A 48,819-nucleotide genomic window follows, 5' to 3' on the forward strand; every position below is an offset into this window, starting at 1 on the left:
CCGATCTCGAACTCCACGCGCTGACCCTCGTCCAGCGACCGGAAACCGGAACCGCTGACCGCCGAGTAGTGCACGAAGACGTCGGGACCGCCGCCGTCCTGAGCGATGAAGCCGAAGCCCTTCTCGCTGTTGAACCACTTCACAATGCCTTGAGCCATTTCATACTTTCCTGTAGACGAGCCGGGTAACGTGCAGTGCACCGGTCTCGTCAAACCAGAGTGCCACGACAGAGGAGATTCATCCACCTCTACGTGGACCTGATGTGAGGCAGCCGACGCCTCTCCGATTGTGTGACGCCCGACCCTCCCCTCTTTTCCGAGGTATCAGCCCTGGCCACAGGCTTCTTTCACATCGTAAGCACCTCGGGCCGGCGTATCGGTCAGCCGGAGTTCTGCATCGTTCACCCAGGGCTGAATCCACTCGCATCGAGATATCGCAATTGCAGGCATATGCCTTCAGAATGTCGGCGCCTTACAGGCGCGTCGAGGGGTGCACTTCGCTAGGAGAGGTCGAGGTGTCGGTTCATCTCCATCGCGTCCTGCGCGAGGTCCGGCAATTCTGTGACATCGACACCGGACTGCAGCAGTTTCTCGACGCCGACACAGTCCGCCACGAACGTCGCGGGCTCACGCCATGCGATCACCACGCGCGAAATGCCCGCGCGCAGAATGCGGTCGGTGCACGGCAGACGAGTCTTGGTGGCTCGTTCCGAGCATGGTTCCAGGGTGCTGTAGATCGTGGCGCGGGCCAGCCGCGGATCGTCGGCAGCGAGCTTGTCCAGCGCCGCCTCCTCGGCATGCACCTTCGGGTCGGACTCGCGCGAGTAGCCGGTCGCGATTTCCACCCCGTCGGCGACGATTACCGCCCCCACAGAGAACGCTCCCGGCGCGGTCGGACACAACCGGGCCAACTCGATAGCGCGGCGCATCCATTGCTGATCGGTCCCACTCACTCGTTCTCCCCGAGGTGATAGTGCAAGACGGCGACGTCGCCGACGCGAGTCAGATCGACCAGCGTCCTGCGACGCGTACTGCCACCGGGGAACTTTTCCGGCAGCAGGAACCGTGGCGCGTAGATGTCGCCGACCAGAACCGGTCCGATCGCCAGAAACAGCTCGTCGGCCAGGTCCTCCATCAGGAACGTGGTATGTATCCGGCTTCCGCCCTCGACCATCAGACGACGGACCCCGCGCGCCCCGAGATCATCCAGCATCCTGCCGAAATCCAGCGGATGGCCCAGCCCGACGACATCGGCGAGTTCCCCCAGCCGAGACCTCGCCCACGCCCCACCCATGGTGGTGGTGTAGACGACCGGTCGATGCTCATCGGTGCCGTGGTGCCAGAACTTCACGTCCGGGTCCAGATCGCCGGATTCCGAGACCACCACCTTCAACGGCTGCCGGGCACGCCCGGCAGCAACCCGTTCCGTTTGGCGGGATTCACTTTTCACGATCAGCCGGGGATTGTCGCTGCGGATCGTGCCCGCGCCGATCAGAATCGCGTCCGACTCGGCGCGCAGCTGGTCGACCCGATCGAAATCGGCAGCATTGGACACCAGCAGCCGTTCCGGAATCGATGTCACCTATCTGTGCAGCAGCCCCCGTGATGTATCAGCCAACTGTAAACCTCGGGGTGACGTGTCTGATCTCGTCGAGCACTCCGTCCAGGAGCCCCCGGACCTCACTGCCGCCCAGAACGAGTTGCCGGTCGAGGAGGCGGTTAGCCGTCTCGCATGAAGTCTCGCTGACAAGCGAACACCCGTGACAAGCTGAGAGGTTCAACTGCGACGCACCCTGGCTGTCGCTCTCGATGCAAACCGGGTCGTTCGAACAGAAATCGGCATCCTCGAGCGCTGACACGAGCAACGGAAGCAACTTCTCGGGCTCGCCGAGTCGGACAAGACCACCCAGCGTCCCCTGCGCGTCACCTGCGGCCGTGTAGATCAAGATGCCTGCGGTCTTGTCCGTACGGTCCGGGTTCGCATAGATGCGCTCTTGGAGTGCCGCAGATGCATATCCACTTTCGAAGGCGAGCCGGCGGATTAGCAGGTGGGAGATCGTGTGCAGCGCGACGTAACGCGGTTCAGGCACATCCAGGCGGTTTTTCGCCCATTCGAGGTCTGCCCGACGCTGCTTGAGGATGCCTGCTCGGACCTGGACTGCTGTCAAGGACTCCCATTCTGCAAGCCTTTGCTCATCGAACCGAAGGAAGATCCCCTCTCCGAACATCTCGACCGCCGGGTAGGTCGGGTGTCGGCGCTCGTTCGGTCCGATGTCTGCCCGGATGAGTGCAGCGTCGGCGTCGTAGCGGCGGAACCCTCGTAGTGCTCGAACCTCTCGAACCCGGCGAACCTGTCCCACACCGCTGATGACGCCGAGCAGGTTCTCGGGGCCTGCGGCCTCGCGAAGCGAACGGCCATCGACCACGAAATCTCCACCACTCGTATCGCGCTGGGCAGAAAGCTTCTTGAGGAACGCCGCCCACTCACCATCCTTGAGGTCGAGCAGCATCTCGTCAGCTGTGGCCTCCTCACCTGCGGCCACAGCCAGAACCGCTTCGGGGGTAACTCCGAACTCCTCCGCGATCCACCCTGCGACCATCTCGGCCTGGGGTCCGCCATTGTCAGCGACGATTTTGTCGAAGTAGACGTGCCCTCGGATCTTATCGGCAACCGCGGCTGACTGCGGCCGCTCCTCCGGGATGTCGAGTGCCGAGATCCGCTCCGCAATGTAGTTGCCGGTAGCGCCTCGCTGCACCGCTACGAGAGGGTGCGGGCACAACTTCCCACCACCCGTGTTTTCAAGCTCCCATGGCTGTCTCCCACTGCATCGGATGCCGTCCCGGCCGAGGGATCCTTTCCCGACAAGCTCCGCGAAGGAACGAAAGTTCCCACAGCCGTGGCAGGTGACGATGAGAGATCCGAGTCCTTCACCGCGTGAAGCCACCTTGCGGAACCGCAGCTCCTTGTACGCGCGGCAAACCCGCACCGCTTCATTCATCCCTGCTTCGCGCCCACGGTGTGCCCACTGAAACCAGGGGATGTCCTGGATGTGACTCCCTTTCTCGCAGACGGCGACGAACCTCATGGGGACCAGCAGGCCACCGCACTCGCAATGGTTGTCCCACTTCCCCTTCTTGCGCCCGGTGAGCTTCGAGAGCTTGCCACATCGTTCGCAGAAGCGCCACGCCGGGAACCGCCAATACAAGAGCGATGCCGTGTCCTTTCCAGTACGTCCAGCATGTGTAGGAGGCTGCCTAAGGACGCCCGCACCGAGTCTTGCCATGAGTCGTTCGCAGACAACTTCCTGCGCCAACTTGGTGTCCCACCACGACGTGTCAGGAGCCATGAGTGACTCCCCACGGACATCAGCGATTGCTCCCACGCCGAACGGCGTGATCGTCTCCGAGAGCCTGAGATCATGCCTGATCTTTTCCACGGAGAACCTCCTCCTGCGGCTCCTGTACCGCGACGGCCACGTTCGGTTCGACAGACCTCATGGAATCGCCCACCAGCCACCCTTCGCCTGGTTCCCCGAACCTCTTGAGCAGCGCGCCCGCGTCAGATTTGGGACGGTGCTCGTACTCGAGCCCATGCTTCTCTTCCCGTGCGCGAGATGCCCGTCGGTCCCAGTCGCGCAGCAATCTCCAGACCATATCCTCAGTCTCCTGGAGTTCGAGCGACTCGGAGCTGTCAACGTAGGAGAGGAACTTTTCCACCAGTCGCTCCACCGCCTGGGTGAATCGGTTGTCCTGGAGGTCCAGCCGGACGGCCGCGTCATTAGCAGCCAACGGAGAGATCGACTGCCGCAGCAATGCGACCAGGGCTCCAGCGAGCGAACGGTCACGCGAGGCCAACGACCAGGGGGTCACACTGGTCGGTTCCACGCTTCGGTAGAGCGCTTCGTGGTACCCGCGGAAGGTCTCGAAGTGAGAGCGGTCCCTCGCTCTGCTGGAACGGAAGAGGGTGACGACCACACCACGGATATCGCCTCGACCAACACGGCTGGTTGCCTGGATGTACTCCGCCGTAGTCTTGGGTTGCCCGACCATCAGCATCACTGCGAGCCTCGGAATGTCGATTCCGACAGAGAGCATATTCGAGGAGAGCACGACGTCCACAGCCTCGTCGGACTGGTCCGCGCGAATTCGCAATGCCCGAAGGTCCTTGGGCAGTTGCTCCGCACCACGCCGGCTCGTGAGTTCGAGAACTCTCCCCGCCCTTACCTTGCGGAAAGGGATTCCGAGACGCTCAGCCCTCGGCTCGAGACGACCATTGACGTCGTCGACGACAAGGGTGCTGGTCCGCCCCAACTCCCGAAGGCTGTTGTGATAAAGGACAACGGTCCAGTAGGCATCCCTCGGCGGAGCGGCAATGCCTTCGAGTGCGAGAGCGTGAGGCATCTCGAAAAGCGGAGTGACGGCGGAGATCACCGCTGAAGGCTGCGATACCGACTGCGGCATCAGACCGATGTAGAGGCGCCCTTGTCCATTCTCAACCGGGCGAGAGAAGAATGTCCGGTCATCGTCGAGTCCAGATGGCGGGTACAGGGCGACCTCTCGCCCGTACAGTCCCTTGACCTGGTCGTCGGAGGCTCTGATGGTGGCCGTTGACGCAACGATCTTCGGCGTCGTACCTGAACGGCTCAGCAACACCTGGATCACCGCATCGAAGACAGCCACTGTCGTACCGAGCGGTCCCGACAACAGGTGGAGCTCATCCTGAATGATCAGCGATGGCTGCTTGAAGGTCGTCCCGAGGCCCAGGAGCCGTCCGGCCTCGGGCTTGAACTGGAGACGCGCAAACTTGTCAACGGTCGCGAGAAGGATCGTCGGCGGCTCTTCGTAGATAGCCTCATCGACAACCTCGAGGGGAAGTCGGCCATGAAACTCACACTCCGGGTTCACGCAGTACAGAACCGTGGCGCTTCCTTCCCTGCGCACGCCGTAGTCCAGATCCTTGTTGCTCTTACTGTCTGGCATCAGACCGGTCTGACACCAAGGGCAGCTCTCGATTTGAAACTCGTTGGCCTCTTCTGGGCGCGCCGCCTTCAACAGTCGATCGAGGGAAGCGAGCGCATCTGTACGGGTTCCGGGGGTGACCTCGTTGCCCACCCACAGTCCGATCGAGAATGGCGGCATTCCCGCTACGGACGGGTGCACTCCGCGCATGAGTTCCATGGCACAGATGAGGGCAGCAGCACGTTGGAACTGCTGTGACGTCAGCAGCCTGAGGGTGTACCTGGTCAGGACGGCGGTACCGCCTCCTGCCATACCGTAGGCAAGCCGTCTACGAAAGATCTCAATCGCGGCAAGACCGAGATACGCCTCGGTCTTGCCGCCACCGGTTGGAAACCAAATGAGGTCAACGAGATTCCTGTCGTCGTGCTCAGGTTCGACGGTAGAGGCAAGCGCGATAAGCAGGAAGCCAAGCTGGAACGGACGCCACTGAGGCTCACCCGGGGTCTTTCCCTTGGCCTTATCCCCCTGCCGCATCTGAAGCCTCATTGCTGCCATACCGAGTGCGAAGGCAGTGCGCAGCTGATCCTGCCGGGGATCCCGTAGAAGCTTGACCCCCTCCATCATTCGCTCTGCGGCGCGCTCAGATCGCTCGACGATGCGGCGTGCGACCGGAGCATCTTCCCCGAATCCATCCACTCGCGCGCTCTGCTCTCTTGTCCACCGCGCGAAAGCTTCGACGAAGGCTTCCAGAGAAGCGAGCACAGCGTCAGGGTTCTCACCGATAGTGGCGAGGTACCTCAGTTCCAAAGCCTTCGCTTCGGCGGTCTCCTCATCGAATCCTGTCGTCTCAACCGCAGGGACAACGAAAGCAGGTACTGGGTCGAGGAATACTCGCGTGCAGCCCTCTTCACCGAGTTCCCAGTCGGCTGCCATACCGTGCCCGACGGCGAAGACCTTGCAGTTCCGGTAGCGGACTCGAAGTTCTGCAGCCTCAGGGTCCGCATCGAACGCTCGTGTCGTGTCGTACTCCAGAATGTTTCCATTTGTCGGCCGAACAGTCAGGTCCATTTGGAAGAGCATGAGGGGCACGTCGAGCCTCTCGTCACCTGTTGTTCGCGACAGCACACGGACATGCACCGTGACGAGCTGAGCGCCCTTGAAATCTCGCCACCGGGCTCCGATCTCCACGGGCACCTCGCCGGCGCTGATCTGGTGAGGACCCCTTCCCTTCGAGAGGGCGAGATCCGTGAACGCGTGCGGGGTCCGCTGCCACCGAGGGGGACCGTCATCTTCGACTTTGGCATATGTCCCGCAAGCGAAGTCCACATTTACCGTCTCGGCATCGGTGACGAAAGAGATCGCTCCGGACGATGGACGCCACTCCTCTGCGAGGGGAACGGCTGCTCCGGACTCTTCAACATCTCCGTCGACGACATCGGCCTCAACGTCCTCGACTTCTCTCCCTCTCCCCTCATCTCGGCTCGCCCAGCCACCCTCCTGGGGAAAAAGCATTCCGACTGCGTACTGCCTGTGAGGAGGATTATGGACGATCTCCCAAGGGTCGCCCTCCGGCCCTACGTAGGAGGCTCTGAGGTGGCGGAGGGCTTGCTTCTGCGCTCCAGTAACCTTCACTTTCCAGCCTTCCGAAGGAGGTCTTGGAGTCGTTTCTTGTCGTCTGCAGCTACAACGATGTGCAGGGTCACGCGGGCACGGGTGACTGCCACGTAGAAGGCGGCGATGCCGCGGTCGTCGAGGTGTCTCGGAAGGCCACACACCACGACGTGTTCGGCTTCAAGCCCCTTGGCGTAGCGAGGACTGGTAACGACAAACTTCGCGTCTCCCAACCGGGGAGCTGTATCAGAGGAGGCGTCGATGATCCAGACATCTTCTCGACGCACACCATCGCTGACCAACTCGCAGGCAACGCGCTCCGCTGCCACTATATCGGCCGCGCCGTCAGCGTGATGCCAGTACACTTTCTCCCCGTTGACAATGCCCGGGTCTCCCACATCAGCTCCCAGGTATTCCTGCACGACGTGCACGATCGCGCGGGTGTTGCGTACGTTCTTCTGCAGTTGTAGTTGGACTGCCTCGGTCTTGATCAGATCGCAAACCTCGCGGTCGAACTTGCCGTCGACGTGGGCCTGGTTATTCGGATCGAGAAACATTCGCCAACGCCCGTCGGCTCGTCCGCGACAAATCACCTTGTTCAAAGAATCCATGCCGTCCGCATTCATGAGGTCCTGTGCCTCATCGACGAAGAGGACGTCGTATTGTTTACCTTCCGGGAGGTCGGCGAATGGCAAGAGATCTATGCCCCAATCTTCGACGAGAGGCCCGAAGAACCTTGTCAGAGCGGGCGATCGATACGTAATGAGGACCGTTTTCCCTTCGCTGACTTCCTGCTTCGCAGCCTCCGCGAGAACGAGGGACTTTCCGGTGCCAGCACCGCCGAAAACCAGCAATCGCGGGTTCATCGCGAGCGCTGCAAGCACCTGTGCCTGCCCATCAGTCGCCCGATTCTGTTCCTCGATGACGGCACCGCGCTGAGCGTCGACTGCGGGGAGTCGAGTGAATTCTCCAAAGAGACGAGCGCGCAGAGCATCCGCACTCGCAATCTTCCGTCGCGGAGGGGCCTTACCAGCTCCCTTGGCCACAGAGTTGAGGGCCTCAGCAAGGCCGGTGACGCTCATCGTCTCCTTCGCCCACCAGTGGCTGCTCTTCCACTCCACGGACGAGGGAGGCGCCTCGATATCCGGAGTGACAACAACAGCTTCGTGCGCGAACCAGCCAGCCTTCTCCTCATCGAGGATATCTCGAAGGGCGAATATCGCGGTCTGCGCCTGCTGCATGGGTGACTCCCGCAGCTTGTGCCAGTCACCTCGGCGGTCGACGCTGTACCAGGCGCCCTCGTGCTTGCGAACTCCACCGCCCTTGACCTCCAGCACGATGACGACGCCATTCCACAGCACAACAAAGTCGGCTTCTGCCTGCTGTTTCACAGAGTGGCTGCGGAGCTTGACGGAGTGGAAAGCCACTGCGCCCGTCGGTCCCTCGACCTGTTGTAAGAGCCGCGCGAGGCGGGTCTCTGCAGGACTGGTGCTCGACGCCTCGATATCCCGAAGACTGGGAACCAGGATCACGCGTTCTGTTCCTTCCACAGGTCCTCGTACTCGCGGTAGCCGAGAAAGTCGTTCACTGCCCCGAAATTGTCTGCAACGTCAACGATGAGGCACTCTTCCTTGCCTCCGTTCGCAGGGCCGCGGAGGCCACGCCCAGCCATCTGGATGTAGGAACTGGGACTGAAGGTCGGGCGTGCAATGTAGAGAGCACGAACGCCCGGAGCATCAAATCCTTGAACCAGCAGATCACAGTTGGTAAGCACGCGGATCTCTCCGTCCTTGAACCTCTTGATTACGTCACGACGTTCCTGGCGCCCCGTCTGCCCACTAATGGCCGCGGCATCGACATCTCGGTACCGCAGCGTTGCAGCAAGCACTTGGGCGGAAAGGACACTCGGCGTGAAGACCAAGATCGACCAATCGGCGTCCTGGGACAAGATGTGATTGACCAAGACCTTCATTCGAGCTTGGTCCCGGCCGAGACGGTCCAGCAGGGGTCGGTCGACCTTGCGGGTGTCCTGAATCCCGCGAAGCTCTTCTTCGCTCAGCACGACGTCTACACCAGGCAGCACCTCATGCTTGACCTTGGCGAGAACGTCCAGTTTCTGCAGCTGGCGATACGCATCCGATTCGAAGGCAGCGAGCTTGTTGTTTCCGAACCTGGCGGCCAGCTCTTTGGTCTGCCGACTGTCCTCGGCGCGTCCCTTGAACGGCGTGGCCGAAAGCCCGACGAGAGGCCGCTCCCAGTTGTGACCGTCTACACCGAGCCAGCGGAAAATCTGGGTATAGCGCGTGGAGTTTCCCGCCCTGTGCGCTTCATCGACGAACACGGCTTGTGCATGACTGAGCCATTGATACTCAGGCTGGTCCAGGATTGCCTCGAGCTTGGCGTCCGTGGCAACGACGACGCTGACTTCGGTATCGGGCTCGTGGACGGTGTTGCCTTCCCAGAGACGTCCGATTGACAGCGGCCGCTCGTCAGCGAGGTACCGCCAGACCGTGTTGAACGTCTGGACGGCCTGCTCGCATAGTTCGACGGACTGGGCGATCCAGAGGACGGTGCCGTTCATGACCTCGTCCTTGAACAGCTTCAGCACGGTCTCCGAGGCAACGCGGGTTTTCCCGGCACCGGTCGGGAGTTCGACCATGCACTTCTGCGCGGGCCCCCTCTCGGAGGGCTGGGTGAGAGCAGTGCGAAGCTTCTCACTGATCTTCTTCTGGTACGTGTGCAGGCCATTCAGGTTCACAGCACCCGGCACGATGAACTCATTGGGCTGTGGCACTGCCCGGCGGCCTGCGTACTTGCTGCCGAACCCCATCTTGCGTAGCCAGTCGATCGTCTTTCCGCCACCCGACCACCCAGTCGGGACGTCGGTGTAGCCCTCAAGGCGGAACTGGTCAGCCAGTTGCTTGACCGAGTCGCTGCCGTACACGGTGAGGAAGAGTTCGGCGACCGATGACGAGTCATCGACGAGAGCCTGCGCCTCGAGAGCCTGCCACAGGCCACGGGGCAGGTTTTCCTTCAGGGTGTCGTCACCGAAGAAGACTTCGAGACGCTCAGCGTCGTCCTTCGCCGCGCGGGCCTGCTGGCGCCACTCCTCCAACTGCTGGTTCAGAGCCACCTGCTCGACGTTGTCGAGGTCTGCGTTGGACAGGCGCAGTCCGAACGCCTCGTTGACTGTTTCGAGGACCTGACGCTCGCTGAGGTCATTGGGCACAACGAGGGTCAAACCGTCGAGATACCAGGGCAACGTCTGATCCTCAACACCATCGTCAGTGGTCACGCGCTTAGCGATGTAGACAGCGCGGGCAACCATCGCGTGGGTGAGCTTTTCAGGGGCGAAAAGCCACGACTCCTGAAGCCCAGGGTATAGATCTACGACGGGGTCCGGTTCCTGCTTGCCCTCGATGATCGTTGAAAAGGCGAAGCTGTCTTCGAATCGCTTGCATCCGACGTGAGCAACGAAGTCATCGACTTCCGTCTCCTCCACACGAAGGTAGGGCTTCTGCTTCTGGCTCAGCAGCAACTGCTGCTCATTGCTGGTAGCCAGGTACACCAGTCCGGGCCTGCGACCCTCAACCGCACGCCCGACCCTCGCAGGGATTTGTTGCGGCTGGCCATCGGGGTACGCAATTCGACTCGCCTGCAGGACGAACGCCGCTAGGACTCCATCCTTTACGCCCGGCTTGAAGATGTCTTGGCCGAGCGCGTCGCGAAGAACAACGGCAGGCACGTCTGAAAAGTGCCGCGGAAGGTCAAGTTTGTCTTCAAGAGACCGATGCCCCTGATAGAGAGGAAGAAAGTCCTGGAACTCCAGCAGCGATGCCGAAACCACCTGTGACGGAGGTCGAAAACCGCGGGACGAGGGAACAAGTCCTGCCGTGGTCACCGCCCACTGCGTCGGGGAGAGGACCTGTCGCGGCTGCTGGGTGTCGGTGTCTTCGCAGGTCCAGAAAGGTTTCTCATCGATTTCGAGAAGCCTGCGCGTCCAGTCGGCCCGGATGGGCTCCGGAGCACCCGATTCTGCCATCAGCAGCAGCGCCGAGAACGGCCCCGCGCCGAGGTACTGGTCGAACTCGATGTTTTCGACAGGACGTTCTCCAGCGCCGAGCCGGCCGTTCAAATCAGCGACTACGAAGTCATAGTACTGGTCGACGCAGACCTCGTCCTCTAGCGGGTAATCGTTGATCGGCTTATGGATGACACCAGCGGCCCATGCAACCTGAGTAACACAACGTTCACGGTCAAGCCGGCGATTGCCCAGACCAGTACCGAGGCCATCGATGTCGAGAACGCTTCGCGGAGAAGCCCAGTCTCCGTCCACAGTTGGCACCTTGAGGTACCCCTCGTTCTTCTTCTGGACGATCCGAGCCGCTTCCTCCGGACGGACATCTAGCGCCGCGTCCCAGAACTTCTCCTGGTCCTCGGCACCAGAGGTCGGGGATAGCTTGTCAAACCGGGCGTGCAGGATCGCTACCGGATCGAGGTCACGGAACCCCCTTTCCCTGAGGTTCTTCTCGACCCCGCCGATCGCGAGGAACTCCGGAGTGACGAAACTCGACCCCTCGAACGCGATATCGTCCACTCGTTTGAGGAAGACCTGCGACCTGTCTGCCAGCGCCCTGAGCCCGTCAGTCGTCGGAATGACTTTAGCCTTTTGAATTCCTTCGATCTTGGGGTGAAGGAGAACGAAGGAGAGCGCGGCAGCAGCCGATGACGTGTCTCCCGTGGCCCATTCTCGGAGCCACGAGAGAACCCCTCGCATATGCACATTCTGGAGGGCCTTGTTTTCATCGCGACTCTGCGATTCAAGCAGCTCGGGGTTAACGCTGTAGGCATACATTTGGCGGAGCCGTGCGAGACGACGAAGTGTTGAGTAGCAACGCCAGTGGGGAACGTCATCACCGGTGTTCGGCGCCTTGATCCACGCCTCGTGATCCCGACTCGTAACCTCCGGCACGAAGAAGCTCAACGGTATAAGTTCAGCAGGAAGGCACAATTGTCCCGTCCCATCCGGGATTAGCGGAGATAGGGCCGCCAACCCGGGCACGTGAGTAGCGAGTAGATCATCACCATACGAGAGGATCTCGCGTCCACGGGCAGGCATGTAGTCCAAATGCGCTGCCGGGTCGTCTGACTGGACGACGCGAGGTAAGAGATCAACGAACATCTTGGAGAGCGTGCGGACGATCTCCCGGTTGTAATTGTTATGCAGCAGCGTTGTGCGATCGTCGTTCAGACTCCAGGGCGCGTTGAACAACGCTGACGCCGTGGTCTTGTCCTGAAGAGGAAAGTAGGACCAGAACTCGCCGGTCTGGAGGTCGGCGTAGCGCTCAGGCATGGCGACCGTGACCTTGACCTTCTCACGCGAGACCGCTTCACCTACCTCGCGACGCGCTTCAATGCTGGGTGAGTGCATCGCGCTCTCGACGTACCAGACGCTGTTCTTACCGTCAGGTCGTTCGATCTGGAACTTCCCATTGCCGAGTGCGCGCGAAATGTGACTAGTTGTGAACTCGTCATCCATGCCGACGACGCGCAGGTGCACCTCGCGGACGGCTTCGACGAATAGGAGAAACTCTGACCGGAACCCTTCGATCTCTTTCTGGAGATTCGCGAGCTTGCGCACCTTTGGCAGCTTGACGATCGTCGCAGCCCACTGTGAGAGTTCGGCGAGAATCGGGTCCTTCGCGAACTCGCTATCGACATCTGAAATCCGTGTCGCAGTGCGGAGGACGGGGAACCTCTTCGCGGTCGACCCAACCCTGTGCAGCGCTTGATTCGCCTCGCTTGAGTTGAACTCGAAGGAGATGGAACGACTGAAAACCTGCGGCTTGTCAGTCACCGCTAGGACGGACTTGAACCCAAGTCCGAAACGGCCGATCTCATCGCCCCGCTTGCCGCTGAGGTGGGCGTGGGCGAGCGCCGTCAAACCACTGCCGGAGAACGGGCGCCCCGCATTCGCACAATAGAGCGTGCTGCTAGACATATCGAGGACGATCTCGACGCGACCGTCAGTACTGCTGGCGCCATGCGTCCCGGCCATGGCGTCGGCCGCGTTCTGTACAAGCTCGAGTAGCGTACGGTTTGCGTACCCACCAACCCTGATCGACTCCTCATGGTTCGCATGCTCCGTGACCAGGTTGGGATTCGCCCTGTACGAGTCAATAGCCCGCGCGAAGAGCCCTTCGAGCTCTGCAGCGAGAGTGCGATCCGGCATCCAGTCGCTCACTGTCATTCCTCTACCTCCCCGAACGCTGACTCTGCACTGCACTTTGAACCCGGCCAACTCTGCCAGTTCCGGTCCGTTGTCACAGCGCAACGCAGCCGGGTAACCAAGTCGACCCGTTCGTCCTTCCAAATCGGCTTCGATTCCTTTAAGTCCGAAAAGCCATCCAGCTCTTGCCTTGCGGCAGCTGACCGGTAACTCGCCAATGTGGAATCCATACTGGGCTCACCGTGGGAGATGGTGTCCGGCAGAATCTGATAAGGGACTGGAGCGCCTTGATTACCGCAGTACAGATGAATTTCGGCGACGACGCGGATACGAGTACCGGAATCTTGATCCCACATCTCATCGGCACTGCCCTGCACCAAATCGTACAACTGGCGAGAACCGTAACCTCCTTGTGCAATTCGCCGCTTACTGTTGGCGCGTTTTTGGATCCAATCAGGGTCCGCACGGCAGATAGCGAGCACTCGCGCCGGTTGACTCCGCACGGTCTTGATCACATCGCCCCGACCGTTCCTCGGATCCGCTAGCAAGTACAGCTCCCTCGACTTCCCATCAACAAACTGCACAACCACCTGCGCGGCGACGACCTGTCCGCTTACCTGTCAGTCGCCTAACGGGTCGTAGCAGTTACATCCCCACGTCTCGCATCCGTCGAGCACAGACCAACAGACCGCAGCCAGCACGAAAGGAAGAGTAGTGAAGCTTGCCGCACCTGCGCCATCCTCTGAACGGTCCACATCCGCCGACGCCCACATTCGCCGACGTCGCAGGCCCGCTCGTAAGCGGCCAAGTATGCCCAGCTTGTCCACGGGCGTGAACGCCCGCGCCGTCGAGGCCCGCCGGCCCTCGGGGAGGTATCCATACGCCCAGTCTCACGACCCGCGACATCCTCGTGGTCATCATCTGCAGTCGATCCGTTCTCGACAGTCGCCGGAAGCTAGAACTCATCCAGTTACTACCGATCACGTGCCGAAAGGTCATCCGACATGTAGCTCATGCCAAAATACCCACTTGAGCAATCTTCTAGCTACCGACCGAAGGGCTCCCGTTCCGGATCTGGATAGTACGACTTGCCTGGGCTACGGCGCTGTCAGACGTGACACGCCGTCCTTGTCCAGATCGGCATCCCACAGCGGCAACGCCCAATTCATCCCCGCGAGCGCACCTTGGCGACCGTTCAGCTCCTCCAACCGAACCAGCGCCGTTTCGTCACGGGTGTCCCACCAGCTGCTATCGACGGCGAGGTCCAAGTCGGCCCGGCGAGGCCGACGCCCGAACACCGCAGCCGCCAGGATATAGGCACCGAGCCGAGGCGGAATCGCATTGCCGACCTGCTGGTACTGGTCCTGCCCTCGCCACGGGTAGTCGAGCGGAAAGGTCTGCAGTCGCCCGGCCTCCGCTGCAGTGAAACGCTCTAGGTCGTCGCCGCCGGCAACCAGTCGATTCCTACTGACCTTGCCGGTGATCGTTGACGACGGCTCGTAGGATTCCCGCCTGCCACGCAGTTTCGGGTTCCCGCCGGTCCCATAGTTCGACACCACCACGAACGAGTCGGGCCGCTCAGGCAGCGCGCGCGCCATCGTTTCCCATGGCAGCAGTGCCGGATCGCCTTGATCACGGGGAATGCGCTTGACGTAAGGCCGGTGAGTCTCGGAGGGGAACAGCACCTGACCGTCCAAGCGGGCGATCAGGATCGCGCGGCGTCGAGTCTGCGGAACACCGAACTGCTCGGTCCGCAGCACATCCACATCCACGGAATAGCCACGGCGCTCCAGCACCGCCGCCATCGCCTCCCAGACCGGGAGCACCGTCGGGACCTGCTCGAGCAGGATCGTCCGGAACGGTCGATCAGTCTTCATCGCCTCGAACGCCCACCGCAAAGGCTGCAGAACCAGGCCGGTTCGCGGATCATCGAGAACCTCGAGCTGCTCCATCACATCGACGCCCGAATCCATTCGGTGCACGAAACCCAACACCTGATCCAGCGCCCTACGACCACTCCCGGCCCCGGCGACCGAGTAGGTCTGGCACGGCGGCCCGCCGGTCAGTACATCCGCGTTGGGGAACTGCGCCAGCATCGAGACGTCACGAACATCCGCATGCCGCGTCCCCACCTTGGCTGCCACCCGGGTACGGCAGGCATCCTCGTCCACTTCGATCCCGACAGAAGGGACCCCCAGCCAGCGCGCCGCGACATCCAACCCACCCGGACCAGCGAACAGATCGATCATCTGTACCCGCTCCGGTGGCACAGCATCGTAGGACAAGCCGTCGGCGACGGAATTCGAGGACATTTGCATGATCGTAGCCGGCAGCGTGGGCAGGCGTAACCGTCCACCTAACCCGCGGGCTCGAGCACGAGACGTTCCGGCCTGCGGCCGTGGCAGTTCTTGATCCACTCCGCTCATCGGTCATAGTCCGACGGCCAGAAGATCATCGCGACGACCACCGCCGTCGGCAGCACGATGACGAACACAAGCCCCGCCTCCGCCGTGGTCACCTCTGCACCCCGCCGATTGCCGCCCACCGGCCAAACGACGCACGCGGCGCGGCGCACTCCACATCAGCCACCCACAACACCCGATCCAGCGTCACCGCGTCCACATGCCCGGTCGACGGAAGCAACACCACCTCCGCGCCGGACGATTCGACCTGCTCTACGAGTCCGAGTACCGAGTGCGCATCAGCCCAGCACAACTCGTATCCCAGACGTTTGGCCAAGCGTCGCACCTGAGCCGAGTCCCACTCGACTGTCGGTGAAGTCAGGTCGATCCATCCGAACGCGAGCATCCCTCTACCCCTCCATCCCCTGTCTCTGGCAAGCTCCCGCCGCCGGGGAACGATCCGGCACTTTCTGAACAGCCGGAAGGCCGTCGACCCGGCGGCGGGGCCGGTGCGAGCTTCACATCGCGATCAGCAGGGGGCTATGGCACTAGAGACAGCAGCGGCGCGGAAGTGTCACTACCGCAAAGTAAGCGGCCTTTCCGGTCAGTATTCGAGCCGAACGAAATCTGCCAGCTCTCGCATGTCCTCGGTGAGGGTGCGGCGTTCGGTGACGACATGGCCGAGGATGTCACGGGCGTAGCGCTGCTGGGCCAGCCATTCGGGAGCGGCCACGTGCACCTCGCGGAGTATGCCGATCGCCTCGCCGTACTGGCGCAGTTGGGTATGTGCGTTGGCAATGTCGAGGCGGTGGCGCAGCCGTCCCGCGGCCTGCGGGGACAGGACGGCGGCAGGCAAGTTGTCGGCAATGGCCAGCGCATGGCTCGGCCGCTCGGCAATGACGGCACACTCGGCGGTGATCTGGGCTACCGTCACGGGGCCGAACAAGCGGTTCGGATTCGGGTCGTAGAGAACTTCCCGGCCGATGCGCACTGCGGCGGCGCGGGCCAGCGACAGCGCGTCATCAGTGGCTCCAGGCGAGTTGTCGCGAACCCCGACATTCGCCACGTACAGCCACAGCCGCCCCCACAGCGCGAGTTGGCTAGGGGTCGCGGTGGAGAAGCGGGGTTCGATGTCGTCGGCCCATTTCACGGCGAGTTCCCGGGCAGCGTCGAGATTGCCCTGCCGCAGATAGGACCAGACGCCGACATTCACCGCGCCTACCGCGATTCCGCGCTCCGGCGCTGCGTCGACGGCCTGGTCGATGGTCATGGCCGCGATCTCGAACTGCCTGTTCTGCACCAACATCCAGCCGGTGAGGCCGAGCAACCGCGCGCGGATCGCGCGGCCGTCGTGGTCGGTGAGTGTTTCCGCGTCGGCCAGCAGGCCTGGTAGTACTGCTGCGATGTCGTGATGGCGGTGTGCGTCGACCATCGGCATCAACGCGCGATAGGCGGCATCGACTCCCTCGTTCGTCGGCCGCTCCTCCGACACATCGGGGGCTGCTGGTGCCGCCAGTGCCCGCCGCACGGGCTCCCAGAGATCGGAGGTTTCGGGGTCGGCGTGTTCGGCGTCTACCTGGCCGGCCTGCAAGGTCGAGGTCCGTACTCGGAGAGCGACAGCGAACTTGCGCATGGTTTCCAGGCGCACGGTCGGACGCTCGCCCTGTTCGAGTTTGCGGACCAGCGAAATGGAAACCCCTGCGGCCGATGCGAGTTGGCGCTGTGTGAGGCCACGACGCTTACGAACCGATCGCAACCGCTCTCCCAGGTCCACGCCCATATTTCGAGGCTACGACCGTAGGCCCATGTGCGCACCCCGATTTCCCACGCGCGCTCGGGTTCCGCGATTCCGAGTCGGATGAGGTCAGCCGTCACATACCACCTACGTAGGCACGGTAGGGCTCACATACCGGATTGACGCCAGCGCTGCAGCGTCCCGGTGATCGACGGGGCAAACTCTGCGGCGGAGCCGATCGCCCTACCTGCGACGAGGTCGACGGTGAACGACTCGACCTCTTTGCCCGTCACGTCGGCGATCAACTCCTGCGCTGTCGCCTCGATGGACCGCTTGTCCCCTGTCAGTGTCCACCGGTCCACCGCCGGAACATGTACCAGCCATTCCGGCCCGCAGCAGTGGACCTTGACGTAGTACCGCAGCACTGTTCACTCCTTGCCTGGTCGGCACCCGCCCCGACGCGGGCGCTGAAGATCACGGTACGAAGAGATCAACTGTCCGGACCAGAAGTGAGCACGAGTTTGCACGACTCGCCCTCAACTGCGTGTATTCGATGCCGCGACCAGGCATGATGTGCAGCCACGAGAACACTTGTGCTCACACAGGACAGGGGAAGTCATGCGCTTGCGGTTCCTCGGAAAAGGTGGCTCGGACCTGGGCGGGTGTCCCACGCTGTACGCCACCGACAAGGGAACGTATCTGGTTCAGGGGTGGGAGACGGGCCGGGTCGCGACGATCGAGATTCCGCATCTGCTCACCGGGTTCGCCGAGCCGGACACGTTCATCGGGGCGGCGCTCACCGATTCCGGACGCGGGACGTTCATGTTGAGCGGCCGGCCGGTGACCGAATCCGACACTCTGGCACAACTCGATCTCGCGGCCAACGAGACGGTGATCGAGGTGCCGAAGTTCAGGAGGACGTATTTCGGTGCTCTACCTTCCGCATGATCCGCCGGATTGGGTAGCGCTGCTGCGTGACTGCGAATCCGACGCGTTCCATCTGGAGGTGCGCGATTCCTACGCCGTTCCCACCGAATCCGCGCGCCTCGGGCGGTTCCTCGCCGGCGAACCGGCGCTGCCGGACGAGCGCAAGGCTCGATGGAACGAACTGGTCCGGGAGACGATCGGCCGGGGCGTGGCCATCAGCAGAGTTCGGGTGGTGAGCGTGCCGCACTCGGACTATCACCGCTGGTTGCTGTCGGTCACCGAGACCAATGCCGCTGCCGGCGAGGACATTCGCTATCTTCCCAGGCACCTCGCCGTCGAGGTGCCGCCGGATGACTGGTGGTTGATCGACGAGCGGCGGGTGGTCTTCAACCTCACCGACGAGTCCGGCAAGCCGGCGGGGCTGGCGGTGACCACCGATCCCCGGATCGCAGACCACTGCCGCGACGTTCGTGCCCGCCTGTGGGACGTGGCCATCCCGTTCGAGGAGTACCGCTCGCCGTGACAGACAACGTGCACGACGCCAGGGCGGTACTCGGAGCGAGGCTCCGGGAACTGCGGGTCACCGCGGGGCTGACCAACCGGAAACTCGCACAGCTGGCCGGGTGGCACGAGTCGAAGGTCTCCAAGATCGAGTTCGCGCGGATCAAGCCGTCGGACGGAGACATTCGCGCCTACTGCGGGCACTGCGACGCCGCGGATCAACTGCCCGATCTGCTGGCGACGCTGCACGATATCGATGTCGCCTATCTCGAATGGCGCAAGATCCTCGGGACCGGGGTGCGCCGCAGGCAGCAGAAGTCGCTACGGCTCGAGGCGACGGCCGCTGTCATCCGGGACTATCAGCCGCAGATCGTGCCCGGCCTGTTGCAGACCGCGGAATACGCCGCCGCCAAGTTGAAGCGGGGCATCGAGTTCCATCAGGTGCCCGACGATGTCGAGGAGGCCGTTGCCAAGCGCATGGAGCGCCAGCGTGTCCTGTATCAGCGCGACCATCTGTTCCATTTCGTGATCGCCGAGCAGGCCCTGCGGACCACGGTCGGTGACGACGAGGTGATGGAAGGACAGCTCGACCGGCTCTCCTCGCTCATCGGGATGCCTCGGGTGACGATCGGGATCGTGCCCGCCACCGCCGAGGCTCTCGTCGTCTCCACCAATTTCGTGATGTTCGACAACCGATTGGTGATGGTGGAGGGCACTGCCGCCGAGTTGACCATCACCCAACCACGGGAGATCGCCGTCTACGGGCGGGCGTTCGATCTCCTCGCGCGCCAAGCGGTGACCGGCAAACGCGCGCGCGAACTGATCGGCCGGATAGTGCGAGACCGTTCCCGGAGCTGACGCCGATCGCCTATCTGAGCCGATGGTCCAGCAATGCCTGCCACGCCTCGTCCCACGGGAAGACTTCCACACGCCGCTCCCCCGTGCCCGGCTCGTGCTGTTGGTGGAACTGGTCCCCGACGAGCACGCTCACGCCCCAATCCGACAACTTGAAGATGGCTTCCTGCACTGCGGGAAAGCTCATCTGCGCCTTGTTGGAGAACGGCACGGCGACCACGGGGAGGCCCTTGCCGACTCCCTCCACCAGCAGTCCGAGCGGCAGAGTGTCCGAGATGCCCGCGGCCCATTTGGCCAGGGAGTTGCAGGTGATCGGGGCCGCGATCATGGCGTCGGCGGGCGGGAGCACATCGGGAGTCCCGGGATCTTTGTAGCGGCTGCGCACCACATGGCCGGTCGCCGCCTCGAGTGCCTGCGCATCGATGAATTTCAGTCCGTCCGGAGAGGACACGACGCATACCTCCCAGCCGTCCGACCGGGCGAGTTCCACCAGCTTTCCGACATCGCGCGCCGCTGGTGAACCGGTGACAATGATGTAGAGCACGGGCGCTTTCGGATCGTTCATGCTGCCATCGTCTCAGTTTCGGGCTGGGGACCATGGGGTGAAAATGGGCCGGAGTATTCGTCTTTCCCGCGTGAGTCAGGGTTTTCCCTGAGCCGGCCCCCTGCCGGGTGCTGACATTTCCACCGAATCCGGGACAGACAGTGACCTTTCGGGCCGTATGCAGCAGAGTGTTGTTCGTGCGCGCACGATGCGGGGTGCCGGGGGTCGCGGCTCGTGGCGTGGGCGCGCGGCCGCTCGCCGGTGACGGCGGGCGAATCCCTTCGGGGGACAGGCGGGCGTGACGTCCGCCGAGGATCGAAAGGACAGAGAAGGTGAATTCGACGACCCGTTCCGAGCAGGCTCGGCGCCGAGTGGCCCGAGTGGCCATGGCAGGCGCGCTCGCCGCGATTCCGTTGACCGCGTTGGCGGTTCCCGCGTCGGCACAGCCGGCGGTTCCCGGGGTGACCGAGGTGAGGCACGGCCACCACGATCGGCACGACCGTGACTGGTTCGGCTGTGACGCGCCGGGGCACTGGGACGACTGGGCCCATTCGCCGGGCCGCCGGGACGACTGCAAGCACTGGAACGACCCGCACCTGCAGTTCTTCCACCATCACAAGCCGCACGGGATCTTCTTCGGCAGCAGCTAGTCGGTGGCGAGACGGTCCGGCTCCGCGCCGGGCCGTCTCCGGTCGTCGGTCATGCGATTTCGGCCGCCTGCACTTCGCCCCAGTCGATGGCCTCGATGAGGCGTTGGTGGTCGGCGGCGGTCCGGTCGGCGTAGGAGAGGGCGAAAGCGCCCATCGCGCGGTCGAAGGTGTCGCTCTTGCCCAGATAGGTGGCTATGGCGACACGGTCGCCGGAACGGGCGTGCGCGCGGGCGAGGGTGCGGCCGCACAGTTCGCCGTAGCGACGGAGCAGGGCGGGTCTCATGGTGGCGAGGTCGGCGGAGCCTTTCATGTCCCGCAGTTGCCGCCAATAGAAGTGCCTGCCCGCGGGGCCGGTGCACCAGCCGAGGAAGATGTCGGCGGCGGCCTGGGTCAGGCGCTGGCCGTGGACGACTCGGGCGCCCTGCTGCTCGTAGCGGCTCGGCGCGAGGTGGGCGGCCAGGACGGACTGCTCGGCTTCCTTCACCTGGAGGAACAGCGGCGCTCCTGTGTCGCGCTCGGTGAGCAGGACGATGAAGCAGCGGGTGCCCACGCTGCCGACGCCCACGACCTTGCCCGCGACGTCGACGACGCGGTAGCGGTCGAGCAGGACGCGGCGTTCCTCGGGCAGGGTGTCGCGGTAGGCGGCGAAGACCTCGTTCACGATGCCGATGTCGAGACGGTCGGCGGTGATGACCAGCGGTGGGTCGGCGCGGATGTGCGGCATGCCGTCGGGGCCGGGTTCGGTGAGTTTGCGCAGCGCCTGCAGGCTGGTTCGGCCGCGGGCCGCGGCGAGGGTGTGTTCGACGCGGCTGCGGGTCTCGGGTTCACGGATCAGTGCCGTGGCTTCTTCGAAGTCGGTGCGCTCGTACCAGATGGTCAGCGCGTCGGTTGTCGCGTACTCGCGCATGGCTGTGCGGTAGGCGGCGGCCGCGTCGACGGCGGCGCGGGTGGCGTGGTCATCGACGAAGCCGTTGGCTCGGGCGGCGACGGCCAGGCCCGCGACGAGGCGTTTCACGTCCCACTCGAAGGGGCCGGGCAGGGTTTCGTCGAAGTCGTTGAGGTCGAAGACGAGGGCGCGTTCGGGAGAGGCGTAGAGGCCGAAGTTCGACGGGTGGGCGTCGCCGCACAGCTGGACGGTGAGACCGGTGTTCGGGGTGGCGGCGAGGTCGACGGCCATGACGGCCGGCGCGCCGCGCAGGAACGGGAAGACGCCCGCGGCCATCCGGGCGTAGCGGATCGGAACCAGCTCGGGCACTCGGGTCTTCGCCTGCTGCTGGAGAATGTCGATCGGTTCGCGGCGGTCGGCCGGTGGTTTCCAAGCTCCGAGTTCGGAACGTGCGACGCGTCGGCGGGCGGCACGGCCGGTCTCCTTCGACGACTCGGCCGATGCGCCGGGGTCTGCGGGGGTGGTGGCAGCCGTGGGGGTCATTCTCCCAGTCTCGGTCCTGGGGTCGCCGAGATGCGGCAATTCGACGCACGCGCCGCCGCCGAGTTCAGTAGGCGAGTTCCTGCCAGGGGATGTCGATCGGGAACGGGAACCCGATGTGCACGCCGTCCTCATCGGCGGGGGTCCATTCTCCCGCCAGCAGATAGTTGGCCGGGCGCAGCGGTCTCACCCCCTCGGGGAGACGGCCGTGCCCGGTCTCCAGTGCGTAGGCGCGGACGACAGCGATGGCACTGTCGGTCCGCGCGATCGTGACCTCCCAGTACCAGGGAATCCCGGCGCCCGCGTAGCGGCCCTTCTTCGCTTCCATGTCGGTCTGAGTGTTGGACGGTGACAACACTTCGCCGACCATCAGGGTGTCGGCGGCGCGGACATCCTGGAACGGGGAATCCAGGCAGCGATATACCAGGAAGTCCGGCGTCAGGAAGTTCGATTTGCCTGTGGCGCCCAGGAACACGTTGGTCTCGACATCCACCTGCCAGCAGGTATCGGGCCGGCGCTGCATGCTTGCACGCGCGCACCGTTCGAAGGCATTGCGCATCCGAACGGTGAACCGCTGGTGCTCGCTCGGACCACGTCGTACCCACACCACCCGCCCATCCCAGAGTTCGATCTGATCGGCGATCTCTTCGGGCAGTTGCTCGAGCTCTTCCCAGGTCATGAACTCCGGGAGATCCGGCTTCTCGATGTGCGGCACGGGCATGTCGTCATGGTAGGCGGCGACAGGATCGAATGGCGGCGACCGAACCGGACGTGCAGACGACGAAGGGCCGCCCGCGAACGGACGGCCCTGTCGAGGGGAAACCGGGATCAGGCGGTTTCGGTGATGGGGCGATCGACCCAGCTCATCAGGTCGCGCAGCTTCTTGCCGGTGACCTCGATGGGGTGCTCGGCGTTCTGCTTGCGCAGGGCCTCGAGCTCCTTGTTGCCGCCTTCGACGTTGGCGACCAGGCGCTTGACGAAGGTGCCGTCCTGGATGTCCTTGAGGATGGCCTGCATCCGCTCCTTGGTACCGGCGTCGATGACGCGCGGGCCCGAGAGGTAGCCGCCGAACTCGGCGGTGTCGGAGACCGAGTAGTTCATGCGGGCGATGCCGCCCTCGTACATGAGATCGACGATCAGCTTGAGCTCGTGCAGGACCTCGAAGTAGGCCATCTCGGGGGCGTAGCCGGCCTCGACCATGACCTCGAAACCGGTCTTGACCAGTTCCTCGGTGCCGCCGCAGAGCACGGCCTGCTCACCGAAGAGGTCGGTCTCGGTCTCTTCCTTGAAGGTGGTCTTGATGACGCCCGCGCGGGTGCCGCCGATGGCCTTGGCGTAGGACAGGGCCAGCGCCTGGCCCTCACCCTTGGGGTCCTGGTCGATGGCGATCAGGGCGGGCACGCCCTTGCCGTCGACGAACTGACGGCGCACCAGGTGGCCGGGGCCCTTGGGGGCGACCATGCCGATGGTGACCTCGGCCGGGGGCTTGATCAGACCGAAGTGGATGTTGAGGCCGTGGCCGAAGAACAGCGCGTCGCCGTCCTTCAGGTTGGGCTCGATGTCGTTGGTGAAGATCGACGCCTGCGCGGTGTCGGGGGCCAGCACCATGATCACGTCGGCCCACTCCGAGACCTCGGCGGGGGTGCCGACGGTCAGGCCGGCTTCCTCGGCCTTGGGACGCGACTTCGAGCCCTCCGCCAGACCGACGCGAACCTCGACGCCGGAGTCACGCAGGCTCAGCGAGTGGGCGTGGCCCTGGCTGCCGTAGCCGATGACCGCGACCTTGCGGCCCTGGATGATCGACAGGTCGGCATCGTCGTCGTAGAACATCTCGACTGCCACGTGGTTGGTTTCCCTTCTGGAGGATCATCCCCGCCGGCGGCGGGGAGCACCGTGCTGACGCACGGGTGACGGTTTGGAATTGTGCTACTCAGCGGGTGGCGGTGATGGACTTGGGTCCGCGACCGACCGCGACGACACCGGACTGCACGATCTCCCGGATGCCGAACGGCTCGAGCATGCGCAGCAGCGCGTCGAGCTTGGAACGGGTGCCGGTCGCCTCGACGGTGAGCGCGTCCGGCGAGACGTCGATGACCTTGGCGCGGAACAGCTGCACGGCCTCGATCACCTGGGTCCGCACGCTGGCGTCGGCGCGCACCTTCACCAGGATCAGTTCGCGGGCCACCGACGCGTCGGCGTCCTGCTCGACGATCTTGATGACGTTCACCAGCTTGTTGAGCTGCTTGGTGACCTGCTCGAGCGGCAGATCCTCGACGGTGACGACGATGGTCATCCGCGAGATGTCGGGCAGTTCGGTGCCACCGACCGCCAGCGACTCGATATTGAACCCACGGCGGGAGAACAGGCTCGCCACCCGCGCCAGCACGCCCGGCTTGTCCTCGACCAGGACGCTCAGGGTGTGGGTGCTGCTCATGCTTCGGTCCCCTCGTTCTCTGCTGCCTGCTGCTGGCCGTGCGTCATCGCCTCGTGGATGACGGCGGGCTCGGCGGCCTGCTCGTCCTCGTCGAAGAGCGGACGGATGCCGCGCGCGGCCATGATCTCGTCGTTGCTGGTGCCCGCGGCGACCATCGGCCACACCTGGGCGTCCTTGCCGACGATGAAATCGATGACGACGGGGCGGTCGTTGATCGACTGCGCCTCGCGGATCGCGGCCTCGACCTCCTCCTCCTTCTCCACCCGGATGCCGTGGCAGCCCAGGGCTTCGGCGAGCTTGACGAAGTCGGGGATGCGCAGAGTGTGGGTGCCCAGGTCGGTGTTGGAGTAGCGCTCCTCGTAGAACAGGGTCTGCCACTGGCGGACCATGCCGAGGTTGCCGTTGTTGATCAGCGCCACCTTGATCGGCACGCCCTCGACAGCGCAGGTGGCCAGTTCCTGATTGGTCATCTGGAAGCAGCCGTCGCCGTCGACCGCCCAGACCTCACGGTCGGGCATGCCCATCTTGGCGCCCATCGCGGCGGGCACGGCGTAGCCCATGGTGCCCAGGCCGCCGGAATTGAGCCAGGTGCGCGGCTTCTCGTACTTGACGAACTGGGCGGCCCACATCTGGTGCTGGCCGACGCCCGCGCAGTAGATGGCGTCGGGTCCGGCCAGGCGGCCGAGGGCATCGATGACGAATTCCGGCGACAGCGAGCCGTCGCTCGGTGGGGTCCAGCCCAGCGGGTACTGGTCGCGGATGCCGTCGAGGTAGGTCCACCACTCGGTCAGGTCCAGCAGCGGAGCCTCGCCGCCGAGGGCCGGGTCGGCCTGCAGGGTCTCGACCAGCTCGGCGATGACCTCTCGGCAGTCACCGACGATCGGGACGTCGGCATGCCGGTTCTTGCCGATCTCGGCCGGGTCGATGTCGGCGTGGATGACCTTGGCCTCGGGCGCGAAGGAGTCGAGCTGGCCGGTGACCCGGTCGTCGAAGCGGGCGCCGAGAGTGATCAACAGATCCGACTTCTGCAGCGCGGCGACGGCGCCGACGGTGCCGTGCATGCCCGGCATGCCCATGTTCAGTCGATGGCTGTCGGGGAACGCGCCGCGCGCCATCAGGGTGGTGACCACCGGGATGCCGGTCAGCTCGGCCAGCGCCAGCAGCTCGGCCGAGGCGTCGGCCTTGATGACGCCGCCGCCGACGTAGAGCACCGGGCGCTTGGCGTCGAGGATCATCCTGGCGGCCTCGCGGACCTGCTTGCCGTGCGGCTTGGTGACCGGGCGGTAGCCGGGCAGCCGCATCTCCGGCGGCCAGGTGAAGGTGGTCTGCGCCTGCAGCACGTCCTTGGGGATGTCGACCAGGACGGCGCCGGGACGACCGGAGGCAGCCAGGTAGAACGCCTCGGCGATCATGCGCGGGATGTCGATGCCGTCGGTGATCAGGAAGTTGTGCTTGGTGATCGGCATGGTGATGCCGGAGATGTCGGCTTCCTGGAAGGCGTCGGTGCCGATGAGGCTGCGGCCGACCTGGCCGGTGATGGCGACGATCGGGACCGAGTCCATCTGGGCGTCGGCGATCGGGGTCACCAGGTTGGTCGCGCCGGGGCCGGATGTGGCCATACACACACCGACCTTGCCGGTGGCCTGCGCGTAACCGGTGGCGGCGTGGCCGGCGCCCTGCTCGTGGCGCACCAGCACGTGACGGACCTTGGTGGAGTCGAACAGCGGGTCGTAGACGGGCAGGATCGCGCCGCCGGGGATGCCGAAGACGGTGTCGACGCCGAGCTCCTCGAGCGATCGGACGACCGACTGCGCGCCGGTCACCCGCTCGGGCGGGACCTGGCGGCGGTTGGCCGTGCCGGCGGGCTGATTCGCCTGGCTACCGGTCTGCTGATTCGCCGAAGGCGCTGACCTGCGGGCCGAGGGCCCGGGTCGTGCGGTTGGTGCGCTCACCGTCTTCGTTCCTTACTTGTCGTTCCGACCCCGGACAACACTTGTGTGCCTGGCACGACCGGCGTCTGCGACCCGCCGCGCCGGACGATGCCCGAACTCGAGATGTCCGAACACAAAAAAGCCCTCGACAGCGATGGCTGTTCGAGGGTGGCGCGTCGCAAACGCGAGCTGACGTATTCGACTCAGGCAGTCAGGCTCAACGCTGGACGCGCCGGCCGAGTACGAGCAACTCGTTTCGATTCACGCGCACGACGTTAAGGCCGCGTGAACCGAACAGTCAAACAGATGACCCCGCGCGTCCCATTATGTGGGACAACAGTGGTTGCTTGTGTCCGATCACCAGGATGCGAGGATGGTGGTGTGTCATCACCGCATCAGTCCGTGCCACCGGGTAAATCGTCCCACACCGCCGAGACCGGATCGTCGACGGGTAGCTCGTCGGCTGCCGCCGGTCACCGGACGGTCATACGGGTCACTCAGCTCGCCTACCTCGGCGTGGTGGTGCTCGCACTGGGCGTGTTCCTGTTCGTCGTCGGGTGGCCGAAGCTGCTGTGGTGGCTGATGCTGCTGCCCGTCGTGGTCGTCGTGTGGATCGCCCGCACGCGGACCGTGGTGTCCGACGACGGGCTCGATCTGCGGCGGGTGTTCTCGTCCCGGCATCTGGACTGGGAACAGGTGAAGGGGGTGAGCATTCCCAAGCGCGGTTACGTACGGGCGCACCTGGCCGACGATTCGGTGGTGTCGCTGCCCGCGGTCGGCTACGACCAGCTGCGCAAGCTGATCACCGCTTCGCAGGGCAGGCTGCCGGACGTGTTCGCCGCCGAGGAAGCCAAGCGCCAGGCCGAGTGGGAGGCGCGACGGGAGGCCGAGAAGGCCGAGGAGTCGGCGCAGGCCGAAGAGACTTCGGACGCTCCGGCGACCAGCGACGCCCCGAAGACCGGCGACACCACGAAGACGAGCGACACCACGAAGACCGGCGACACCGAGAAGCCCGCCGACACCGGGACGACCCCGGAAACCGGGAAGGGCGCGGACGAGACCCGCTCCGACGAGGGCTGATCCCCGTCTCCCGCCGGGCCGTTCGTGAGCCCGGCGTAAGCTCGTGGGGCCGTGCAACAGGCGGGTCACCCGGTGCGGCGACCCCCGATCGACCCGCTCACGCCGACGGCACCACCCTTCTCCGTCGGCGCGAGGTCCGCGGCGACACGCAGCGCACACCCGCCCCAGCACACTCAGCCCACCGCACCTTTCGAGGACGATCACACATGCCACCGCTTCGTTCACGCACCACCACCGCCGGACGCAATGCCGCAGGCGCACGCGCGCTGTGGCGGGCCACCGGCCTCACCGACTCCGACTTCGGCAAGCCCATCGTCGCGATCGCGAACTCCTACACCCAGTTCGTGCCCGGCCATGTGCATCTCAAGGACGTCGGCGAGATCGTGGCCCAAGCGGTCCGCGCCGCGGGTGGCGTGCCGCGCGAATTCCACACCATCGCCGTGGACGACGGCATCGCGATGGGCCACGGCGGCATGCTCTACTCGCTGCCCTCGCGCGAGATCATCGCCGACTCGGTGGAATACATGGCCAACGCGCACACCGCCGACGCGCTGGTCTGTATCTCCAACTGCGACAAGATCACCCCCGGCATGCTCAACGCCGCCATGCGCCTGAACATCCCGGCCGTGTTCGTCTCCGGCGGGCCGATGGAGGCTGGTAAGGCCGTGGTGGTCGACGGTGTCGCGCAGGCTCCGACCGACCTGATCACCGCGATCTCGGCCAGTGCCAACGCCGCCGTCTCCGACGACGGTCTCAGCGAGGTCGAGCGCAGCGCCTGCCCGACCTGCGGTTCCTGCTCGGGCATGTTCACCGCCAATTCGATGAACTGCCTGACCGAGGCGCTGGGCCTGGCCCTGCCCGGCAACGGCTCCACTCTGGCCACCCACGCCGCCCGACGCGCGCTGTTCGAGCGGGCGGGCAAGGTGATCGTCGACATCGCCAACCGCTGGTACCGCGACGACGACGCCTCGGTGCTGCCGCGCAATGTCGCGAACGCCAAGGCCTTCCGCAACGCGATGGCTCTGGACGTGGCGATGGGCGGTTCCACCAACACCGTGCTGCACACCCTCGCCGCCGCGCAGGAAGGCGAGATCGACTTCGACCTGCAGACCATCGACAAGATCAGCCGCCGGGTGCCCTGCCTGTCGAAGGTCTCGCCGAACTCCGACTACCACATGGAAGACGTGCACCGCGCCGGCGGCATCCCCGCCATCCTGGGCGAACTGCGCCGCGCCGGACTGCTCGAGACCGACGTGACCACCGTGCACACCGCGAGCTTCGACGAGTGGCTCGACACCTGGGACATCCGCTCCGGCAAGGCGTCCGAGGAAGCGATCGAACTGTTCCACGCCGCGCCCGGCGGGGTGCGCACCACCGAGCCGTTCTCCACCGAGAACCGCTGGTCCTCGCTGGACACCGACGCCGCGGGCGGCTGCATCCGCGACAAGGAGCACGCCTACACCGTCGAGGGCGGCCTGGTCGTGTTGCGCGGCAACATCGCTCCCGACGGCGCGATCCTCAAGACCGCGGGCATCGACGAGGACCTGTTCTCCTTCCAGGGCCCGGCCGTGGTGGTCGAGTCGCAGGAGGAAGCCGTGTCGATGATCCTCGGCAAGAAGATCCAGCCCGGTGACGTGGTCGTGGTCCGATACGAGGGCCCGGCGGGCGGTCCGGGTATGCAGGAGATGTTGCACCCCACCGCGTTCCTGAAGGGCGCGGGTCTGGGCAAGAAGTGCGCGCTCATCACCGACGGCCGGTTCTCCGGCGGCACCTCGGGTCTGTCCATCGGCCATATCTCGCCGGAGGCGGCCAGCGGCGGCGTGATCGGCCTGGTCGAGAATGGTGACCAGATCCGCATCGACGTCGCCACCCGCACTCTCGAGGTGCTCGTGGACGACGCGGTGCTGGCCGAGCGGCGCGCCAAGATGGACGCCTCGGAGCGGCCGTGGCAGCCGGTGGACCGGCAGCGTCCGGTCACCACGGCGCTGCGCGCCTACGCGGCGCTGGCCACCTCGGCCGACAAGGGCGCGGTTCGCCAGGTGCCCGAGCGCTTCTGACCCCCGATCGCCGACGACGAAGGCCCCGGCTTCCCGAGAGCCGGGGCCTTCGTCGTGCGGTCCGGAGGTGGACGTCAGTCGAAGGGGCCGATGCCGGTCAGCGGGTTGCCGCCGTGCAGGTACCAGAAGGTGAGGGCGGCGGCCACGACCGCGAGCAGCAGGGCGGTGAGCGAGCCGATGAAGGGTCGGGTGGCCCAGCCGCGGCTGCGGTCCAAGGAGAGCTTGCCGGGGCCGGTGAGGATGATCGCCACGGCCGTGCCCGCCAGGATGGTGTCGATCTCGACGCCGGTGGGGACCGAGGAGTTGAACTGGAATCCGGGCAACATGCCCTGCTTCCAGGCCCAGGCGTTGAGGATCACGGCGAGCACCGCACCCGCGGCGAGCGGGGTGGCCAGGCCGAGGATCAGCAGTGCGCCGCCACCGACCTCGCCGACGACGAGCAGGATCGTCGACAGCGTGGGGTGGTCCCAGCCGCCCTCGGCCATCATGTCGCGGGTGCCGTCCAGGCCGGAGCCGTGGAACCAGCCGGTCAGCTTCTGCAGACCGTGGTAGAGGAAGATCGCGCCGACGACCAGGCGCAGCACGAGCAAACCGAGATCCAGCGTGCCGCGCCGGTTCTCGGCCGCGCGTCTGCGGGCCGCGGCGCTGCGCTCGCCGGGGGTGTTCGCGGCGGGCGGGATGCTGGCGTAGGCGTAGGCGGCGGTCTCGCTGCCCCGGTCGGCCACGGGTTCGGCATCCGGGCCGGTGTCCTCGTCGAGACCGGCGGCCGTGGCGGCCGAATCCTGCTTGCGAAGGTCGGGCTTGCCGGGCTCGGGCTGGGTGGGCTCGGAGGTGCCGGGACGCGGCTCGGCCGGGTCGGCGGACTTCACAGGTCCGGTCGCGGCCGCGCGGTTTTCCACCGTTGGCACGTCCGGGTCCAGGCCTAGCTCCTCGTCGGTACGTGGCACGTCCCGTGTCGACAATTCCATCGCCCGGAACTGCTCGGTGGGATTGTCCATCGGACTGGTCACGCGGCTCGTGGACGCGCCGGTGGTGGACACAGCGGACCGGTTGCCCTCGGTGGAACCTGCGGACGTCGCTTTCGGCTTGTCGCTCACGGCTGTACACATTAGGCCGCGAAACCCGAGCGTGCGGCCGGTACGGGCGACGGCGTGTCCGCGAACCTCCGGCGGGACCCCGACCCGGCGGCAGCGCGAGCGGCGGGGTTTCCGTAACGTCTGGGGCATGAGATCGGTTGCCGTGGCGCGCGTCGCGATGTGTGTGGCGCTCGGGTCCACTCTGCTGGCCGGATGTGCGAGGTTCGACGATTCCGCGTCGAGCCCGTTCACGCCCGAGCCGACATACGCACCGGCCGCTCCGGAATCCCCGGATCAGCCGCCGAACTCCACTACCAGGCCGAGCGGCCCGTGCATCGACCAGGACCCCTCGGTGGTCGCGACCTGCCTGGACACCACCGGCGGACTGGTCGGCATCGGGGAGGGCGTGCTGGTCGCCGAGCGTCGCACCGGGCGCATCGTGAAGGTCGTCGATCCCGACATCCCGCCGGTGGAGATCGCCACCCTGCCGGTGGACGGCTCCGGCGACGGCGGGCTCCTCGACATCGTGCTCTCGCCGACCTACGGCGAGGACGGCCTGATCTACGCCTACATCACCACCGGCTCCGACAACCGGGTGGTACGGCTGGCCGAGAACGGCGCGCCCAAGGACATCCTGACCGGAATCCCCAAGGGCGCCACCGGCAATCGCGGCGCGATCGAATGGGCCACCCCGGACCGGCTGATGGTGCTGACCGGCGACGCGGGCAATCCCGGCCAGGCGAGTTCGCCGGGCTCGCTGGCGGGCAAGCTGCTGAGCCTGGACTCCCCCGCGCCCGGCGCCACATCCCCCCGGATCGTCGCCTCCGGTATCGGCACGGCCGGTGACGTGTGCCGCGACAGCACCGAGGCGGTGTGGTTCACCGACCGCACCGCTGTGGCGGACCGCCTGCAGCGGCTCGGCCCGGACGGCACCCTGTCGGTCGCGTGGACCTGGGCGGATCGCCCCGGGGTAGCGGGCTGCGCGGCGGTCGCCGACGGTGTCGCGGTCGCGCTGACCGACGCCAAGGCGGTGGCGATCGCCGCGACCGACCCGGCCACCGGCGCCGTGACCACCGCGCCGACCCTGCTCGTCCAGGACCGCTACGGCCGGATCGGCGGGGCGACCATCGGCCCGGACGGCAATGTCTGGGTCGGCACGGTCAACAAGAGCGACGGCGGCGCGCCCGGCCCCAACGACGACCGCGTCGTGATCGTCCCGCCGCCCTCGGGTGGCGGCGGCGGTGGGCCCGACTGATCGGCTGACCGACCGAGGACGTACGGGACCGACCAGCGCCTGAGCCGCCGAGGTCCGGGCTGTGTCGGTCCTCGCCGCTACGCTCACCGCGCATCGACCGAGAAGGGAAGAAACACGTGGGAGCTTGGGGCGAAGGGCCTTTCGACAACGACGGTTCGCACGACGCGATCGCCGGATTGCGCGACGTCGACCAGGAGGCCGCCGAAGCGCACATCCGCCAGGTCTTCCGCGACGTGCTCGAGCAGGACTACGTCGAGTGCTACGAGGCGCAGGGCGCGATCGGCGTCGCGGTGCTGCTGACCCATCTGGACTCGCCCCTGCCCGACCCCGACATCGTCCGCAGCGCCGAGGGAATCGAGCTCACGGTCACCGCCGAACTGCGCGAACTGGCGGCCCGCGGCCTGCGCCGCCTCCAGAACCCCGCCGACAACGAGTGGTTCGAATTGTGGGACGAGGGCGGCGGCGGGTTCGGCGAGACGATGTCCCGCTCCCTGGACCGTTTCCTCGACGCCCTGAACGGACGATCCGCCGAAACCCGTCCGGTGAACTAGATCTTTCGCTCCCGAGGAGCCGCCACCACCGGGCGGACAGTGCCTGTACCAGGCCGTAGATCGCCTGCACGGAGGTTACGACGCAGCACCGCCCGCGATCCGGGGATCGCGGGCGGCGGCGGGAGAACTCAGGAGCAGGCGGCGAGGACGAGTTCGCGGACTCGGGCGGCGTCGGCCTGGCCGCGAGTGGCCTTCATGACGTCGCCGACGATCTTGCCGGCGGCCTGGACCTTGCCGGAGCGGATCTTGTCGGCGATGTCGGGGTTGGCGGCCAGCGCCTTCTCGACCTCGGCCTGCAGGGCGCCCTCGTCGCTGACCATGCCCAGGCCCTTGGCCTCGACGATCGCGGCGGGTTCGCCCTCGCCGTCGAGCACGAAGTCGACGACCTGCTTGGCGACCTTGCTGTTGACCGTCTTGGCCTCGACCAGCTTCACGACTTCGGCCACCTGGGTGGGGGTGATGGGCAGGTCGGACAGGGCGACGCCGCGTTCCTTGGCCTTCTCGCTGAGGTAGGCGACCCACCAGGAGCGGGCCTCGTTGACCGGGGCGCCCGCCTCGACGGTGGCGATGATCAGCTCGAGCGCGCCCGCGTTGACGACATCGCGCATGACCTCGTCGGACAGCTCCCAGTCGGCCTGGATGCGGGCGCGGCGCAGCCACGGGTATTCGGGGATGGTGGCGCGCAATTCCTCGATCCACTCCTCGGCGGGAGCGATCGGCAAGAGGTCGGGCTCGGGGAAGTAGCGGTAGTCCTCGGCGGTCTCCTTGCGACGGCCGGGCGAGGTGGAGCCGTCGGCCTCGTGGAAGTGCCTGGTCTCCTGGACGATGCTGCCACCGGAGGTGAGCACCGCGGCCTGGCGGCGCATCTCGTAGCGCACCGCGATCTCGACGCTGCGCAGCGAGTTGACGTTCTTGGTCTCGGTGCGGGTGCCGAATTCGGTGGCGCCGACGGGCATCAGCGAGACGTTGGCGTCGCAGCGCAGCGAGCCCTGCTCCATCTTCACGTCGGAGACACCGAGCGATTCGAGCAAGTCGCGCAGTGCGGTGACGTAGGCGCGGGCGACCTCGGGGGCCCGCTCCCCCGCGCCGGTGATCGGCTTGGTGACGATCTCGATGAGCGGCACGCCTGCGCGGTTGTAGTCGAGCAGGGAGTGGCTGGCGCCGTGGATGCGGCCGGTGGCGCCGCCGACGTGCAGCGACTTGCCGGTGTCCTCCTCCATGTGGGCGCGCTCGATGTCGACGCGGAACACGCTGCCGTCGTCGAGCACCACGTCGAGGTAGCCGTCGGTGGCGATCGGCTCGTCGTACTGGCTGATCTGGTAGTTCTTCGGCTGATCCGGGTAGAAGTAGTTCTTGCGCGCGAACCGGCCCCATGGGGTGATGGAACAGTTCAGCGCCAGGCCGATCCGGATGGCCGACTCGACGGCCTTCTCGTTGACCACCGGCAGCGAGCCGGGCAGGCCCAGGCAGACCGGGCACACCTGGGTGTTCGGCTCGGCGCCGAACTCGGTCGGGCAGCCGCAGAACATCTTGGTCGCCGTGGAGAGTTCGACGTGGACCTCCATGCCGAGCACCGGCTCGTACCGGGCGACGACATCGGCGTAATCCATCAGCTCGACCGTGGGTGCGCTCATGGGGATCAGTCTAGGTAAGCCCGCCCGCGCGATCGTCACGACCTCCTGCGGGTCACTTCGGCGGCACGCGGCCGGTCAGCCAGTCGGTGACGAAAGTCAGCACCTGCGGGTCGATGGTGGTCTCGATGGTGGCGTACTCGTCGAGGTTGCCCGTCGTCGAGGGCTGCATCAGGTGATTGGCCTCGGGGAAGACGTGCACCGTGGCAACCGGATTCCCGGCCAGCAGATCCCGTGCGGGCTGCTCGTTCTGTGCGGGGAGCACCTGCAGGTCCTTGCCGCCGTAGAAGGCCAGCACCGGGATACGCAGCGCCGAGAGCGCGGGCGCGGGATCGTAGGTGACGAAGGAGGCGTAGTACGGGGTGATGGGGCTGCCCGCCTGCGCGGCGGATTCGCGCACTTCCTCGGGCATCTCGGCGAGCTGCCGGTCGTAGACGGCCCGAGCGCCCTCCAGATCGCCCGCGCGCAGCAGGCCCACCATCTCGGTGGTGTCGGCGAGCTGCTTGTCGATCTCCTCGGCGGGCGTGCCGCTCGCGGCGAGGATGGCGCGGGTCTGTTCGATCAGCACGGCGCCGCCGTCCACCGAGGGGCCGGCCATGAGGACGGCGAAGGCGATGCCGCTGTCGGGGCGAGCGGCGACCAGCGGGGCGAGGTAGCCGCCCTCGCTGTGGCCGAACAGGCCGATGCGAGCCGGGTCGATATCGGCGCGGCCGCGCAGGTAGTCCACGCCGGACTCGACGTCGCGGGCCAGGTCGTCGTAGGTGGCGGTGTTCAGGTCGCCGCCGGTGCCGCCGACACCGCGGTCGTCGGTGCGCAACACCGCGTAGCCCGCGCGGGTGAGCGTGTCGGCGATCAGCAGGAACGGCTTGTGGCCGAACAACTCCTCGTCGCGATTCTGCGCGCCGCTGCCGGTGATCAACACGACCGCGGGGAACGGGCCGTCGCCCTCCGGCAGGGTCAGAGTGCCCGCCACGGTGAGATCACCGGCGGCGAAGTCGACGTCCTCGGCGCGGTACGGGAACGGCGGTTTCGGTTCCTGCGGACGCGCGAGGGGCGCGATCGCGCCCGGTTCGAGGGTCAGCGGGAAGCTCTGACCCAGCTGGGTGAAGTCGCCGCCGATGCGCCCGGTCGCCTCGTCCAGGGAGCCCTTGAAGGTCGGCTCGCCGGGGATGTCCGGGATGGCGAAGCCGACGTCGCCGGGGGCGGTGCGCACGTCGCGCAGTGCGACGTCCTCGATCCCCTGCACCGGGATGTCGATGGTGGCCGAATCCGGGCCGGTGAAGGTCACGCCGACCTCGATCGGGGAATTCGGCACCTCGATGGTCCCGTGCCAGTCTCCGCCGACCGGCTCGGGACCGTCCGATCCGGACGAGCATGCCGTGACGGCGAACAGAACCGCGACGAGTGCGGTGATCAGATACCCGGGGCGCATAGCCGCACCCTACCGGCCGGGCCGGGGCGCGCGAGTCCACCTTCGGTCGCCCCGGGATCCGCCTCCAGGATGAGGTGGTGCCGACGGATCTCAGGGCGGCGGTGCGGGTTTGCGGCCGGCTCAGCCGAAGAACGCCTTGGCTTCGGCGTACCGGTCGGCGGGCACCCGCTTGAGCTGCTTGGTCGCCTCCGACAGCGCCACCAATTCGATGGCGGTGCCGTGCAACGCGACCATCTTGCCGAACTGCCCGGCGTGCACCGCTTCGGCGGCATGCAGACCGAAACGCGTCGCCAGCACCCGGTCGTACGGGGTGGGGCTGCCGCCGCGCTGCACGTGACCGAGCACGGTGGTGCGAACTTCCTTACCGATGCGGCGCTCGATCTCGACGCCGAGTTGCTGGGCGACGCCGGTGAAACGCTCGTGGCCGAACTCGTCGATGCCGCCCTCGCGCAACGCGAAACCGGACTCGGGAGCCGGATGCGAGCCCTCGGCGACCACGCAGATGAAGTGCTTGTCGCCGCGCTGGAAGCGACGCTTGATCAGGGTGCAGACCTCGTCGACGTCGAAGGGCTCCTCGGGCACCAGGGTCAGGTGGGCGCCCGCGGCCATGCCGGAGTTCACCGCGATCCAGCCCGCGTGCCTGCCCATCACCTCCACCAGCATGACGCGCTGGTGGGACTCGGCGGTGGTGTGCAGGCGGTCGATGGCCTCGGTGGCGATGCTCAGGGCGGTGTCGTGGCCGAAAGTGACGTCGGTGCAGTCGATGTCGTTGTCGATGGTCTTGGGGACACCGACGACCGGCACCCCCTCGTCGGCCAGCCAGCTGGCGGCGGTGAGGGTGCCCTCGCCACCGATCGGGATGAGTGCTTCGATGCCGTTGTCGTCGAGGGTCCTTCTGATCCGTCCGAGCCCCTCACGTAGCACGTCGGGGTTGGTCCGTGCGGTGCCGAGCATGGTGCCGCCCTTGTTGAGCAGCCGGTCGGTGCGGTCGTCGTTGAGGATGTTGATCTTGCGGTCTTCGAGTAGACCGCGCCACCCGTCCTGGAATCCGACGATCGCGTCTCCGTAGCGACCGTTCGCGGTGCGAACGATCGCGCGGATCACCGCGTTCAGCCCTGGACAGTCTCCGCCTCCGGTCAAGACTCCGATGCGCATGGCCGCTATCTTGCCCCGCTCGGGCCGATCCGGCAGCCGCGCCCCCGTGAACCCTGCGTTACGGGGCGCGGGCTCACGACGGGCAGCTGCCGCCCGCGAGTTCGTCGAGGTGCTGGGAGATCAGCTCGGCCATCCCGTTCAGCGCGGTCATGCCGTCGGCGAAGGTGCCCGATTCCGGTTCGGCGGCCATCGCCACCGCGATCCGGCCGCCCGGTCCGTCGATGATGCCGAACTGGCGGACGAGGTAGTTCCCCGAGGTGTCCGGCCCCCAGCCCCCCTTGAAATGCGCGCCTGTCACCGTGCCGAGGCCCCACTGGTGGTTCGGGATGATCTGCCCCATCAACTCCAGCACGGTCTGCGAACCGGGCAGGCAGGGCAGCTGGGCGGCGAAGCGGATCTGCTCGGCCAGCGACCACTCGGACTGGCCGAAGGCCGAATGCTCGGCCCTGGGCCGGGTGGCGGGCACCGCGGTGGTGCTGTCGCCCACCTCGCGCAGCACTTCCTCGATGGCCTGCGCGGCCTGCTTGCCGCCGCCGAGTCCCTGCCAGAGGGCGTCGGCGGCGGTGTTGTCGGAGGCGGTGACGGCCGCGTTCATCGAGTAGGCGGACACGGTCGCGTCCGCGCGCTGGGCCGCGATCACCAGTGGCACCTTGATCGTCGACCAGGCCGGGCCGCTGGTCCAGTCGCCGAAGACGACCGGCCGGGTGCCGCCGACCGGCATGAGCGCCATGCCCGCCCGACCGTCGATGTCGGCCTTCCAGAGCTGGAAATCGGCGGCCAGCGTGCCGGGGAGCGTGACCTCGATCGGCGCTCCGGTCACCGTGGGGGTGGTCGTCCCGGTGACGGGCAGCGTGGCGGCGTCGGCGTCCACATCGCTCTCGCGGTCGACCGTGCACCCGGTGAGCAGCGCCAATACCAGCACGCTCCCGCCCAGCGCCGCAACCATGCGGCCGAACCGATCAGCAGCCATCTCGTCCTCGCAACCAGCACCACCCGGCCCCGGTGACCGTGTCGGCTGATGTGACACCGTACTGGGCGTCACGGTGTTCGACCACTCGCGTCCCGCGTCGGTCGGCCGAATCGCCGGACGCGCGCGGTATGCTCGCCCGCACTTGCTCGAAACACACGTGTGTCGAACAATTTCGATCTGCCCGAGAGTACGTCCGGGCGAGGATTCCGATCAATCGCCCCCTGCACCGGGGGCTCGGCAGCGTGTGCGTGAAAGACCGTGCAGTACAGCATTTCCCGTTGTCCACTCGCTGTCGTTCATGGGGGTACCGCGTTTGATCACCAGTTGCTCGTTCATGCCATCGGGCCCGCGCGCCGCCGCACCGCGCCGGGACGACGAGCCGGTGCGGCTGCACTCGGCGGAATTCGCCGCCGACCCGCACCGCGCCTACCGGGAGCTGCGCGAGAAGTACGGTTCCTTCGTGCCGGTGGAGATCTCCGACGGCGTGCGCGCGACCTTGGTGGTCGGCTACCGCGACGCGCTGCAGATCCTGACCGACGAGGCCCGATTCCCGGCCGAACCGGCCGGGCACGGCGATCGGCACACCGCCTACGCCGACTGCCTCGCCCGCGTCGATCTGTTCGCGCTGCGCCGCGCCGTCGAGCAGATCGCGGTGCCGCTGATCAACCGGTTCTGCCGGACCGGCGAGGCCGAACTCCTCGGCGACTACGCCATCCCGCTCACCGTCGGAGTCGTCGACATCATGCTGGGGCTGAGCCCGCTCGACGGCGAGGCCGCCCACACCGCGACGTCGCAACTGCGCGACGCGCAGGACGCCACCACGGCCGAACGCGCCGAACGCCGGCTCACCGCCACCTTCGCCGACACGCTCGCCGCCAAGCGCGAGCAGCCCGAGGGCGACCTGATCTCCCGGCTGATGGACAGCTCGCCCGACCTCGACGACGCCGAACTGATCCGCCGGATCACCACGCTGTATCTCGCCGCCACCGAGCCGACCTGGAATCTGATCGCCAACACCCTGTTGCTGATGACCACCGACGACGGCTTCCGCGGCGGGCTGCTCGGCGGCGTGCTCACCGTGCGCGACGCCGTCGAGGAGGTGCTGTTCACCGATCCGCCGCTGGCCAACCACTGCCCGCGCTATCCGCGCCAGCCACAGATCATCGGCGAGACGTTCCTGCCCGAGCAGCAGCCGGTGCTGATCGGCTTGGCGGCGTGCAACAACGACCCGGCCGTCACCGGCGACCGCACCGGCAATCGTTCGCATCTGGCGTGGGGCGCCGGCCCGCGGGCGTGCCCGGCCGTGCCGGTGGCGACGATGATCGCCCACGAAGCGCTCGAACTGCTGCTCGACGCGATTCCCGAGCTGCGCCGCGCGGTGCCGATCGAGGAGATCGGCTGGCGGCCCGGCGCGCCGCACCGTGCGCTCGCCGCGCTGCCGGTCACCTTCCCGCCCTGCGCGCCCCTGTAGTCCGGGTTCCTGTGGTGGCGGGCCGGTCGGCTGGTCGGCGTCCCGGGCCGGACCCGGTCGAGGACACCGAAGGGCCTGCGGCATACACAATCCGGCGCGGTCGTCGCGCCGTCCGCCTCAGTACACGTAGACGATGGCGTTCTCACCACCGGTGCAGGTGACCAGCCCGCCCGACGGAGTACACGTCATGGTGTACGCGCGACCGGTGACCGGGCTGACCGCGGTGACCGTTTGCGGGGAGCTCGAGCCCGGCGATGCCTGCGCGGCGTAGGCACGCCGGACCTCTTCGGCGAAGGGACAGCTGGTGACCCCATTGCCCGCGGCGGCATTGCCGTTGGCACTGCTCGAGGTCGAACCACACGGCGTCGATCCCGTGGGCAGGCGGACCGGTGTGCTGGTGGTCGTGGTGGGCCGTCCGGCCGATGTCGTCGGACCACCCGCATCCGCGCCGGCACCGGAACCGGCGGGGAACGCCGCGGTGGTGGCGGTCGTCGCGGCGCCACCGGCGGCGGTGTCCGCGCCGTCGCCGCCGAGGAACCGCCACACCACGAGACCGCCGACCGCCAGCAGCGCGACGACCGCGCAGGCGGCGAGGATCGGCAGGAGCAGTGATCGTTCGGACCGCTGCCCGTACGGGTCGCGGTAGGCGTCGGGGTCGGCCTGCGGGTGCACGTAGCCGGGCGAGGCGTACGGATCCCGGGCGTACGGGTCGTGCTGCTGGGCGTAGGGATCGCCTTGCCCACCATAGGGATCACTCTGGGGGCCGAAGGGATCGCCCTGCGCCGCATACGGTTCCCCCTGGGCGCCGTAGGGATCACCCTGCGCCGCATACGGTTCCCCCTGGGCGCCGTAGGGATCATTGCGGGCCGCACGAGGATCGGCCTGCGAGCCGTAGGGGTCCGCCTGCGCGCCATAGGGATCGGCTTGCGCCGCGTACGGATCCGGTTGCGAGCCATACGGATTCCGTCCACGCGGGTACGGGTCCGCGTGTCGTCCCGCGTGGGGCTCGGCGAAGGGGTTGGGCTGTCGGCTGTAGGCCTGCTCGGCGTATGGGTCCTGGCCGAAGTCGTCCGCGCCGTAACCGTCCTGTCCCCGCGCGGGATGCGGGTAGCCCTGCGGGGGGTTTCCCGCCATGTCGCCGGGCGACGGTTCGATCGAGCCGGGGTAGCGCCTGGTCTCGGGGGCGGGCTGGGCGACTTCGGGGACCGGCGCAACGTTGTAGCGGGTGGTCGCGGGCGCGATCAGCTCGTCGCGGCCGGCATCGCTGCTGTAGGCGGGCGCGCCGATATAGCCGCCCTGCGCTCCCGGCTCGGCCGGGTCGTACTGCCGGGTCGGGTCGGCGGCGCCCTTCGAGAAGCCCGCGGGCACCCGGTAGGTGCCCGACGGGTGTTCGTCGGAGTAGGGCTGATCGTGCGAGTCGCCGCCGGAGACGTCGCCGAGGCCGACCGCGGGCCGCGGGGTGGAGACCACCGGCGGGGTGACCGGCAGCGGCGGGGTGACCGGCAGCGGCGCGCTGACCGAGTCCTCGCCGTAGCGTTGCCCCTCGTCGTACAGGTGGGCGTCCGGGAACGGTCGCACCTGCGGGATCGCGCCGGAGGCCGGGGCCGGGACGGGCGAGGGGACCGGGGGCACGGCCTGCTGCTCCTGGGTGGGCAGCGGGCTGAACTCGAACTCCGAAGCCCGGATCTCGGTGGGCCCGGTCGGATGGATCACCGCCGAAACCTCACCCGTGGACTCGGGCGGCAGCAATGTCGATGCGACGCCCGGCTCGGATTTCGCGCCGAAGCGCGCGGGGTCGGGGGCGTGCACCACGAAGGTCGGACCGGTGCCGGTCGTCGCCGGGACGGCCCCGGTCGCGGGTGCGGCGGGCGTGGTGCCGAAGACGCCGGGACCCGCCGCACCCTTGCCGAACACCGCGCGCGTGGTCTGACCGGAAGCCTGCACCGTGGACTTCGGGGCGGCGACCGGCGCCGGACCGGTGTCGCGCATGCCGAGCGCCGAACGGGCCGCCCGGCTGAATTCCAGGGCGGTGGCGTAGCGGTCGGCGGGGTTCTTGGCCATCGCGGTGGCGATCACCGCGTCGATGGCGGGCGGCAGTCCCGGGTGCTGGGCGCTGGCGCGCGGCGGCGCCTGGGTCATGTGCGCCTTCACCAGCGCGGTCATGCCCGCGGCGGGGAACGGCGCGGCGCCGGTGAGGCATTCGTAGAGGACGCAGGCCAGCGAGTAGATGTCGGAGCGGCCGGTGACGGGGCCCGCGTCGAAGCGTTCCGGCGCCATGTAGATGTAGGAGCCGACGGCCATGCCGACCTGGGTGATCGCCGAATCGCCCTCGGTGTGCGCGATGCCGAAATCGGCCAGGTAGGCGAAGTCGGCATCGGTGACCAGGATGTTGGCCGGTTTCACATCGCGGTGCACCAGGCCTTCGGCGTGTGCGGCGTCCAGGGCGGCGGCGATCTGTTCCACCAGACGCACGGCGCGAGCGGGGTCCAGCGGGCCGGTGTGATGCAGGATGGTGCGCAGGTCCGCACCCGCGACCAGGCGCATGTCGAGGAACAGCACGCCGTCGATGTCGCCCCAGTCGTGGATGGGAATGACGTGCGGTTCGGCCAGCCGGGCCGCCGCCTGCGACTCGCGGCGGAAACGCTCCTGATAGACCGGATCCTGGGCCAGCGCCTCCGACAGCAACTTCACCGCGACCAGCCGGTGCCGGGTGGTGTCGAAGGCTTCGTAGACCTCGCCCATCCCGCCCTTGCCGAGCAGCGCGCGCAACTCGTAGGGGCCGAACCGAGTGCCTACCCGCCGTCCAGGACCGTCCACCCCGTGCACCTCCAGTCTCGGGCGCGGCAAGGGCTTGCGCCGCCCCTCAGGCCATGGATTCTCCAGGTGAAACCACCCCGTGGTCAAACGCGAAGACAATGGCAGCGGCCCGGTCACGCAGGTCGAGCTTGCCGAAGATGTGGCCCACATGGCTTTTCACGGTGACCTCGGAGATGCCGAGCTCACCGGCGATCTCCGCGTTCACCCGGCCCCGGCCGATCAGCTCGAGCACTTCGTACTCGCGGGCGGTGAGCTCGGCCAGCCGGTCGCTCACCCGGGCGGGGGAAGGACGCACCGTTCGATAGGCGCTCAGCACACGCTCGGTGACCGCCGGATCCAGCCACGCGCCGCCCCCGGCAACCGTGCGGACCGCCCGGATCAGATCCTCGGCCGGCGAGTCCTTGAGCAGGAAGCCCGCCGCTCCGGCGCGCAGCGCCCCGGACAGCAGTTGGTCGTCGTCGAAGGTGGTGAGCACCAGCACCGGCGGGGCGTCGGCGACCAGGCGCAGCCTGCGGGTGGCGTCGATGCCGCCGACGCGTTTCATCCGCAGATCCATCAGCACCACGTCGGGCGCGGTCGCGGCGACGGCGACGGGCACCTCGTCGCCGTCGGCGCATTCGTGCACCTCGAAGCCGTCACGCCTGCGCAGGATGCGTCGCAGTCCGCCGCGTACCAGTTCCTGGTCGTCGACGACGAGCACCGTCACCGCGTTCCCCGGTTCGTTCGTCCCCGTCGTCACCCGTTCTCCCCGGTCTGTGTCGCGAATCCACCGTCGATCGTCGCGATGCGGCACGCCGACGCCCGCGCACCCGCGTTCAGGGGGAACCGGGCGCGGACCGACCAGCCCTCATCCGCCGGGCCCGCGCACAGTTCCCCGCCCAGCAGATCGGCACGTTGCCGCATCCCCGCCAGCCCCATCCCGCCGCCGCGATCCACGGCCGGACCACCGGAGAGGGTGTTGTCGACCCGCAGTGTCGCCGCACCCGCGCGCACCCGCAGTTCGACGGCGACCGTCGCGTCCGGGGCGTGCTTGACCACATTGGCCAGCGATTCCTGCCCGATCCGGTAGAGCGCCAACCCGACCGCCGCCGACACCGCGTCCAGGTGCTCGTCGAGCCGGACGTGGTCGATGCGCAGGCCGGCCTTGGCGAAGTCGGCGACCAGGTCGGGCAGGTCGCGGACGCCGGGTTCGGGCAGGTGGCTGGTGCGCCGGTCGCCGAGCAGCCCGACGGTGCGGCGGATGTCGGCCATCGCCTGCCTGCCGAGACGTTCGGCGTCGACGAGCGCCTCCACCGCCTCGTCCACGTCGCGGTCGGTCTGCAGGGCGTGCCTGGCGGCGGTCAGATGCAACAAGGTGACGCTGAGCGAATGCGCGATCACATCGTGCACCTCGCGGGCGATGCGGCGACGTTCCTCGTCGGCGGCCTGCGCGGCGCGGATGGACTGGCTCTCGCGCTCCTGGTAGAGGAAGTGCCGCTGGTATCGCAGCATCACCCCGACCATCCAGCCCAGCGCCACCCCCGCGGTGTACATGAGCAGGCCTTGCATCGGCTCACCGCTGTCGCTCCAGGCCAGTCGCCCGCCGAGGTCGAACACGGCCAGTTCAGCGACCGCGAGCACCGCGAACGGCGCGCTGTAGCGTTTCGGCGCGATGGCGGCGACCTCGCCGACCGCGAGCACCAGCACGAACGGCGCGAAATCCGAGGGCACCGGTTGGAGCAGGAACAGCGCGGTGGCCACCATCGCGCCGCCTGCCAGCAGGGTCGGTCTCGGCGTCACCCCGAGCAGGCAGAACAGCGGCACCGGCGCGTGCACGACCACCAGTGCCAGCAGCGGCAACAGCGTCGGGAAGTACTCGTGACGTTGCACGACGGCGATCACACTGATCACCAGGAACGCCAGATCCGCGCACAACAGCACGGCGGGCGGATAGTCGAAGGGCAGTTCCTCGAGATTGCGGCGCGACACCGCGATCGGATGCCGCACGAACGCCGCGAGCCGGTCACGGACGCTGCCGCTGCTGCGGAACGGCACGGCGGGACCGACCCCCGCCGCTGTGGCCTGCAGCACATCCATGGGTTCAGATTAGCCGCGGCCGGGAGCGCGTCACATCGTGCCGGAAGCGGTCCGGTCCTCCTACCACGGTAGGAGGCGGATTCGGTGCCCCGGCACGACGATCGAGGCGGCTCGCGCCCGTAGCGTTGGTCCGGTCAGCCCCACCGCGACATCAGGATCGCGGCGGGGCATCACGGAGGTGATCGAGATGACCTGGACCGATCAGCACGCACGCACCGAACTCGTGCGCACCGTCCTCGCCCGAGCCGCGGTCGACCCGGACGACCCCGGCCTCTTCGACGGGCTGCCGGATCTGGACCGGCTCTTCGGCGGGGTCGACGGCCTGCTGCTCACCCTCGGCTACCGCTGGCGCAACCACTGGAACGTCAAGATCGAACTGGGCGCGGCGCAGGGCCGGACGGCCGAGGAGATGTATCGCGAGCTGTGCGCCGAACAACCCGAACTGCGAGCGCTCCTGGATGCGCAGTATGTTCGCCGCAGCCTCGCTTCCCTGGCGCCTGCGCGCTGATTCCAACCAACGGAGGGGGATTCGTCCCATGTCGGAACCGGCCATGCTGGAACTGTCGGGCGTCACCAAGGAGTACCGCGTCGGCGGGCAGACCGTGCGCGCGCTCGACGGTGTGGATCTGCGGATCGAGCCCGGCGAGTTCACCTCGATCATCGGTCCGTCCGGTTCCGGCAAGAGCACCCTGCTGCATCTGCTCGGCGCACTCGACAATCCCGACTCCGGTTCGATCACGTTCCAGGGCGAGGAGATCGGTTCGCTGCCGGAGGAGCGTCAGGCCGAGTTCCGCCGCCACCGCGTCGGTTTCGTGTTCCAATTCTTCAACCTGCTGCCGACATTGACCGCCTGGGAGAACGTCGCCATCCCGAAGTTGCTGGACGGCACCGGATTACGCAAGGCCAAGCCGCGCGCGTTGGAACTGCTCGAGCGCGTGGGACTGGCCGACCGGGCCGGGCACCGGCCCGCCGAGCTGTCCGGCGGTCAGATGCAGCGGGTGGCGGTGGCGCGGGCGCTGATCATGAACCCGCCGCTCATCCTGGCCGACGAGCCGACCGGCAACTTGGACTCGGCGACCGGCGCGGCCATCCTCGAACTGCTGGGTGAGCTGGCGCGAGAGGGCAATTCGATCGTCATGGTCACCCACGACCTGGGGGCGGTGCGCTACTGCGACCGGGTGATCACCCTGCGCGACGGCCGGATCGGCTCCATCGAGCGCACCGACCGTCACGCGGCTGCCGGCAGCGCCGCCTCCGACGCGGGCACGGTGTCGGCATGATCCGCGCCGCACTGGATCGGCTGCGGCTGTTCAATATCGGCGAGTTGCTCGCCCATCCCGGCCGCACCTTGATGTCGCTGACCGTGATGGGCGTGTCCGCCGGACTGCTGGTATCGGTGCTGAGCATCTCCGGGTCGGTGACCGGATCGGTGGAACGGCTCACCCGGGCCCTCGGCGGCGACGCCGTCCTCGAGGTCTCCGGCATCACCGAAGCCGGGTTCGAGCAGAACCTCCTGCCCGCCATCGCCGCGACACCCGGTGTCGAGCACGCGGTGCCGATGCTGCGCGCCCCGATCGGGACGGGCGAGGACCGTGCGCTGCTGCTCGGCGCCGACGCCTCGGTCTCCGCGCTGGGCAGCGAACTGGCCGGGCCGATGGGCGCGCAGGCGACGAAACTGCTCGCCACCCCCAACGGCGTCCTGGTCGGGGCGGCGATGGGCCGGGCGGAGGGCGAGCGCTTCCCACTCGGCGGCGAAACCGTCACCGTCGCCGGTGTTCTCGACGCCGAGGCCGCCGGCAAGCTGAACGGCGGCCATATCGTGGCCGCGCCGTTGCCGCTGGCGCAACGGATCGTCGATCGCGCGGGCAGGCTCGACTCGGTCCAGATCGTCGCCGCCGACGGCGCCGACGTCGAGGAGTTGCGGGCCGCGCTCGTCACCGCGGTGGACGGCCGTGCGGTGGTGGCCGATCCGGATCTGCGCACGGCCCAGGCAGGTGGCGCGATCCAGATCGTGCGCTATTCGACGCTGATGTCGGCGGCGGCCGCGCTGATCGTCTCGGCGTTCCTCATCTACAACGCGATGAGTATGGCGGTGGCGCAGCGCAGGCCGACGCTGTCGCTGGTGCGCGCGATCGGCGCACGGCGCGGGCCGATGGTGCGCGACCTGCTCGTCGAAGCCGCACTGCTCGGCCTGCTCGGCGGTGCGGTCGGCGCGGTGATCGGCATCTTCACCGGCCGGTTGACCATCGACCTGCTGCCCGCCGCGCTGGTGCAGTCGGTCGAAGCGCGCACCGAGTACCTGGTGCCCGGCTACGCGGTGCCGGTCGCCGTGGCGGCCTGCGTGCTGGCCAGTGTGGGGGCCGCGGCGCTGGCCGCGCGTCAGGTGTACAAGGTGGCTCCCGTCGAGGCGCTGGTGCCGGTGGGCGCGGGCAGCGGCGACACCGCGTCGCCGGTGACCCGGTGGGTCGCCGCGGGCGCGGGCGTGGCGCTGGCCGTCGTGGCGATCGTGATCGCCTACGCCGATCTCGGGAGGCTGTCGCTGGCCGCCATCTCGGCGGCGTTCCTCGCGGCGGTGCTGATCTGCTTCGCCGCCACCGGCCCCATTGTGCGCGGGGCGGGTGCGATCGCCCGGATCTTCGGCGGGCCGGGCACCTTGGGCGCGACCACGCTCGAACGGGCACCACGCCGGGTGTGGGCGACCGCGATGACGGTCATGATCGGTGTCGCCGCGACGGTCTCGATCGGCGGCGCCGCGCAGGACATGGTCGATTCCGCCACCCGCAGTTTCGCCGACCTGGCGAAGACCGACCTCTACGTCGGCCCCGGCTCGATGGAGAAATTCCCGACCGGACCGGTCGTGCCCGGCGACCTGCGCACGAAGATCGCCGCGCTGCCCGGCGTGGCGGCCGCCGAACCGGCGCAGATGGCGTTTGCGACGGTCGGCGCGGGCCGGGTCATGCTGCAGGGCTATCCGACCGAGCGCGGTGAGGTCCGCGTGGGCACCGTCGACCGCTCGCTGCTGCCCCGGATGGACAGCGGCGAAGGCGTGGTGGTCTCCCGCGACGTCGCGCGCTCGCAAGGCGTGGACACCGGCGACACGCTCACCCTGAACACCCCGTCCGGCCCGCGCGATGTCGAAGTGCTCCAGGTGATCCCGTACATGTCGGCGGTCGCGGGCGTGGTCATGATGGATCTCGACCACATGCGCGACTGGTACGGACGCCCCGGCGAGACGTTGATCGCTGTCGACACCGCCCCCGGCGCCGATCTCGCCGATGTGCGGCAGGCGATCCGCGCGGTGGCGCCGCCGGGCTATCACGTCGACACCGGCGACGAGGTGGTGACCGCCATCTCGTCGAGTCTGCGCCAGGGTTCGGCCATGAGCCGGTCCATCCTGTGGATCGTGGTGCTGGTGGCCACGGTCGCACTGCTGAACACCCTGATGCTCTCGGTGCTCGAACGCCGCCGCGAACTCGGCGTGCTCAGGGCGATCGGCACCGGACGCCGGTTCCTGCTGCGCTCGGTCCTGGCCGAAGCGGCCGGGATCGGGGTGATCGGCGCGATGATCGGGCTGGTCGTCGGCGCGGCCGTGCAGTATCTCGCCGACGTGGCCATCGGGCACGCCGTCACCGTCGATATCGCCTACTCCCCGAGCCCGATACTGCTCGTGTACGGCCTCGCCGCCCTGCTGCTCGCGCTGCTCGGGTCGATCCCGCCCGCGATCCGCGCGGCGCGGATGCCGATCGTGCGAGCGCTGGCGGTCGACTGACCGGATCCGGGCGCGGGCTGCGCTCAGATCGGCGCGTCCACCCACCAGGCGACGAGTTGTTCGTCGGCCGAGGGCAGCGAGGCCAGCGGATGCCGGGACGCGCCGGTGTGACCCGCGTAGAGCAGGTAGGAGCCGCGCGGGGAATCGGCGGGGAAGGCGACCGCGAGATGGGCGGTGTGGACCAGAGCCTGCCGCGAGTCGGCCTCCACCCAGACCCGCTGGGTGACCGGCTCGCCGTCCTTGCGGCCGACGGTCTCGATCGCGGGCGGCAGATCCGCGACGACCTCGCCGACCACGCGCGGCGAATCATATTGCAGGATCACGTAATCCATCGACCGCTCGCTGCCCGCGGCGGCGAGGCATTCCCAGGCGATCAGCCAGGGCCCGGAACTCAGCGTCGGCTCGTCGATCCGCAACGTATCCTCGCGCCGATGCGCGTAACAGGTCGTCGCCTCGTACCCCGGCCCCTCGGTGTCGCTGCCCTGCGGAAGCAACCGCGGAAATACCTTGCGACTCATCATGAACGGGTCCGAGGTGACCGTCCGGCTCGGCGTCGTCGTGGGCGGCGCGGCCGCCTCGGGCGAGGGCGAGGAAGCGGGGTCGGTGCGCAACTGCACCACCACGACCACGCCGACGACCAGCGCCAGCACGGCCACCACCCCGAGGATCAGCGGGGCCACCAGCAACGCCGACCCGAACGAACGCCGTGGCGGCTCGGCGGGATTCGGCGGGTAGGCCTGCGGCGTCGGCGGCGGGCCGTAGCCGCCGGGCGGATGCCCCGCACCCGGGTCGAAGTGGTGGGGCGCGCCACCCGCTGGGGGCGTCCCCGCCGGATGCCGCGCCATTGCTTCCGCGCTCGGCTCGGCCGGTCGCCGCGATGACACGTCGGCGGGCTCGCCGCCGGGTTCAGCGGCTCCGGCGCCCTCGACCTCGTCCCGCTCCCGGCTCACCGCGCCCTTCACCAGGCTGACCCTGCCCGCAGGAGAAGCATCGTCGCCGGACGCATCGCGCTCGGCTCCGGGCCGGCCGGTCGGCGGCTCGCCCCGGGGGTCGGCGGACACCTCGCGATGCCGCACGGTCGAGGCCTCGCCGCCGCCCACGGGACCGGCCGAGGAGGGCACGCCGCCGACCTGTCCCGCCCCCGGCACATGAGGCGCCGCCTGGGGCGGGACCGGCATGCCGGGCGCCCCCTGGGCGAGCGGAATCGGGGGCTGCGCGAGGGGTGGCGCCTGCGCGGGCGCGCCGGACTGCTGCGCGGGCGGCGGGGGTACCTGGT

The 48,819-nt window shown here is 67.3% G+C and carries 36 protein-coding genes and 1 pseudogene (1 of these 37 only partly in view); 12 read left to right on the plus strand and 25 right to left on the minus strand.

Annotated elements, in window-relative coordinates; all coding sequences use genetic code 11:
- From NS3_RS05305 to NS3_RS05355, 10 genes are all read right to left on the minus strand, one after another.
- Positions 1 to 158, minus strand: partial view of a cold-shock protein gene (locus NS3_RS05305; protein WP_011210759.1) — the 5' portion only. Its footprint begins 49 nt before the window's first position; 158 of the gene's 207 nt are visible here — the first part of the coding sequence; it begins with the start codon at positions 156 to 158; its stop codon lies off the left edge, out of view.
- A 341-nt stretch (positions 159 to 499) separates the two neighbouring features.
- Positions 500 to 952 (minus strand): deaminase, encoded by a 453-nt coding sequence (locus tag NS3_RS05310; protein ID WP_245649468.1) that lies wholly within the window; start codon positions 950 to 952, stop codon positions 500 to 502.
- On the minus strand, positions 949 to 1,581 hold the full coding sequence (locus NS3_RS05315) for a RibD family protein (protein ID WP_067854355.1): 633 nt from the start codon (positions 1,579 to 1,581) through the stop codon (positions 949 to 951). Before NS3_RS05315 ends, NS3_RS05310 begins: the two co-directional genes overlap by 4 nt.
- Before the next feature lie 28 nt (positions 1,582 to 1,609).
- Complete coding sequence (drmB, locus tag NS3_RS05320; RefSeq protein ID WP_067854358.1) at positions 1,610 to 3,436, minus strand: MrfA Zn-binding domain-containing protein; 1,827 nt, start codon at positions 3,434 to 3,436, stop codon at positions 1,610 to 1,612.
- Positions 3,417 to 6,590: a helicase-related protein gene (locus tag NS3_RS05325; RefSeq protein ID WP_067854361.1), complete on the minus strand. Its 3,174-nt coding sequence runs from the start codon at positions 6,588 to 6,590 to the stop codon at positions 3,417 to 3,419. Before NS3_RS05325 ends, drmB begins: the two co-directional genes overlap by 20 nt.
- Entirely contained in the window at positions 6,587 to 8,101 is a 1,515-nt protein-coding gene (locus NS3_RS05330) for a nuclease-related domain-containing DEAD/DEAH box helicase (RefSeq protein ID WP_067854364.1), read from the minus strand. The genes NS3_RS05325 and NS3_RS05330 overlap by 4 nt, the downstream gene beginning before the upstream one ends.
- Complete coding sequence (locus tag NS3_RS05335; protein ID WP_218018190.1) at positions 8,098 to 12,813, minus strand: sacsin N-terminal ATP-binding-like domain-containing protein; 4,716 nt, start codon at positions 12,811 to 12,813, stop codon at positions 8,098 to 8,100. The genes NS3_RS05330 and NS3_RS05335 overlap by 4 nt, the downstream gene beginning before the upstream one ends.
- A gap of 1,082 nt (positions 12,814 to 13,895) precedes the next feature.
- Entirely contained in the window at positions 13,896 to 15,110 is a 1,215-nt protein-coding gene (locus tag NS3_RS05340) for a DNA cytosine methyltransferase (protein WP_157101176.1), read from the minus strand.
- Positions 15,111 to 15,804: 694 nt separating this feature from the next.
- Complete coding sequence (locus tag NS3_RS05350) at positions 15,805 to 16,980, minus strand: helix-turn-helix domain-containing protein (protein WP_067854373.1); 1,176 nt, start codon at positions 16,978 to 16,980, stop codon at positions 15,805 to 15,807.
- A gap of 122 nt (positions 16,981 to 17,102) precedes the next feature.
- Positions 17,103 to 17,360, minus strand: a complete 258-nt coding sequence (locus NS3_RS05355) for a hypothetical protein (protein ID WP_067854376.1) — start codon at positions 17,358 to 17,360, stop codon at positions 17,103 to 17,105.
- Positions 17,361 to 17,553: 193 nt separating this feature from the next.
- On the opposite strand from NS3_RS05355, the gene NS3_RS05360 reads away from it, so the two are divergent.
- The 3 genes from NS3_RS05360 to NS3_RS05370 are packed head-to-tail and all read left to right on the plus strand — an operon-like array spanning position 17,554 to position 19,221.
- Positions 17,554 to 17,883 carry a hypothetical protein gene (locus tag NS3_RS05360; RefSeq protein ID WP_067854379.1) on the plus strand — a complete coding sequence of 110 codons (330 nt, stop codon included), beginning with the start codon at positions 17,554 to 17,556 and terminating at the stop codon, positions 17,881 to 17,883.
- Positions 17,864 to 18,385 (plus strand): DUF6879 family protein, encoded by a 522-nt coding sequence (locus tag NS3_RS05365; protein WP_067854382.1) that lies wholly within the window; start codon positions 17,864 to 17,866, stop codon positions 18,383 to 18,385. The genes NS3_RS05360 and NS3_RS05365 overlap by 20 nt, the downstream gene beginning before the upstream one ends.
- On the plus strand, positions 18,382 to 19,221 hold the full coding sequence (locus NS3_RS05370; RefSeq protein ID WP_067854385.1) for a helix-turn-helix domain-containing protein: 840 nt from the start codon (positions 18,382 to 18,384) through the stop codon (positions 19,219 to 19,221). The genes NS3_RS05365 and NS3_RS05370 overlap by 4 nt, the downstream gene beginning before the upstream one ends.
- A gap of 10 nt (positions 19,222 to 19,231) precedes the next feature.
- Here NS3_RS05370 and NS3_RS05375 read toward each other — a convergent pair whose 3' ends face one another.
- The gene (locus tag NS3_RS05375) at positions 19,232 to 19,783 is read right to left on the minus strand and encodes a flavoprotein (RefSeq protein ID WP_067854388.1); all 552 of its coding nucleotides are present in this window, start codon (positions 19,781 to 19,783) and stop codon (positions 19,232 to 19,234) included.
- A gap of 311 nt (positions 19,784 to 20,094) precedes the next feature.
- Between NS3_RS05375 and NS3_RS05380 the strand changes: the two genes are divergently transcribed.
- Positions 20,095 to 20,412: a hypothetical protein gene (locus NS3_RS05380; protein WP_157101177.1), complete on the plus strand. Its 318-nt coding sequence runs from the start codon at positions 20,095 to 20,097 to the stop codon at positions 20,410 to 20,412.
- A 49-nt stretch (positions 20,413 to 20,461) separates the two neighbouring features.
- Here the strand turns inward: NS3_RS05380 and NS3_RS05385 are convergent, their stop codons facing one another.
- From NS3_RS05385 to NS3_RS05405, 5 genes are all read right to left on the minus strand, one after another.
- Positions 20,462 to 21,841, minus strand: a complete 1,380-nt coding sequence (locus NS3_RS05385; protein WP_067854394.1) for a DUF2252 domain-containing protein — start codon at positions 21,839 to 21,841, stop codon at positions 20,462 to 20,464.
- Between the two features lie 64 nt (positions 21,842 to 21,905).
- Complete coding sequence (locus tag NS3_RS05390; protein WP_067854398.1) at positions 21,906 to 22,559, minus strand: Uma2 family endonuclease; 654 nt, start codon at positions 22,557 to 22,559, stop codon at positions 21,906 to 21,908.
- A gap of 107 nt (positions 22,560 to 22,666) precedes the next feature.
- Positions 22,667 to 23,680: a ketol-acid reductoisomerase gene (gene ilvC, locus NS3_RS05395; protein ID WP_067854401.1), complete on the minus strand. Its 1,014-nt coding sequence runs from the start codon at positions 23,678 to 23,680 to the stop codon at positions 22,667 to 22,669.
- An 88-nt stretch (positions 23,681 to 23,768) separates the two neighbouring features.
- A complete protein-coding gene (gene ilvN / locus NS3_RS05400) occupies positions 23,769 to 24,272 on the minus strand; it encodes an acetolactate synthase small subunit (protein WP_067854404.1) in 504 nt (167 codons plus the stop codon).
- Positions 24,269 to 26,224, minus strand: a complete 1,956-nt coding sequence (locus NS3_RS05405) for an acetolactate synthase large subunit (protein WP_067854407.1) — start codon at positions 26,222 to 26,224, stop codon at positions 24,269 to 24,271. Before NS3_RS05405 ends, ilvN begins: the two co-directional genes overlap by 4 nt.
- 360 nt (positions 26,225 to 26,584) lie before the next feature.
- Here NS3_RS05405 and NS3_RS05410 point away from each other — a divergent pair, with 360 nt between their 5' ends.
- Together NS3_RS05410 and ilvD are read left to right on the plus strand one after the other, a co-directional pair.
- Positions 26,585 to 27,283, plus strand: a complete 699-nt coding sequence (locus tag NS3_RS05410; RefSeq protein ID WP_084495056.1) for a PH domain-containing protein — start codon at positions 26,585 to 26,587, stop codon at positions 27,281 to 27,283.
- 206 nt (positions 27,284 to 27,489) lie between these two features.
- Positions 27,490 to 29,340 carry a dihydroxy-acid dehydratase gene (gene ilvD / locus NS3_RS05415; RefSeq protein WP_067854410.1) on the plus strand — a complete coding sequence of 617 codons (1,851 nt, stop codon included), beginning with the start codon at positions 27,490 to 27,492 and terminating at the stop codon, positions 29,338 to 29,340.
- Between the two features lie 74 nt (positions 29,341 to 29,414).
- Here ilvD and NS3_RS05420 read toward each other — a convergent pair whose 3' ends face one another.
- Positions 29,415 to 30,437, minus strand: a complete 1,023-nt coding sequence (locus NS3_RS05420; protein WP_067854413.1) for a DoxX family protein — start codon at positions 30,435 to 30,437, stop codon at positions 29,415 to 29,417.
- A gap of 127 nt (positions 30,438 to 30,564) precedes the next feature.
- Here NS3_RS05420 and NS3_RS05425 point away from each other — a divergent pair, with 127 nt between their 5' ends.
- Both NS3_RS05425 and NS3_RS05430 read left to right on the plus strand, forming a co-directional pair.
- A complete protein-coding gene (locus NS3_RS05425) occupies positions 30,565 to 31,671 on the plus strand; it encodes a PQQ-dependent sugar dehydrogenase (protein ID WP_067854417.1) in 1,107 nt (368 codons plus the stop codon).
- Positions 31,672 to 31,787: 116 nt separating this feature from the next.
- Complete coding sequence (locus tag NS3_RS05430; RefSeq protein ID WP_067854421.1) at positions 31,788 to 32,222, plus strand: DUF4259 domain-containing protein; 435 nt, start codon at positions 31,788 to 31,790, stop codon at positions 32,220 to 32,222.
- A 128-nt stretch (positions 32,223 to 32,350) separates the two neighbouring features.
- Here NS3_RS05430 and gatB read toward each other — a convergent pair whose 3' ends face one another.
- From gatB to NS3_RS05450, 4 genes are all read right to left on the minus strand, one after another.
- Entirely contained in the window at positions 32,351 to 33,856 is a 1,506-nt protein-coding gene (gene gatB / locus NS3_RS05435; protein ID WP_067854424.1) for an Asp-tRNA(Asn)/Glu-tRNA(Gln) amidotransferase subunit GatB, read from the minus strand.
- A 52-nt stretch (positions 33,857 to 33,908) separates the two neighbouring features.
- Complete coding sequence (locus NS3_RS05440) at positions 33,909 to 35,285, minus strand: alpha/beta hydrolase family protein (RefSeq protein WP_067854427.1); 1,377 nt, start codon at positions 35,283 to 35,285, stop codon at positions 33,909 to 33,911.
- Between the two features lie 120 nt (positions 35,286 to 35,405).
- Positions 35,406 to 36,440, minus strand: a complete 1,035-nt coding sequence (locus NS3_RS05445; protein ID WP_067854430.1) for an ATP-dependent 6-phosphofructokinase — start codon at positions 36,438 to 36,440, stop codon at positions 35,406 to 35,408.
- Positions 36,441 to 36,513: 73 nt separating this feature from the next.
- Complete coding sequence (locus tag NS3_RS05450; RefSeq protein ID WP_084495058.1) at positions 36,514 to 37,410, minus strand: serine hydrolase; 897 nt, start codon at positions 37,408 to 37,410, stop codon at positions 36,514 to 36,516.
- Positions 37,411 to 37,708: 298 nt separating this feature from the next.
- Between NS3_RS05450 and NS3_RS05455 the strand changes: the two genes are divergently transcribed.
- Entirely contained in the window at positions 37,709 to 38,881 is a 1,173-nt protein-coding gene (locus NS3_RS05455) for a cytochrome P450 family protein (RefSeq protein ID WP_245649469.1), read from the plus strand.
- Positions 38,882 to 38,998: 117 nt separating this feature from the next.
- Here the strand turns inward: NS3_RS05455 and NS3_RS30490 are convergent, their stop codons facing one another.
- Genes NS3_RS30490 through NS3_RS05470 form a run of 3 tightly spaced genes read right to left on the minus strand, consistent with a single transcriptional unit; the run spans position 38,999 to position 43,774 of the window.
- Entirely contained in the window at positions 38,999 to 41,698 is a 2,700-nt protein-coding gene (locus NS3_RS30490) for a protein kinase domain-containing protein (RefSeq protein ID WP_373865279.1), read from the minus strand.
- A 46-nt stretch (positions 41,699 to 41,744) separates the two neighbouring features.
- Complete coding sequence (locus NS3_RS05465; RefSeq protein ID WP_067854639.1) at positions 41,745 to 42,398, minus strand: response regulator; 654 nt, start codon at positions 42,396 to 42,398, stop codon at positions 41,745 to 41,747.
- 35 nt (positions 42,399 to 42,433) lie between these two features.
- Entirely contained in the window at positions 42,434 to 43,774 is a 1,341-nt protein-coding gene (locus tag NS3_RS05470; protein ID WP_084495059.1) for a sensor histidine kinase, read from the minus strand.
- Between the two features lie 187 nt (positions 43,775 to 43,961).
- On the opposite strand from NS3_RS05470, the gene NS3_RS05475 reads away from it, so the two are divergent.
- The 3 genes from NS3_RS05475 to NS3_RS05485 are packed head-to-tail and all read left to right on the plus strand — an operon-like array spanning position 43,962 to position 47,543.
- Positions 43,962 to 44,282 (plus strand): hypothetical protein, encoded by a 321-nt coding sequence (locus NS3_RS05475; RefSeq protein ID WP_067854642.1) that lies wholly within the window; start codon positions 43,962 to 43,964, stop codon positions 44,280 to 44,282.
- Between the two features lie 28 nt (positions 44,283 to 44,310).
- Entirely contained in the window at positions 44,311 to 45,054 is a 744-nt protein-coding gene (locus tag NS3_RS05480) for an ABC transporter ATP-binding protein (protein WP_067854439.1), read from the plus strand.
- On the plus strand, positions 45,051 to 47,543 hold the full coding sequence (locus tag NS3_RS05485) for an ABC transporter permease (protein ID WP_067854443.1): 2,493 nt from the start codon (positions 45,051 to 45,053) through the stop codon (positions 47,541 to 47,543). Before NS3_RS05480 ends, NS3_RS05485 begins: the two co-directional genes overlap by 4 nt.
- Positions 47,544 to 47,566: 23 nt before the next feature.
- On the opposite strand, the pseudogene NS3_RS29420 reads toward NS3_RS05485, so the two are convergent.
- Positions 47,567 to 48,819, minus strand: a pseudogene (locus tag NS3_RS29420) (hypothetical protein); the annotation flags it as partial.

It is taken from the genome of Nocardia shimofusensis NBRC 100134 (genome assembly GCF_001613125.1).
GTDB classification, from domain to species: Bacteria; Actinomycetota; Actinomycetes; order Mycobacteriales; family Mycobacteriaceae; genus Nocardia; species Nocardia shimofusensis.

What these genes read in the sequence shown, in the direction of transcription:
- NS3_RS05340 (WP_157101176.1), bottom strand. Translation starts at nt 15,110, where the DNA reads ATGTCCTCGAATTCCGTCGCCGACGGCTTGTCCTACGATGCTGTGCCA.
- NS3_RS05350 (WP_067854373.1), bottom strand. Translation starts at nt 16,980, where the DNA reads ATGGGCGTGGACCTGGGAGAGCGGTTGCGATCGGTTCGTAAGCGTCGT.
- NS3_RS05360 (WP_067854379.1), top strand. Translation starts at nt 17,554, where the DNA reads ATGCGCTTGCGGTTCCTCGGAAAAGGTGGCTCGGACCTGGGCGGGTGT.
- NS3_RS05375 (WP_067854388.1), bottom strand. Translation starts at nt 19,783, where the DNA reads ATGAACGATCCGAAAGCGCCCGTGCTCTACATCATTGTCACCGGTTCA.
- NS3_RS05385 (WP_067854394.1), bottom strand. Translation starts at nt 21,841, where the DNA reads ATGACCCCCACGGCTGCCACCACCCCCGCAGACCCCGGCGCATCGGCC.
- NS3_RS05390 (WP_067854398.1), bottom strand. Translation starts at nt 22,559, where the DNA reads ATGCCCGTGCCGCACATCGAGAAGCCGGATCTCCCGGAGTTCATGACC.
- ilvN (WP_067854404.1), bottom strand. Translation starts at nt 24,272, where the DNA reads ATGAGCAGCACCCACACCCTGAGCGTCCTGGTCGAGGACAAGCCGGGC.
- ilvD (WP_067854410.1), top strand. Translation starts at nt 27,490, where the DNA reads ATGCCACCGCTTCGTTCACGCACCACCACCGCCGGACGCAATGCCGCA.
- NS3_RS05425 (WP_067854417.1), top strand. Translation starts at nt 30,565, where the DNA reads ATGAGATCGGTTGCCGTGGCGCGCGTCGCGATGTGTGTGGCGCTCGGG.
- gatB (WP_067854424.1), bottom strand. Translation starts at nt 33,856, where the DNA reads ATGAGCGCACCCACGGTCGAGCTGATGGATTACGCCGATGTCGTCGCC.
- NS3_RS05440 (WP_067854427.1), bottom strand. Translation starts at nt 35,285, where the DNA reads ATGCGCCCCGGGTATCTGATCACCGCACTCGTCGCGGTTCTGTTCGCC.
- NS3_RS05445 (WP_067854430.1), bottom strand. Translation starts at nt 36,440, where the DNA reads ATGCGCATCGGAGTCTTGACCGGAGGCGGAGACTGTCCAGGGCTGAAC.
- NS3_RS05450 (WP_084495058.1), bottom strand. Translation starts at nt 37,410, where the DNA reads ATGGCTGCTGATCGGTTCGGCCGCATGGTTGCGGCGCTGGGCGGGAGC.
- NS3_RS05455 (WP_245649469.1), top strand. Translation starts at nt 37,709, where the DNA reads ATGGGGGTACCGCGTTTGATCACCAGTTGCTCGTTCATGCCATCGGGC.
- NS3_RS05470 (WP_084495059.1), bottom strand. Translation starts at nt 43,774, where the DNA reads ATGGATGTGCTGCAGGCCACAGCGGCGGGGGTCGGTCCCGCCGTGCCG.
- NS3_RS05475 (WP_067854642.1), top strand. Translation starts at nt 43,962, where the DNA reads ATGACCTGGACCGATCAGCACGCACGCACCGAACTCGTGCGCACCGTC.
- NS3_RS05480 (WP_067854439.1), top strand. Translation starts at nt 44,311, where the DNA reads ATGTCGGAACCGGCCATGCTGGAACTGTCGGGCGTCACCAAGGAGTAC.
- NS3_RS05485 (WP_067854443.1), top strand. Translation starts at nt 45,051, where the DNA reads ATGATCCGCGCCGCACTGGATCGGCTGCGGCTGTTCAATATCGGCGAG.